Genomic DNA, 57,671 nt, shown 5'->3' with positions numbered 1-57,671 from the left:
CATTGAAAATTGTATGCACCCTCAATACCGTCCGCAGATGTACCAATACGTTGAGGAAGCTTTTGGGCGGCAGGGTCAGACCCCCCACGTGTTGGAGAAGGCCTTTTCTTGGCATACCAACTATAAGAAAAAAGGCACCATGTTGCTAGAGACGTAGCTCAAATAAAAAGGAACCAAGTGAACGACATTTTGTCCACCTGGTTCCTAAATTTATCAACAGTTTATCAACATTTAATCCACAATATAATCTTATAATTAACAAATTGTCCACATTGCTCTTGAGGGGCTTCAAATCTTGATAGATAACGGAAAATTCTTTGATGAATATTATCAGAAGTCCTCGAAGAGGCACCATACATAATAAAACAAGCTGTTTTCCTAGATTAAAGGATAACAGCTTATTTTAATTGTTTATAAAAACTATTGCGGTTCTTGGCCTGACGCCTTACGCAACTCGTTGGCAAGTCGATTAAATTCTTTTCGTGCTTCAGGATACTGTTCAGTGACCTTCCAACCAGCTTTTAAAAAGTCTATAATCTTGTTCGCATCCTCAACTTTTAACATATATTCTTCACTCCACTTGTCGTATTCTTTCAGGTTGAAGTTACTCATCAAATTTATGATCTTTTGGTGGTATGCCGGATCCGTTGCATAACCACTTTTATATAGTGCTACTGCTTGATCTTCCGGAGTAGTGGCTTCCCTCACTTGCTTAAATCGAGTGGTATCAAACAGAAGGTCTTGATCACGAAAACAATCCTCTATCGTATCATATACTCGGAATGCTGCTGCTATATCCGTACGTTTGTCATCGTACATCTCCCATGTATCCTTCATTATATATCTACCATGCCAATAAGGGGTCGTCTGACCGTTCCCGACCTTTCTGCCGACTAGATTATTGGATTCAGGTATTTTCCAACCTGTTTCAAGCGCTGCCTGTGCAATTCGCACACTAGGGAAAATGGGGGAACCTTCTTTTCGCAGCAAAACAGCAATAGGAGCAATGACGTCCATAAATTGTTGTGGGTTCATTTTCATTTATCTCCTTCAAATTTTCTCCTTTATTTACTATACTCGTCTGGCTGCCCATCTGTTTTAGGTTGTCTGCGGAAAAATTTAGGTACTAGCATATGAAATGAACCCATTTTTTATTTGAGAAGCTACAGGTAAATGTTAGCCTTCATCGATGTGGTCGAAATTTATTTCGAAGCCGAGGAGATATTCCCGGAAAATGTGTATGGGGGAGTTTGCTGAAGCGGTTGATTTGCTATTTTATAAACTCTCATAATGCTGTTTAAAATGCCATAGAGGCATGTCTAATGTGAGGAAATTAAGCTACTATTCAAATTGCTGAAGGGACAACTATTCATATTTTTCTTCCCTTGGAATAAATCCCTCTTGTTGATGGGTTAACCAAATGGGGCTGTATCTCATTTGGTACGGCCAACAGGATTATTTAAAATATTCATCTTTAACTTTTGGCAGGATGTTCTGTAGTATTTGATTCCTGTTTAATACGTCGGAATGTATAATTTCAAAAACCTCAGCTAGTGATTCTTGAATTAGCTTCTTGGGTATCACGTGAACATTAGGTTTAAAATAGAGGTACATGGGAAATCCGCCATGATTTGTCGGGAATTCGTATGGGATGTGCAGGCGTTTAGCTCCAAGTCTTTCGTAAAAATTGATTCTTCTTATTTGATTTTCCTTGTCGGGTCCTTCTGTAGGAAGTTCAACCTCAACAAATAAACCGAGTCCATCCTGATTATACTGAACCATTTTATTAAACAAAGTTGTCCCGTAGCCAGCATTTCGGAACCCTTCCATGATCGCCATATAATCAAGCCAAATCGCTTTTACATGTTGCAATACATAGATAAAAGCATATCCAATTGTCTCGTTCGTTTTTCTATCTTTTGCCAACAGCAATTTATAACCCTTTTGGGTCAATAAAAACTCAAGCTGTGCATAACCTTTTAATTCATCCACAGCAAAGTCTTGTGTAAATTGTTGATATACATCCTTTAATTCGTTGATGCTGCCTTCAATTATATTGACATTATCCACAACTTATTCACAAACTCCCCACAGTTTAATTTGCATTTATCCACAATCCTCAATCCTCTTATTATAACCCTTTCTTTATAAATGAAAGAATTAAAAAGTTAATCCAAGTGATAATGGGAATAGCAAATAGCAAGACATAAAGACCTGAATGCCCAAAACCAAATATCTTGGCTTCATCATTCAGACTATATAATACCCATGTTGCTCCTATTAAAATCAACGTATTTAAAATAATCGCTGATAACAAGCTTATCCATTTATTGTGTTTCTTTTTTAATATCCGAACAGATACAACCGTTGAAAACAGTAAGGAAGATGAAATGATAACAAAATTCAACACTTTACCATCCTATCTCGTTAATTTATATACTCTTGAACCATATAACTCCCTGTTTAATTTTCTTTCCCAAAACCTATAACCGAAAATATTAAACCTATAAACACAATGAGGTATTCAAATCCCCCTAAGTCAGAATTCCCATCGACCGCAATAATTCCACCGACTAGAATTAAACTTAATCCCAGCAACATGAATTTTGTACCTGATATATTGCTTTTTCTTGCAATAAGAAAAGCTAAAAAAAAGACTAGTATGAGAACTAGTAGCGCTAACATAATCGACATTGTGCTCCCCCCTTTTCTTTTCTTCTTGTCCGTTCAGCGTTTCACTTCAAAATCTAGACCCTTAGCGAGCCACGAAAACCCCTGGCAGCATAATAAGATTCTGCTCCATTGTGGTATACAAAGACAGTGTCGTAACGACGATCACAAAAGATGGCCCCACCGAGTTTTCTAATATTAGCAGGGGTTTGCACCCAGCTCGATGTTTTCCTATCGAAATCTCCAAGCTTCTGCAACTCCCGGTATTGATCCTCCGTTAAAAGTTCAATGCCCATGGCAGTTGCCATATCCATAGCGTTATTTTCAGGTTTGTGGTTTTTCCTTGAATCTAGCGCTTCACGGTCGTAACAAACACTTCTGCGACCTTTAGGGCTTTCCGCTGAACAATCGTAAAAAATGTATGTATCCGTCTTTTCATCATGGCCAACAACATCCGGTTCACCGCCAGTTTGCTCCATTTCATTGAGCGACCACAGTTTTTCAGTATTAACTTCAAGCTTAGCTTGTATTTTTGCCCATTCAAGACCTTCATGGCGGTCCATGTTATTCTCAAAACGGGCTTTCAGGGTTCTAATTAGTTCTTCGATCTGTTCTGGTGACAACTCCTTATTTTGGTTTGTCATTTTAGTTCCCCTTTCTTGTTTTTACTCATAATAATTTAAAACTTCATCTTTTCCTTTTTATCTTTTCAATTTGATAAAATAAGAGTGTAATTATGAATGAACATTGAATAGAGATAACCAAACCAATTAACACAATAAGACCATTATCCCCAGAAAGATGAAGAATAAGGCTTAAAGCAAAAAAGACAATGACTGACGCTACATTAACGAGCAAAAATATTGAAACCCATTTTCCCATGGATTCATTCACCCCTTAATCAAACGGCTCTTTTAAATAACCTTCAACAATGCCCTTCTGTATTCCTTTCAAATATAGAAATTTAGATAAAGTGCATATGAAATTCAGGTATTTAACCCTTCGCTAGAAGAAATTCGAACTTACTTCAAAAACCCAATGGAGTAATGGAATACTGGTTTCGTATAATTATTTGGAACTGATATAATAGCAAAATGAATGGATATAATATTAAACATTATGGACATGGAAAAGGAGAGCGTTATGTCTGATAATAAAGAAAATGGAACAACGGAAAGAAGAAAGATTAGCTTGCAAGAGGCGATTAAGCAAAAAATGGAAAATAAGAAACTCCAAAGTGCATCAGGAAATCCAATGACAAACATGTCAAATACCACACACAAAATGAAGAGTCAACAAACAAAGAAACCAAACAACCAGAGGAAGCGTACAGGAGTTTAATAGTGGTTTCAAATCGATCCCGCTTTTCTTCCATACATAAATAAAAAAGCTGTTATCCCATAGATGTAGGATATCAGCCTTTTTCTTTTTGATTATTCTGCTAGTTATAGAATTCACAACTAATGTTTAGCTCCCTTTCCCGACCAACAGCGTACAACACTCCACATGGCTCGTCTGTGGAAACATGTCCACAGGCTGCACCCACTTCACGTCAAAGGCTTTGCGCAAAGTTCGGCAGTCCTTGGCCAGGGTTGAGGGGTTGCAGGATACGTAGACAATGCGTTTCGGTTTGATTTCAATTAGGGTTTGCAGGAGTTTGTCGACACAGCCGGTTCGTGGTGGGTCCACGACAACAACATCTGGCCTAAAGCCGCTTTTCACCCATTTTGGCAAGAGTTCTTCTGCTTTTCCTGTGAAAAAATGGGCATTCGCGATTCCGCTTCGGTCGGCGTTTTCGTTGGCATTCTTAACGGCATCGGGAATGACTTCAATCCCTCGAACCTCCTTGGCATCTGGGGCCAGCCATAGTCCAATGGTCCCTACTCCGCAGTAGGCATCCACCACTGTTTCTTTTCCCGTGAGTAAAGCGGCTTCCCGAACGAAGTTATACAGTTTGATCGTTTGTTCTGGGTTCAGTTGGAAAAAGGCCCTAGGTGACAGGGAAAATTCCACTTCCCCCAACTTCTCATCAATGGCTTCCTTGCCCCATAATGTCTTGGTCTTCTCTCCGAAAATCAACGAGGTTTTCTTGTTGTTGATGTTTTGCATGATACTCTGTACATAGGGCAACCGGGAACGCATCTCCAAGACAAGCTCTTTAACCCGAGGGATCTCATCGACCGCTGTGACCAGGGTAATTTGCGCTCCTTCTGTTTCAAAGCCAACCCTGGCGACCACCGTGCGGACAACTCCCGTGCGTTTTCTTTCATTATATATGGGAATGTTTAGCTGTTGTAAAACATCCCTGGTTGTCTTCACCATTTCATTTGTTTTGGGATGCTGAATCGGGCAGCCCGAGATATCAATCAGCTGATGGGTGCCTGCGGCGTAAAGGCCTGTTACTACTTTTCCATTTGCCATTCCGACTTGGAGTTGGGCTTTATTTCGATAGCTCCACGGATGCTCCATACCAACCGTTTCCCGGATTTCCGGAAGCTTGTCCGAGCCAAAGTATTTTTGAAAGGATTCGATCACGATTTCCTTTTTACCGCGCAGCTGGGCCGGATAGCTCAAGTGCTGAACCTGGCACCCTCCACATTGATCATAAACCGGGCAGCCCGGTTTCACCCGATCGGTTGATTTCTCCTTGACCCGGACCAGCTCGGCTGTTGCGTAGTTTTTTTCAACTTTTTTAACCTCGGCGACAACCACTTCCCCGGGAAGGGCCCCGTTGATGAAGACGACCTTCTTTTTGTAGTAGCCAACCCCTTCCCCGTTGATGCCAAGTCTCTTTATCGTTACAAGAATCACCTGTCCTACTTCCATTAACAACTCTCATCTCTTTCACATGGTTATTTTCACTCCATTGTATCATGTTCAACGGTGCACACAAAAAGCAAACGGGTGAAAACTTCATGTGAATGGGCGAATAATCTATCTCAGCGTCCCTCTTATTTCCGGAAAAAACTTTTCAATACAAAGGCTACATTTGCCGGGCGTTCTGCCAATCGGCGCATGAAATAGCCGTACCAATCGTTTCCAAAGGGGACATAGACTCTCACGCGATAACCTTGTTTTGCCAACTCGAATTGAGTGGCTGCCCGAATCCCATACAGCATTTGAAATTCAAATTGCTCTAAAGAATATCCTTTTTCCTTTTGCAGTGCTTTGGTATATTCAATGATAGCGTCATCATGTGTCGCAACCGCTGTGTAGGACCCGCTAGCTAGGTGAAGGGAGATTAGCTTTTTAAAGTTTTCATCGACATCTGCCTTATTTGGAAAAGCCACTGTACCGGATTCCTTATATGCCCCTTTCACCAGCCGCAGTCCAACCCGCTCTTTGCCAAGCCTTCGCACATCTTCCTGACTTTTATACAAATACGCCTGGATCACCGTTCCAACATTTAAATAGTCACGCCGAAGCTCACGCAAAATATCCAAGGTCACCTGATTATGGGCGTAATCTTCCATATCAATTCGGACAAAAAGTTTCCGATCCTTTGCCGCCTGCAGAATTCTTCGCATATGTTTCAAACATAAATTTTTATCTATATCCAAGCCAAGCTGGGTTAACTTGAGCGATAAGTTACAATCTACCTTTGACACATGAATCGCCTCTAAGGTTCGGATGCAATAATCGGCAGCCTCACCCGCTTCTTGTTCACTAAAAACAAATTCCCCCAAGTGGTCTAACGTACAGCACACGCCTTTTTGATTGAGTTCACGCACCTTCTGTATTGCTTCCTCAATTGTTTCTCCGGCAACCACCCGATTTGCGCCAAAACGCAGGCCCCATTTTTTGGCCCACTTGTTCAGCTTTTGATTTTTGGATAAGGCCAGGAAAACCTTTTTCATCCATTCTTCCATTTTCCTTCCCCCATTGAGAAATTCCTACTAAATATTGTACGTAGAACACGATGAATTGTGTGTGATTAACTGGACTTCCTAATGTTACTACAATATTTCGCGAACGTTTTCTGTTACAATGTTATCAAGTAAATGATAGAAGAACGGAGGAACTGAAGATGTCCATGGCCGCTGACATCGCTTCATTAGAATTAATCGCGGCTGTTCATCAAATGCCGATCATGGACCAAAAAGCATTCGATCATCTTGTACATAGACTCCAACAGCATGTATCTCATTTCGAGTGGGTCGGACTATATTTACTGGAAAGGTCCGGGGATCCCCATTACTTTTTAAAGGCTGCAGCAGGTGACCAGGTTCCCGAATCCATGGCTCGAAAAGCAATATTGCAAGTCGAGATCCCAAGTTCTGCTGAAGATGTGCTTGGCAAGTTGACGGTAACCAGTAATACCGCTGTTGCTTTTGATGAATCGGATTACACCTCACTAGCCGCTTTAGTCGCAGAGATTGGCAAAAAAATTGAACAGAGCAATGAGAATCATCAGTGATAACCTATTGCTGGTGATTCTTCTTTTCCCGAATGTTATAATGCAAAAGAGGTGAAGGAAGTGACTAGTTGGCAGAAAGTATCTCTTGTACTCGCCATCCTTACTGCTTTATTTCTATGCGGAATAGGAATCGCGATTGCCGAAGCAAGTATGTTGGGAATTATCCTTTGTATTATTGGAACAATCCTTGTCCCTGGAATTGGTTTTTCACTAAAGAAGCGTTTTAAGGAAAAGTAGGTTTAAAAAAGGCTGTCCGAATTCTACCCGGAACAGCCTTTTGTATTTTTTTAGTCAACGACGATGTATCCAACCATCGGTCCATTGGATTCTACCCCTGAATGGGTCTGGCAAATAATGGGGAAAGTTCCTTCTTGATCAGCAATAAAAGTAACTTTTGTTTCCCTTCCTTTTCTCACTTCTCCCTTGACCCCTAGTCCTTTGATTTCAAAAGGGTGCATGTTCCCCTGAACACCTAGAATATTTAGGGTTACCTTATCCCCTTTCTCCACCACGATCATCCCGGGGTTCCAGCGATAGACCTCAAGGACCCGTCCATCCTCCATATTCGCCTTGTACTCCGTCGTAATAATGGAGAATTCCTTCTCCGCTTTCACCTTACTGGCTACCGGTTCGCTGTTCCAGAAAAAATCATAAATATAGGTGCCACTTCCAATAACAAAGGCAGCCACCAGTAGCATAAAAAGTAAACTTCTTCTTCTTAAAATAAAAATCCGCCCCATGAACACCCCTCCTCTTTACTATCACGGTATGTCCATCGACGGAATTATATGACAAGCTTTATTCAATTAATAAAGATGGAATCACTGCAGTATCTACATTTCCTCCGGAAACAAGCGCTACGATCCTTTTCCCTCTAGCACCACTCTCCATGGCTGCGGCAATAGAAATGGCTCCAGAAGGCTCAATCACCTGCTTCATCCTTGTAAACACAAGGGTAAATGCCCTCTTTATCGCCTCTTCTTCCACTAGTACAATCTCATCGACATATTTTTGAACAATCGGAAACGTCAATTCCCCTGGGATGGAAGTTCGCAGCCCATCAGCAATCGTTGTCGTTACGCCAATATTTATGCGTTTTCCATTGTGATAAGAAAGATAGGTGTCATTCGCAAGAGTTGGTTCTACTCCAATCACCCGAATTCGCGGGTTCGACTCCTTGATTGCTGTTGCTATACCGGAGATTAGTCCTCCCCCACCTATCGGCACATACACCTCATCAATCTGATCGAGTTGTTCCAAGATTTCAAGTCCTGCCGTTCCTTGCCCTGCTATCACCAACGGATCATCATAAGGCGGAATAAATACAGCTTGTTCGTCTTCACAAATTTGCTTTGCCCGCTCAATTCTCTCTCCTGAGGTAAACCCACAAAACTCCACCCCACCGTGATAGGCCTTAATAGCCTCTTGCTTACAAGTTGCAGCATTTTCCGGCACCACAATGGTAGATTTCAAACCTAGCTGATTGGCAATATAGGCCACTGCCTGTCCATGATTTCCGGATGAGGCTGCAACGACATACCTGGCATTATGTTCCGCTTCAAAAATAACCTTATTGGAAGCACCACGCAACTTAAATGATCCCGTCTTTTGCAAGTGCTCACATTTTAAAAATAATTGATTTCCAATCTTCTCATCTATCGTGTTTGAACACATCAACGGTGTTCGCTTGATGATCTTGGCAATCCTCTCTCTTGCCTGATGAATATGCTCTAAACCCATCATCCCGCATTCCCCTTTTCGATATCCTGACTAAAGTGTAACAGCATATCAATCAACTGACAACGAAATGATTGAATAGATCAGGAATTCAGATAGGTTGATTTGAATCATTTACCAAGTAGATTTTAGAAGGAATCTTTCTTTTGATGTTGAAAACATAAATATACATAAAGTAGCGGAAAAAAGGGGTATGCCTATGAATCTTGACGACATTATTTACATAAACAGTATTCCAAAACTTGAAAGTGAATTAAAAGCTGTCCAAAAAAACCTTTTTGCGTCTCAAACGGATCAGGATATCATCTCTTTGATTCTAAAAGAGATGTTAATTCGGGTACGCATTAAGCAAATTGAACAAATCATCCACAACTAGTATGGGGGCTTGGGCCCCCATTCACATTTGATTTAACTGTTGTAAGGAAAAAAAGGTGTGATCAATCAAATCAGGCATATCTTCAATTTGCGTTTCATTGATCGTCCGGCCGAAATTCAGGGTTATCCGGTTGGTATATAGAGTTGGTGTGACTCCATATTGAAAAGAGATTTCCTGCGAAATCTCCGGCCGTCCTTCCCATATTTTCCCCAATATTTGCTGGATCTTCAGGCATTCCCTTTCTACATCCATCATCTTTCGGGTGAAATGAATGGTTAGCAGACAGCCGGCAGCTGTGCTATCTTCATCAATAATCTCTGCAGCTAAGTCCTGCATCGTAGCACTTAAGCAAATCTCGGCTGTCCCTTCAGATGCCAGGGATTCTGCCTCACGAAATTGGATGGAATAGAAGCGAGACATGGTAGAAAGGTCAATTCGATCCACTCGATTGCTCACATGGATCATCCCTGCTAGGTCTAGATCATAAACAGCACCTTCCAGCACTACTTTTAAATTTTCATATACCGTTGGATCAAACATCAGGCCATTTCCTTTCTGTGCTTACTGCTCTTCCTTTTTCTTTGCCTTTTCGAGTCGTTCTAATAATATGATATGCATAGCATGTGACCAAAGTAAAGGACAAGCTGGACTTCCCCACTTTTTGATCCATTCTGCGTAATGATCCGGTGCTAATAAATGATACGTGACTTGCTCCGGCAAGTACCCTTCATCCGTGAATTGAGCCTCCACCCATTTCAGTAATTCTTTGGCCTTTTGGAGTTGCCTTGTTTCCGCGTAATGACATCCTAGCCAGGCAGTTAAAAGAATCCATTGTCCACCGCCATAATACACATCTTTCGGATAACGGTGAACCCCGCCCACGGTTAGAAGCTGACTTTCAATGTTCGTCACTGTTTGTTGGAAAATGGGGTCTTGTGGATCAAACATCTGAAAAGGAAAATGAAGCCATAGCAGGCTGGCATCTGGTTGATCGATTTGATTGCTTTTGCATATGGCATTGTTTTTTACACAATGCTCAAGAACGTAATTTTTCATCCGACGTAATTCTTTTTCTATACGTTGTTTTCGTTGATCGTCAAACCAATATTTGATGGCCTGTAACCCACCATAAACAGCGGCAATCGTTGATGGATGAACCATTTCCCCATTTTCTTCCCAACAGTCAAAGTTAGGAAGGGACCACGTGTTCAACAGGTAATCAGTGATCAGATTTGCTGTTGGGAAAAGCTCATTTTTCATCGTTTCATTCTGCCATTTTGAAATATGCTGATTCAGTCCCCATAGCCATGTTCCATATCCATCAAGCTGATACGTTCCCCATTCTCCCTCAACCTCGTAACCGTCTACTGTATATCTTGCATGAAGAAGGTGATCGCGGGAAGGGATTTGAATGGCCTGTTCGGCTTTTGTCCGATACTGCTCAATGGTTCGGGCAGCCCAACGATAGAATCTTTCTGCCGAGTGTTGCTCACCCGCAAGATCCATACTGTAAGCGGTAAAAGTCCCATCCCGTAGCCATCCATATTTATAATGATCAAAAGTTGGAGAGGCGATGAACGCACCAGAAACATCTTGGTGACTTAGAATCACCTTCTTACTCTGCTCAAATCGATTCATTTCGGCCCTCACTTTTATCGTTTTCTTTTTATTCTATGAGGAGATTAGCTGGACCGGGACTTCCCCGGAGATTTTTGCATCTACAAAAAGGTGAGGCGGACTCAGCGGACCTTATTCACCTTAAATTCATGCGGATCTGACCCAAAAGGGGGAAATAGCGACTCCTGGGTCCGGGTGGACCTCAAATTTGGGGGGATTTTTACAAATAAGGGATCTGAGGTCCGCTTAGGCCAAAGCGGACAGACCTCTACCTGTATTCGCAAAAAAGCTGACCCCAAAATAAGGAAGTCAGCCTTTTAACCGTTTTTCAAGCTCTGCTTTTTCTTCCTCAAACCCAGGTTTGCCAAGCAAAGCAAACATATTCTTTTTATAAGCTTCCACTCCGGGCTGATTAAACGGATTCACGCCTAGGAGATAGCCGCTGATTCCACACGCTTTCTCAAAAAAGTAGACCATTTGTCCATACGTGTATTCCGTAATCTGATCAAGATAGACGACCATGTTAGGCACTTCGCCATCCACATGCGCAAGCATGGTCCCTTCAAAAGCCTTCTTGTTTACAAAATCCAGCGTTTTTCCGGCTAAGAAATTCAGTCCATCAATATTTTCCGGATCCTCCTGAATGGTCAGATCAACCTGCGGCTTTTCAATCCATAAGACCGTTTCAATCAAATTTCTCCGCCCGTCCTGCACATATTGCCCCATGGAATGAAGATCGGTAGAGAAATCGAGGGACGCAGGCAGAAGCCCTCGGTGGTCTTTCCCTTCACTTTCACCAAACAATTGTTTCCACCATTCCGCGACGTAATGCATGGAAGGTTCATAGTTCACCAAGATCTCCGTGGTTTTTCCTTTACGATATAGAATATTTCGTACAGCAGCATACTGGTAACACTCATTTGCATGGACATCCGGCTGGTTGTAGGTTTGGCAAGCGTCAGCTGCGCCTCTCATGATCTCATCAATATTCGCGCCACTCACTGCGATTGGCAATAACCCAACAGCGGTTAAAACCGAGTACCTTCCCCCAACATCATCGGGGATCACAAAGGTCTCGTATCCTTCCCGATCAGCTAGCTTTTTTAAGGCCCCTTGTTCCCTGTCGGTGGTAGCATAAATTCGCTTCTTCGCGCCTTCCTTGCCATATTTCTTTTCCAACAGCTCACGGAAAAATCGGAAGGCTAAAGCAGGCTCCGTTGTTGTTCCAGACTTGGAAATCACATTGACAGAGAGATCTTTCCCTTCAAGCAGTTCTAATAGCCGTGACAGATAGGGGGCACTGACGCTGTTGCCGGCAAAATAGATTTCCGGAACCTTTCTGCCCCCCTGATTATAGTAGGCAGGAGAAAGCATCTCAATCGCCGCTCTTGCCCCCAAATAGGATCCCCCAATCCCGATCACGACAAGGGCCTGGGAATCGCTTTGGATTCGCTTCGCAGCTTCTTTCACCCGTGCAAATTCCTCTCGATCATAATGTAAGGGTAAGTCCACCCAGCCCAAATAATCCTTTCCGGCCCCTGTTTTTTTATGTAATTTATCGTGAGCAAGTAAAATATCTGCTTTCAGGTTATCGATTTCCTCTTTCCCCAGAAATGGCAAGGCATTTGTATAATCAAACCGAACAGTCATCGAACTCCTCCTTGACTAACTGGTAATATTTACCTAAACATTATAATTCACCTTGGCGCACAAAGTAAACCTTCTTCAAAAGAGGTCCATCATGCCAGCCCTTTTGAACAAACCTATTCCTCGCTTTCAAGAAGTAATTGGTCTATCTTCCTCCTCCTTTTTCTCTCTTTTCTTCGCTCTAGTCGCGCTTCCTCCCGCAGCGATTTAAGAATCGAAACACACATCAAGGCCATAATGATCGCGAAGGGCATGGCTGTAATAATTGATGCGGTCTGCAAAGCCTGCAAGCCGCCACTAAGCAATAGAACAATCGCAATGGAGGATTGTAATACCCCCCAAGTAAGCTTCACCTTATTCGTTGGATTTAGATCACCTTCAGAGGAAAGCATCCCAAGAACAAAAGTCGCTGAATCCGCCGAGGTAATGAAAAAAGTAATAATGAGTAATGTTGCAAGTGCCGCAACAATAACGCCCAAAGGCAGATTTTCTAAGGTAATAAATAAAGCGGAAGTAACATCCTGTTCAACGACAGCGGCGATATTTCTTCCTTCAAACATTTCTTGATGAAGGGCTAAACCGCCAAAAACGGAGAACCATAAAAAACTAAATAGACTCGGCACCAGCAATACACCGATGATAAACTCCTTGATTGTACGTCCTTTGGAAACACGGGCAATGAACATTCCGACAAAAGGAGCCCAGGCGATCCACCATGCCCAATAAAAGAGGGTCCAGCTGCCAATCCAAGGGTTCTGTGTGAAAGGTGTCAGACGTAAGCTCATGGAGATTAAATTTTGCAAATAACCGCCAAGCGTTAAAGTAAATGAATCAATGATAAAAGAAGTCGGACCTAGAAGCAAAGCAAAGAGGAGTAATCCCAAGGCAATAAGTAAATTGGTATTGCTGAGGATCTTAATCCCCTTGTCAAGCCCGGTTGTGGCCGATAACATATAAAGCACAGTGACCACTAAAATAATCATGATTTGTATGAAAATCGAACTGGATATCCCAAATAAATGGTTTAAACCACCATTAATTTGCAAGGTTCCAAGCCCTAAGGAAGTTGCCACCCCAAAAACGGTTGCAATAATCGCCAGGACATCTATCGTTTTACCGACCGGTCCATGCACTCTCTCGCCTAGCAAGGGATAGAACGTGTGGCTAATTAATCCTTTTAAGCCTTTTCGATATTGAAAATACGCCAAGGCCAGAGCAATAATCGCATAAACTCCCCAAGGATGCAGTCCCCAGTGGAAAAAAGCGTATCTTAAGGCCATACTTGCCGCTTCAGGTGTTTGACCTTCCCCTATCGGTGGTGTCAGATAATGAAAAATGGGTTCGGATACTCCCCAGAAGACGAGGCCAATTCCCATCCCCGCACTGAAAAGCATCGCAAACCACGACACATTAGAATACTCCGGTTCATCATCATCCGTACCTAACACGATCTTGCCATACTTGCTGAACGCCAGGTAAATCGCAAAAATTAAAAAACCAAAGGTGGCCATTAAATATAACCAGCCAAAACTTGAAGTCGTAAACTCCAGTGCTGCATTTGCAGCATCACTGAAACTTTCCGGCATCAAGGCTCCCCAGATGACAAAAAGTAGAACGATTGCTACGGAGATCCAAAAGACCATATGTACACCCCTTTCATCCTACTGCTTATTTTTTACAGAGGTGGATGGAATATACAAGGTCTTCGGAATGACTATTTCACCTTTACTGTACTGCGCTGGATTTGCAGCAGCTGATGAATGTCCTCGGCTGTTTTTTCCCTCTCCCTTCTTACCCAATTCACATCGTAGGAAAGCCCGAAAGTTCGCGAGAAAGAATAATACAATCCTATCGCCCGGTAATAGACTTCCAATCCTGATAAATCCTGTCTCCTGCGTTTCGGTTTGGGCAACCGGTCTTTATTTAACTTCCAGCAGTCCAAATACAAAAACCACTGACTTAACAATTCCTTTTCTGTATAGTCAAAGGGAATCGTTACCGCCTTGTACATCACATCAATGGGCAGGATGGCTTCGTATTTCCTTGCAATCTGAAGAAGCTCAAGCAGCTCAGATATGTCTGCTTTTTTAAAATAGGGTACAGGAATTTCATAGCGCACCCAGGCCATTAACCTCTCCTGTAAGGATCCGAAAGGAAGACATAAAATCGTTTCCTCCTGGGGGGCAATATATGCTGTTTGTAAGGGGGTATCGTTCATGTGCAGTTTCTTTTCCATTCTTTTTTTTGCTTTCAGTGAGTTTACGTATCCCTCTTCATAAATCCCTTTGCGCCCCGCTCGTCCAGAAATTTGCTTGACCTCTTGCGGCGTTAATTCGCGAATTCCATTTCCATCGAATTTCTCAGCTTCCAAAAATACCACCCGTTGAATGGGAAGATTCATTCCCATCCCAATGGCATCTGTGGAAACCACGACATCCGTTTCTTTTTGCAAGAAAAGACGAACCTGTTTCCTCCTCGTTTCCGGGGGAAGATTGCCATAGATCACACTTGCTTTTCGGTTTTGTTGACCAAGATCCGCTGCTACCTGAAGGGCCTTCTTCCTGGAAAATACGATCAAAGCATCCCCTGCTCTCACATCATTAGGATAATGAAACGGCTCGTCCTGAAAAAGCAATGGGGTTTGCCGCTCATGATACTCGACAATTAATGGGTCTCCGCAATCGGTGATTAGCTTTTTAAGCAAGGGCAGAGCGTTTAAAGAACAGCAAACATGCACTTCCACTGCGAGAATGCCCAGAATCGCTCGCGTCCAAGCAGACCCTCGTTGCGGATCGCCAATCATTTGCGCCTCGTCAATCACCGCGACATCATACGACTGGTCAAAGGAGGCCTTTTCAATCGTACAGGAAATATGATGGGCCCCAAGTGAACGCAGTTCTTCTTCACCTGTTACGAGATGGCAAGGCACTCCATCCTCGTTTAATCGTTCATAAATTTCTAAGGCGAGCAAGCGCAACGGGGAAAGGTAAATGCCTTTCCGGCTTTTTTTCAGGGCTTCAATGGCCTGATGCGTTTTTCCAGAATTCGTCGGTCCCACATGAAGATAGAAGGTCCGAGTCATCTTTCTTGCCAACGGGTATTCCATTTGCGGATGTGGCGGAATCACATCGGTTAACAATTTTTGAAAAAGCCGGTCAATTTTCCCGCTCTTTTCGATTGTTTTCAACAGTCCATGCACATGGTAATACCATTCTTGATCTTCCAGGATTTCTTCTAGGGTATATGAGGTGTGGTATTCCTCATTGATCGAGCGCAATATGATGGCAGAGGTTTGCAGCATTTTTTCCTTTAATTGCTCCTTTACCTCTTTTGCCTTCTGATATAATTCATGCTCCTTCGCTTCTTGCTTTTGTATTTGATACATCCAGGTAGAAATACTCTGAATGGCCACCCGCAGCGCACCTTCTCTTTTCATCGCCTGCTGGACAGACAGAATGGTCCCCCGTTCCTTCCATATAAATTGTTCTTCAAGTTGTTCAAGCCTTTTTTTCATATGGGTTAATGACATCATTTTCTTTTTCCCTCGGTTTCACATTTCTTTTGAAAATCCAGAAGCTTCGTCTTTTTCTTCATCTTAGGCTTATGGTAAGATAATGCTATTGGAGTGTGACTATATAATGGATCAAAAACACCAGCTAATTAAGGATCTTCTTCCTTTATATATAGATGATATGGTGAGCGTTGAAACAAAACAATTGATTAAAAAGCATTTACAAACTTGTAAAGAATGCAAAGAACAAATAACAAGTTTAAAAGAGGGGGCCATGCTAGATTACCCGCCTCTTGAATCGCCTCTGTCCAATGATACTACTTTTACTATGCCAAATGAAAATCCAACCTTTATAGTCCGCTTGAAAAGACTCGGACTCCTTCTCATTGCTGCTGTTATTGTCGTGATGGGCATTTTTTCAATTAGTAGCTGGATTTTGGGTCAGGAAGCCGCCGAGGAAGAGCAATTAGAGAAGGATCAAGAATTAATTCAACTTGATAACGATCTCATTTCCCTTTCCCCACCGAAAGAGGCCATTTTTCAAAAATCAGGCGTACAGTTCAAGTTTTTGAAGAAGAGCTTTGGCGAAGAAGAAAGTACACTTACGTATAAATACTTTTGGAATAATCCCAATATCGACTACGTTCAGGAAGACATTTATTGGCCGAACCACCTCATTGCAATGGATCTAACCAATAATGAAGTCATCAAACGACAGGAAAACTCCAGCTCTGTGGGCCATTCGGAAAACGTCGAAACCTGGGTTTTGGATGGTGTTCGAAAAGATACAGAGATAATCGGGGTAGAGTTGCCCAATTTAGCTGTCTTTTTTAAGCCAAAAGAACTACAGGTTCCTCTGCAGGATCAAGGGGAAACCTTGATTAATAAAGAAGTTGAGATCAATGGAATTCGCTTTTTCATAGAAAAAGCGGAATTGACGAGTGACCGAATTAAAATTCATTACCAGCAGCTCGATTCGATCACCGATGTGGGTCTATATGAACTCAGTTTCAATATCATCGACCAAAATGCCAAACACTGGAGTAAGGAACCAAACATCGACTTTCAAACAGACGAACACCGGATAACCGATATCCCTTTTTATCAGGATATGAAAAAGCCCTTTGCCCTTCATTTAGAACATGCTGTCCTGATTGTTCCTGGATTGCATTATAAGTTTTCCATTAAATAAACCTGATGAAACCTTTAGGAAAAAATTCCTAAAGGTTTTTTTGTTTTTTAGTGTAACCTTTTTCTTCTTTTTGTTACTACATAAGCGAAGGGGGAGAAGGGGGGACGTTCTCTTGGGGATTCTAGATTCTTTTTGGAAGGGAAACCATCAGCGCCAATCATTATATGAGGATCTTACCGATTTTTATCGAAATCACCACTCAATTGTATACGCTTACTTCTTTAAGGTGACCGGCTCGGTTACAGATAGTGAAGAGTTCACACAGGAAACATTTTTCCAGGCAGTGAAATCCATTCACCGCTTTCAAGGAAAATGTTCCCTAAAAACGTGGCTTTTGCAAATCGCCAGAAATGTATACCGAAACAAAGCCCGCACCTGGGCTCGGGATAAAAGCGTATTTGCATCGGCAGACATTGAGCTTTGTGGAGATGAAACCCTTAATCCCCAACGCATTTCCCAACAAAAACAAGCTAGAAGCGAGATTCAAACCATCCTCGGGCAAATGCCAGACGACTATCGGGATGTTCTTATTCTAAAAGAGATGGAAGGTTTGTCCCACGCCGAGATTGCACAAATCTTAGGCAAAACCCCACAAACAACTAAAGTCCTGTTGCATCGGGCGAAACAAAAATTTAAGGATTTATACCAAAATGAGGTGATATACCATGAAGAAACAATGTGAAATTGTTCAAGATTTGCTTCCTTTATACGTTGATGGAGCATTGAAAGCGCATACAGAAGAGTATGTAAACGAACATTTGGGCAAGTGCGAAGTATGTCAACTAGTTAAACAAGAGCTTTTGCAAAATGATAACTGGCAGTCCACACTCAATCATCGTGAACCCTTCCCTTCCGAAACCGGTGAAAAAGAGTTTGTCGGGCGGATTCGCAGTTGGAAAAAACGAACATCGATTGTTGGGATTGTATTGATTTTACTCGTTTCCGTCATCTCTTGGATGATTGGAAAGAACTTTCAAGAACCGCAACCCGTGATTAGCCCACAGTCTGACGTCGAACAAAAAACGAGTCTATCTGTTCCACATTTAAAGATATAACCTAGGGGGAGTGAGAAATCAGTGTTAATTTTACAATTAGCGATTATCTTAATTGCAGCAAAGTTGGCGGGAGATTTAAGTGTACGTTTAGGGCAGCCATCTGTCCTTGGACAATTGGTTGTCGGGATTGTCATTGGTCCAGCGATGCTCGGGCTTGTGGAGAATTCAGAGATCATAAAAGAACTGAGTAATATCGGAGTCATTCTTCTCATGTTTATTGCTGGGTTGGAAACGGATTTGGGTGAATTTAAAAAGAGTGCCAAAGCATCCACGTACGTTGGGTTCGGCGGAATCATTCTCCCCTTAGTCGGCGGTTATTATTCTGGAGTTCTGCTCGGTTTAGGCATGTTTGAATCGATGTTCTTTGGATTGGTGTTAACTGCGACAAGTGTGAGTATTTCCGTTCAAGCCCTGCGCGAAATGAACCAGCTAAAATCGAAAGAAGGCATGGCCATCCTCGGTGCAGCGGTGCTCGACGACATCGTCGTCATTGTCTTGCTGGCTGTCCTTATGAGCTTTATGGGCGGTGAAATCAGTGTAGGAATGGTCATCTTGCAAAAGGTTGCGTTCTTTGCTATTGCGATCGTGGCCGCTTGGAAGGTAATCCCTTGGGTAATGGAAAAGCTGTCCAATATGAAGGTTCCTCAAGCAGGTGTGGGAGCAGCCGTCATCATATGCTTCTTTTTCGCTTATTTCGCAGAATCAACAGGCGTAGCCGCGATTATTGGTGCTTACCTTGCAGGAATTGGTATTGGTGCAACTTCATACGGCCACATGGCGATGGAAAAAGTGGAAGTCGTTGCTTACTCGATTTTTGTCCCGATCTTCTTCGTGGCAATCGGCTTTAATACCCAGGTCGCTGGGGTAGGAGAACATCTCGGATTATTAATTGGCCTTAGTGTTCTAGCCATTCTTACAAAACTGATTGGTGCAGGACTTGGAGCAAAATTAGCTGGTTATGAATGGAAGAGCTCGATTCGTGTAGGAGCAGGAATGGTTTCTCGTGGTGAAGTGGCCCTCATCTTAGCCGCCATGGGCCTGGAAAGAGGATTGATCGCCCCTGACATGTTTACGATTTTAATAATTGTCGTTCTTGTTACTACGCTTGTCACACCACCGATGTTGAAAATTCTATTTAAGGAAAGCAGTCCACAGTTAAAGCAAGATGAGTCAAGCATTCGATCCGTGAATTAACCTAAAAAAAGGGGCACTTGCCCCTTTTTTAACGTCTTTTTTTGCGTTTTTTCAATCTTCCTACTTTCAAGCGTCCGTTCACCCGCTTGAAAACCGGCTTATATTTATTCCCCCAGCGTTTAAGCGCGCTTTTGTACAAATGTCTTGTTACTTTTGCATATTTTTTATTGTTTGCCGTACGGGAATTGTTCTTGGAATGGCGCAGGCGGTTGTATAAAGGTTTATTAATCCACTTGAATTTATAGCGTCCTGCTAGCTTCAGTAGGATCTGTCGATCTTCAGCAAAACGTCCCTTGTATGGTACTTTTGTAGACCATCCTCCTACACTGACCAGTGCGCTCTTTCGATAGAACCGCGGATAGATCATCGGATGATAAGTGATAAAATCATATTTCCCTTTAAACTGCTTCTTTTTCTTCGTCTTCTGGTAGCGAGGCTTCCCTTTTTTCATTTTCCAAACCTTTTCATTTCCATATACCATAGCTACTCTTCCACTAGATTTCCTCATGGCTTTCAAGCATTCTCTAATGGTGTTCTTCTCATACCAGTCATCCGCGTCAAGCTGGGCAAAATATTTTGTATCTACCATTGATAAGGCTTTTCTCAAAGCATAGGAAACCCCGTGATTCTTCTTGAAACGAACGTATCGTATCTTTGAACTCTTTTTCTGAAAACGCCGAACAACCTTCCTTGTTTTATCCTTCGAGCCGTCATCAATGATCAATAGCTTCCATCTTTTCGATTTTTGCTTCAAAATACTTTTTATTGCTCTTGGCAAAAATCTCGCCCTGTTATACGTCGGGATCACAACTGTCACAAGAGCACGTTTATTCTTCATTCTATTTCCCTCTCTTTTTTAGGACAGATTTATAGAGAGCTTCTAAAATCCGAACCTGTTTTTTGGAATTAAAGAACCGCTCTACCTTCCTACGTCCTTTTTTCCCCATTTTAATTCGTAGCTGGGGATGTGTGATGAGGTGATTGAGTTTCTTACTCAGTTGTTTCACAGATCGTTCAGGTACCAGGAATCCTTCTTTTCCATTCGTAACCAGTTCGGGAATGCCCCCATGCCTTGTACTGACAACTGGCAATCCGGTTGCCATCGCTTCCTTGATGGCGTTCGGAATCCCTTCCTGGTTTCCATTCTTTGCAGTCACGCTTGGTAAACAGAAGATATCTGCTTTTCTTAATTCCTTCGCTACCTTCTTATGGGGCAAGTTTCCTTTAAACTGAACATGTTTTTTCAGTTTCCACTTTTTAACCATGCGTTTTAATCGCAAGCGTTCCGATCCACTTCCAATTATTACGAGCTTTGCACTTGGATGCTTCTTATGAACCTTGCGGAAGGCTTTGATTAGATACTCCATTCCCTTCTTCCTATGAAGCCGGCCAACAGTGATGATCCGTACTCGTTTTTTCCTTAAACTTCTTCTGCTGAGCTTAAATTTCTTCATGTCAATGCCGCTGTACATGATTTTGATTTTTCGCGCAGGACATCCCCACTTGATTAAGCGTCTTTTTGCATGGCGAGATGGTACCGTAAATTTTTCACCTACCCGGAATAAGCGTCGGAGCTTGCGTTGGTAGCTCTTGCGATTACTGCGCGGATGAGGAAGATCGAACCCATGAAACGAGGTAATCATCGGGAGCTTTGCAATTTTCTTAGCCTTCATCACTTTGACACCCATCGTCCCAAACCGGGCATGGATCAACCGGATCTTCATCTTCTTCCATAATCTCGCGGTTTTTTTCGGACTCTTAGGTAATCTGCGGATCGGTTTATAGGGGAACCGTCGCAGGTTCATCCTTTTCCTGCAAAAGACAATTGGTTTAAACTTGCGGATATTTTTTAATTCTTCGTAAATGAAGGTTTCTGAAGGAGGGAGATATTTGGAGCGAAGAAAAGCAACTTTTTTTTTCAACTGTCATTCCTTCTTTCCGAAAGATTATAGCTATTTATACTACTCCTATATAGGTTATGGACGAATGAATACTTTTGTATAGGCATCTAACCATTCCACAACGGATAAGGGCCAAAACCTATTTTTTCGTACAGTATAAGCAGCAAGCTAGTCCACGTGCATAAGTTAAGGTAAGTATGCTTCTTCATAGAATCCACGATCAAGGAAGGGAGGGATTTGAAGTGCAAGAAACAAAAGGGGTACAAAGACAGAAGAAAAAGAAAAGGCAGCCCTTTTTCAGCGTGGTCATCCCTACCCACAACCGTAGAAAAAGAGTATCCCGGGCCATTAGAAGTGTCCTAAGACAATCCTGTAAGGACTTTGAGATTATCGTTGTCGATGATGGTTCAAAGGATGGAACAAAGAGAAAAATACGCAGAAATTTTGGCTCCAAGGTTCGCTATTTCTATCAAACCAAGTCAGGGCCCTCTGCAGCGCGTAACAAAGGGATTCAGCACGCTAGGGGAAATTATATCGCTTTTCTCGATTCCGATGACGTATTTTTACGCCACAAGCTCAAGCATAATAAACGCTATCTCCGCAAACATCCCAACTGTAAATTTCTCTATAGCTGGTATTACGATATTCCGGTCGGTCACAAGAGAAAAAGAAAGTTGAAAAAACCCCGTTCCTATAAAAGCCTAAACCGTTTCCGCCACAGTTTATACCGCAGGAAGTTCACCATCCGTACTTCCACGGTTGTCGTTCACCACCGTTGTTTTCAAAGGGTGGGACGATTTAATAGAAAATATCGATATTCTCAGGATTGGGATATGTGGCTGCGTCTAGCCAAATTTTACTTGGGCCATTGTCAGCGCAAACCGTTAGTAAAATATAACCGCTATAAGAAAAAAAGAAGTCCTCGCAAAATCCGAAAGTATCATCGTCGAATTAAAAACAATATCCGTTCCGTTTATAGGTGGAAGAAGAAAAAAATTAGGAGGCTTGATCGCAAGTACGGTAGATAAAACTATAAAGGATGGGATCGGAATGAATCCAAGCCGCCCGCGTATTCTCCACTATAAGTGGTCATTAGACGATGGGCATGTAACTCCACAAATCTTCCGGGTCGACCCTTACAAGGGTATTCTTCTGACCCGTGAACCGAAGAAAAAGTGGAAAAATGCCCCCTATAACAACCAGCTTTGTTCATTTGAACAACTGGTATCTGAACCGCAGAAAGTCATAAAAAAATACAACATTAAAGCTGTTCATGTCCATCATGCCACCTTGGCAAATAAGCTTCTGTTTCTGAAAAAAAAGCATCGCTTGCCACTCATAGTAGGTTTTCGCGGTAAGGATGCCACCTCCTATCCGAGGAAAAAGAAACATTTAAAAATACTCAAAAAGGTGTTCAAAACGGCGGATCTTTTTTTACCGGTGTGTCACCACCTAAAAAACAAGATCATCAAACTGGGCTGTCCCAAGAATAAAATTAAGGTGATGTATGGCGGTGTGGATTTATCACGCTTTCAATACACCCCCCGGATTTTTCCTAAAGAAGGCCCCGTTCATTTTCTCGCTGTTGGCCGGTTTGTCGAAAAAAAAGGGTTTGGTGATTTGATTGATGCCTTTGCCAAGGTCCATGCCAAGTATAGCAATACGATGCTCACACTAATTGGTCAAGGGGAATACGAGAAAAAATATCGCAAAAAGATTAAAAAGCATGGACTCGAAAGACAGGTTAAGCTTTTATCCTGGGTTGATTATCAGAAGATTCAACAAGTCTATCAAAGCGCACACATCTTTTGTGCACCCAGTTGCACGGACAAGGAAGGCAATGAAGAAGGGATCCCCAATACGCTAAAGGAAGCCATGGCTACCGGGATGCCCTGTATCGCAACCCGGCATGCCGGAATCCCCGAGATCATGAAGAATGGAGTCACCGGACTTCTAGTTCGGGAACGGAAGAAGAAAGAATTGGCGGCCGCTATGGAACGAATGATCGTTAGTCCACAGAAATGGCAAGAATGGGGATTCAACGCCCGCAAAAGGATAGAAGCCAAATTTAATCAAAAGAAGCAACTGCAAAAACAGAAGGAATTCTACGACCGGTTGCTGCGGTAATGCAGTGAAGGATGTGGTTGGTGGGTGTTTTTTACACGCCTTTAGGCACTATTCCATTGGGTCAGGACAACAAGTGGCTGTTAGTGGACTCTCAAAATTGGTCTTTCTTTGGCGAATAAGGGATCCACGGTCCGGCAATAGAAGCAAGCGGACACTGGTTCCCTATTGAATCAAAACTCCACTTTTCCTGAGGGATCGCGGACACCGGTTCCGTTTTTCACGTAAAAAGCAGAGGATTTTATCCCTGAATGGTGAACGGAATCTCTGTCCGCTTGACGCCCAAACTTGCCTTCTTTTCGATGAATAAGGGATCTACGGTCGACATACGTATCGAGGGGAACGGCAAACGGTTCCCTTTTTTGTACAAGCCGTTTTTCCTGATCTGGTAATAATTTACTATTTTATATAATAATTGGTAACATTTGGTCGTTTACGACGTCTTTAATAATGAATCATCGCAATCAAATGAAAGGGTATGGTGATGGAGAATGAAAAGACACGTCATTCCACTATGGTATGCTGTTCTCTGTATGATGATCTTCTTTTCTGCGTTTCAACCGGCTGCGGTTTATGCGGCTAAAACAGCAGGAGAAAAGGTGGAATTGAACCACACTAGTTTGACCCTCACTGTTGGAGATGAACCGGTTACACTGACTGCAAAGGTCTTACCGGAAAAGGCCAACCAGGAGGTTCGCTGGACATCTGTCAACCCCGCAGTGGCAAAAGTGAGTGAAGAAGGAAAAGTCACCCCTTTGTCTGAAGGGAAGACAACGATTGTCGCCACTTCCTTGTCAGGTGGTAAAACAGCTTTTTGCACCGTGACCGTCCACCCGCAATATAAAAAGGTTACTGGCCTAACCTTAGATAAAGCTGCACTTACACTAACTGTAGGAAAAGATCCCGCTACACTTGTCCCCCGCATCCAACCAAACAACGCCACAAATCAAAAGGTTAATTGGGTCAGCACCAATCCAACCGTCGCCAAGGTTGATGCAAACGGTAAGGTAACCCCTGTAGCCATTGGTAGTGCTACAGTCATTGCAACAACGGTTGACGGAGGTTACACTGCTGCCTGCCAGGTAAAGGTAGTTGGTGTTGCAGTCACAGGAATTTCACTTAATCAAAAGAATGTCACGCTATCTCATGATGGAAGTATCACTCTAAGAGCAACCGTATTACCGATAGATGCGAGTAATAAAAATGTAAAGTGGAGCTCTAGCAACACTGCTGTGGCCACCGTTAATTCATCAGGAACTGTAATCGCCCGCAGTACAGGTACTGCCATGATTACTGCGGAAACAGAGGATGGAAAAAAGAAGGCCTATGCAACGGTCACGGTTATTTCTAGAATTACCAATGTCTTTATCGAATGGGAAAGCGACAGTAAAGTAACTGTTACCTGGAATGGCACCTCTGGAAGTGTAAAGGCACAGCTAAAGAAAGGAAGCCATTTGGAAAAGTCGGTTACAACGAGCAGCCGAAAAGCCACCTTTAGCAATTTGGAGAAGTATACACAATATGGTCTTTATATTGATGGCCAATACATCAAGTCCTTCCGGATCTACGATTTAGTCAACCGGGATGTAGAGGATCTCGTCTTTAAGCGAAATGATTCTTCTAGTGTGACCGCAACATGGCGTGGGACTTCCGGTTCGGTGAAAATCGAACTGAAGAAAGATGATCGTGTTGTTGATTCGGTTACAACGAGCAGACGAAGTGTCACCTTTGACGATTTAGACGATGATGTAGAATATAACCTTTATATTGACGGAAAATATGCTGGCTCCTTCACCATTGAAGATCTGAATCAAGTGAAAAATTTTGACTTAAAAAATGTGACCGCGTCAAGTGTAAGCATGTCCTGGGATGGCACCACGGGGTCCGTCGAAGTGGAATTACGAAAAAACAACCGCAAAGTCGATTCCTTGACCACCCGCAGCAGGTATGCAAGCTTCAGTCACCTCGATGCGGACACAAGGTACGAGATTTATATCGATGATGCCTTCATCCGCTCTTTCAAGACAGATGACTATAAGCCGCAAACATTCTGGGATATTCGTAACCACTGGGCTAGACAGGACATCGAGAACCTGGTTACTTTAGGCATTCTTGAAGGCTTTCCAGATGGAACCTTCCGGCCTGATCAAACCGTATCCAAAGAAGAATTTGTTACGATGTTGGTCCGGGCGAGGGAATATACGATTCAAAAGGGATCAACAGGGTTCCGGGATATCTCCTCTGACAGATGGTCTGCACCATTTATCTATACTGCGATTAAACAGAATATTATTGTTTCCGATGATTACGGCAGCAGATTTAACCCGAACCATGCCGCTACTCGAGAAGAAATGGCAGTCATGGCAGCCCGCGCACTGAAGTTAAGAGCTAATTCCTCGGCAGCCGACTTTACTGATCGCGACCAGATAGACAACAAAGGTTTGGTAGGGGCTGCTGTGAAGGCAAAGATTATTTACGGTTATCCCGACCACTCTTTCCGTCCCAATGCATCGCTCACAAGAGCAGAAGCTGCCGCTGTGATCAACAGAGTTATTAGATATTAATTAGAAAAGGGCCCCGACTATCGGGGTCAGACTCCTGTCGAAAATTGTCGAATGAAATTCCAAAACCAAAATTACTCCTTCAATATACTCCGACAATTTTCGACAGGGGTCTGACCCCGTGTCAATATTCACTTTCAATCGCTTTAATCCGCTCGTACAACGCCTCATTCACAGGAGTGGCGACATCATATTTTTTACCTAAGCTCAAAACCGTTCCAGCAAATAGTTCGACTTCACTAAACCGTTTGGCTTCCACATCTTGAGCCATAGATGGCTTTCCCTTGGGATTTAGCTTGTCTAAAATAGTAATCCAATACGTTAACTCAGCTTCCGTTAGGTTGATTCCCACTTTTTTGGAAAGAGCAAGAACCTCCTTCATCGCAGCAATCATCGTTTCCCTTACTTCTCCTGCTTTTTGCGTATCCCCGAAGCTGCCACCGTAAACCGCAACGGCTTGGTTCACGCCTACATTGGCCATAAACTTACCCCATTGTCTTTTCATCATATTGGTTTCAATTTCATAAGGAAATTCCGTTTGATCAAAAAAAGCAGCAACTCTTTTTACTTTTTCAGAGATGATCCCCTCTTCCCGTTCACCAATACAAAGCAACCCCATTGAAGCGCAGGTTAAGTGGTTCCCCACCTTTACCGCATCCATCCCTTGGGCTACCGTAAACAGGACTTTATCCATACCATACGTCTCACCAATAATCTCTTCACTTGAAATTCCATTTAAGGCAGACAGGATAATTGTGTTTTCCCCAACATGATTTTTTACAGCTTCGATTGCACTTTTCAACCCATCGTATTTCACTGTGAAAATCAGTAGGTCCGCTGGCTCGCCATTCTCCTCAGGTGTTACATAATGAAAATCACAACGCTCCCCATTGCAAAAAACTTGTTCCCGTTCATATCTATTGATCCGTTCTTGGTCGGCTATAATTCTTAGATCCTCTTTTGGTATTCTCTTAGAAAAGTGATTTCCGTATAAAATTCCCAAGGCCCCTAAACCAATTATTGATACTTTTTTGATTTCCACAGTCCTCTCCCTTTCTAAAGGGGTCTGCCCCCATACATTTATTTTCATTATATAGTTTTTAGCCAGATCATAAAGTAAATGTTAATCGACATTATTTTACAAGGATAGAATTTTTTTTCCATAAATTTGAACATTATATATTTTTCTGGAATAAATCCCATTTTTTATTGTATTTTACTGTCGAATTAGGTATTATCTTTTTGTTGTGTAATTATAGTTCCTTTTTACTAGATAGAAAGAACTAAAACTATTATATTAACTTACTTGAGGAAGAAGGTAGATGTCATGTTTTGTCCATCTTGTGGAAATCACAATGAAGGGGGTAAATTTTGTGTAAAATGTGGGACTAAATTAGATGCTCCTAATGAAGCTTCCGTAGCGGAGGAAGAGGTTGCAGCGGCCACTTCTCAATCTCCATCCTATCAAAAAGTGTTAGCCAACGTAGGGTCTAATGAAAAGGTACAGCAAGCGAAACAGATAAGCCAACTCTATTTTAAATACTTCATGTCAATCATTCGAAAACCTACACAAATCAGCCAAGAAGCCAACCAAGCGCAATTTATAAATGGAATGATTACAATTGTTTTATATGCCTTATCCATTCCTTTGATGGTTTACTTTGGTTTAAACGATATGATTGGTAGTTATATGGACTCTCCATTTACAGATATAGTAATTAAACCAGCTTTTTATTTCTTTTTATTTATAGCCTTTATTGATGCTGCTCTCTTTGGGGTCATTAAATTAGGTAAAGTAAATGCAAGTTTTAAAGATGTTACGGCACGTTTTGGATCCTTCCTTGTTGTTCCTTTAGCTTTTCTATTGGTTGCACTTGTTTTCTCATTGGTTAAATTTAAGTTATTCTTGTTATTCCTGTTATTTGGCTTCCTTGGCCTCTTTATCGTAGTAAGTTTTACAATTTATAGTTTTAAAAGAAGCAGTTCATCTGGACTGGATCCGGTGTATGGCACATTCATTACCTATCTTGCCATTTTAATCCTACTAGTAACATTGGGCGATAGCATGTTTGAATCATTGAAGTCTTCTATTCAAGATGCTCTTTTCTTCTCCTAATCCTTAGATGAGGATGATGTCATACAATTTAGTTTGTGAAAGTGGAGGTGCATCATGAATTTTTGTAAAGAATGTGGAACAAAACTACAAGAGAATTATTTGCATTGCCCTGAATGTGGCATGGCACTTCATAGTACCGCAAATTCGGAGAATAAAGAGAGCCATGCACCTATTTCTACTCAACCGATTGAACAACCAGTAACAGTTTCTCCAAAACAACCTATGGGCAAAAAACAAAAAAGAACCCTTATTACTTTAGCCTTATTATTGATAATCGCTGCGGGCCTTTATCAAGTGGGGGCATCATTAACAGACAAGGATCGAGTCATCAAACAATTTGAAGAAGCGATCATCAAAGGGGATTCAGAAAAAGTAGCAAATCTGCTTAGTTCAGAGGATAAGCGGTTAACCATTGACGGGGAATCAATTGAATCTTTTATCAAATATTTTAAGGATAATCCATCTTCGCTCAATCAAACCATTAATATTTTAAAAGAACAGTCGGAGCAATTTGACCAAGAAAAGGAAAACAAAATTAAGGCTGCAGTAACAAATTTGTTTGGTTCAAACAATGATACTACTTTCATCGCATTAGAAAAGGATGGAAAGAAATTTCTCCTTTACGATAATTATGATTTAAGGGTTAAACCGTATTTTCTTTCTGTAGAGACCAATTATCCAAACACAAAAATTTACCTCAATGACAAAGAGGTGGCGGTCTCCGATCAAGAGAATTTTGAAACAGAATTGGGGCCTTTTCTACCCGGGGTATATAAAATTAAGGCTGTCCATGAAGGGCAATTTACAACCCTTCAAAACGAACAGGATCTTGAGCTTTTCTCAAATGATGACTTCAACTATGTTGATTTATATTTAGAAGGCCAATATACCAATGTAGATGTCAATTTTAAGGATGCAAAACTCCTTGTAAATGGAAAAGATACCGGCTTGATCTCCGGAGATGGACAATCTCTTGGTCCTGTTACCTTTGACGGCTCCAATAAGATTGTGGCGGAAAAGCAATTTCCGTGGGGACCTGCGTCAAGTGAGGAAATGCCCATTACCGAGGGCTATCTCTCCCTCATTATTAATCCAGCAACAGATTCTGTAAAAGAGGATATCATGAAATCTACAAATGAATTTGTGCAAGGATGGATTGAGTCATTTAACGCGTTGGACGCCTCCAAAGCTCAAAGCATTAGCGCGGAGAAACGCCAACTTCTCGAGGATTATATTACAAAAATGAAGGAAAACCAGAGCAAATATAAAGGTGTTAAAAAAAGTATCACCTTCGATCTAGATAGCTTTAGTATCTGGGAAACGAGGGATGGCAATTATTACGCCGAATTAATAGCACAGGAAGAATTTAGTGAAGTTGTTTATTCTGCAGAAGAAACAAATCCCGTCCCAGAGGATAAGGTTAGTACTATGGCATATACCTTAATGTACAAAGATGGAAAATGGATGGTTACAGACTGGAGAGACGGTTATAGCCTTGGTTCCCAAAATGTAAAAGAGTTTACCAACTAGGAAAAGAGGTACCAAACGGTACCTCTAAAATTACTGTTTTCTCAATATCTCCGCAGCCTGAACCATCATTTTTAACTTTTCTTTCGCCCGTTCGATTGAATTCATCGGTCGTTGAGCGAAGGTGCCAAAACCACAATCTGGATTTAAAAAGATGTGTTCAGGTGACAGGAAGCGGGCTGCTTCCTGGGCTTTTTGCACCATTTGTTGGACACTCTCTACATCCTCTGTCCGCGGGTTGACTACGCCGAGCCCAAGTTCTTTTCCTTGAAGACTTTTCACCACTTCCAATTCACCAGCACGAGGTGTAGCATATTCAAGGATCAACTGATCAACATTCATTTCCGCCAAATAAGGCATAAGTGGTGAATAGGGACCGCGCAGCAGGACATTTTCCTGTGTGCTCCAGTTCCCCCGGCAGACATGGACACCAATCCTTGTTCCGTTTCCTCTCATCCCCTCCATCACCTGATTGATCAGGCCGGTGGCAAAAGTAAGTTCCTCCTCTGCGTCCGCTTTGGCGGTCAAAGCCCCACACATAAAGGTACGGTTGGCGTTTTTCTGGGTGAATACTAATTCGGTTAACACAGGTTCATCAAATTGGACGAAATCGACGCCATCTTTGATTAGATCCTCTAGTTCCTCCCTGAGTACCCGAACAACATCCTCAGCCAAAGATTCCTTCGTTGGATACGTTGCGGCTGACAAACCTTCTACCCACATCGAACGGGTAAGCAAATAGGGGCCTGGTAGGGCGACCTTGATCGCACGATCCGTATGCTTGCGAAGGAACTGGTATTCATCGAGGGCAAGTGGTTTACGCCGACTAATTTTCCCGATAGCTGCTGGATTGGACAAGGAAAAAGCAGGAACATCCAAGGTTCCAAGTATTTCCTCAAAACTTGCTTTATCCTCTACGTAATCCAATAACTCAGCGACGGTGAGCATTCTTACATTTTCCAGCTTATCTGCAACAAAGGAAATAAAATTATCGCGTCGTTGTTCCCCATCCGATACAATATCGATCCCGGACTCTTCTTGGGCCTTTAAACATTCGAGAGCAGCCTGATCGGCTATTTTTTGAAATTCATCTTCCGTCATTCGCCCCGCCCGCTTTTCCCGCAAGCCAAGTAAAACTTCCCTCGAGCGCGGCCAGCTCCCCACAACGGTTGTTGGAAATAATGGTAATTTCATTTGATTTTTCCCTTCCCCCTTACAAAACAATGGATAGTTTCAAATCTATTTCTACGTTTTGACACAGTGTTTGGTATATCGGAGACCGCTCGAGGGTTTTGTGCCAAACCTCAACCAGCTTTTTCTCTTCTTCAGGTGAACCTACATAGAAAGTTCCACTAATTTGCGAGACTCTCGGACTCCCGGTATCTTCCAGCTGCAGGTGGTATAACACATTATCCAATTTCCCTTTGATACTGAATTCACAGGTATCCACAATGAGGCCACGGCGTGAGGCGTTCATCTGAAATCCAACGGTAAGGCAGGAGCCAAGAGCCCCTAACAGATAGTCAATCGCACTCGGCGCATCAACTTGGGCCCCAAAGTCAGCGGGTTGTCCAGCCGTAAAGGTATGGTTACGGGAATAAATCTTTGCCGTTGTCGCCTGATCAGAACGAATTCTAATCCCCCATTGATAGCCACGGGCCGCCTCCAAATCCTGCTGCAGATTGCTTTCCACACCGCCCTTTCGGATAAAATAGCTAGCATCCTGGGGATTGGGGCGTGCACCGAGAAACTCGTGCTTGACCATTCGACACCAGGCTGGCAGATCTTCAGCAACCGACCGCTCCCGGCTTCGCACTTCCAGCACTTCCCCTGGGGAAAGAGGGTCCATACTCTTTTTAATGATGAGAAGAAGACCTGAACCACAGTCCAGGTCCCCTCCATCGCAAGTTGCTTGCGGATTAGGAAATTCCATATGTAGAGAATCCTCCTAATAAGTAATGCAAGAAGCGCCTTGGGATAAGAACTCTACCAATTTGGCACCACCTACAATGGTTGCTCCAGGAATTAATTCTTCTTCATTTAAACCACGTTTCTTAAAGCAAGGACTGCAAACCCAAATCGTTCCACCCGCTTCAACAAATTGGCCTATTAACTGTTTTAAAGGTGCAAAGCCTTCTTCATGAATATCATTGGCATAGCCTTCTTGCGCCAAATAAGCTCCTTCTACATTTAAGAACACAACCGTTTCCTGTCCTGAAGCAACCGATGCATTTGCTACTACAAATCCAACTGTAGCCTTATCTGTATTATCCTTTGCACTTGTGATACTAACTGCGATCTTTGCCATTTTCTTTTCCTCCTAGTTTTTTTGGATATAATAGTGATTGGTTTTGCCCACATCCCTGCGTTCTAGTAAAGTATGTCCTTGCAGGCGGCACCACGCAGGTATATCCTCCCTGGCTCCTAAATCATAGGACACGACTTCAATAATTTGCTTAGATGACATCTTTTTCATGGTCATAAATAGATTCATGATGAGCTCTCCACATCCAGTTGGTCCGGCATCATAGAGAACATCGATTTGATATGGTACATCAGGCATGACTTGTCACCTCATAACTTATTCACTACATTCCAAGAAAATTCCGAACAAGCAATCCGCCTTTCCAATTGGCTAAATCGGTAATCCAATTTAACTTGCCGCTAATCATCAGGACAGATATGCCGACAATCAGTGCGCCACCGACTTGTTCGATTCTTCTCATCCGATCCCCCATTTTTTGAAACAGCAAACGTAATGGCTCGGAAAAAAGGAAGGTGATAAAAAACATCAGACCAAAGCCTAAGGAGTATGCTAGCATCGCTGTCATATTAAATAGTAGATTTCCGTTCACAGCAACAACTAGCAATACACTTCCTAGGAAGATTTGTCCCCATCCGGGTGCAATAACCATGCCTGCTACAAAGGATCGTAGGTAACCCGGCTTAATCGTTCCTAATTGCTTCGTTGCGGCCGCCTCCATTTTCCCCAGGTTTGGCAGTAGCTTGAAACGCAAAACTTTCATTTGATATAGACCAAGGAAAAGAAGTACAATCCCAGCGAAGACCTGTACCCAACGAACGACAGGCTTTACTGCTTCACCAACAAAGGAGGCAACTACCCCTAAGGTTATCATCATCACCGTAAAGCCTAAGAAAAATAGTACAGCATTCTTCCAAAATCTTTTTCGTGTGGATCCACCATCAGCAGCCGAACTGGCTACTTCCCCGCTCAAATAGCCAAATAGAGCAGGGAGCATTGCCAGAATTCAAGGTGCACAAAAGGCAATGGCTCCCACGCCAAACGTTAAAAGCAATGACGCCTCCATAAATTTCCTCCCTTCTCCTCATTTACCTAATTATAACATATTCTTATTTTTGTAATAAGATTTTATTACTTAAGAAGAGAGTTTAGACTCCACCATTTAACTTAATCTTGAAATAACATTTTTGTATTTTTTTGCAATGATTTTCCAATTATATTTATTGGCAGTTAGTTTCCCCTGTTTAATCCTCTTCCTGGTTTTTTGTGGATTCTCCCACATCTTTTTAATCGCCTGGGCGATCTCTTTCGCTTTTACAGCTTTAATAATCTGAGCGTTCCGCTCATTGACAAATTCCTTCAACCCACCTGCACGTGTAGAAACAAGAGGGATCCCGTTGGCCAACGCTTCAAGTGCAACTAAACAAAACGATTCTTGTTTACTGGGAACAACCACTGCACCATTTCGGTTATATAATTTAAGGACTTTTTTGTGAGGAAGTGCGCCTAGCCAGCTAAGCTTAGAAGAAACGCCGTCTTTTTTGGCCATCTTTTTAAGGCGTTTTCGGTATTTTTGGGAACCACCCCCAATGATATTTAAGTGAACCCGTTTATTTTTTTTAGACAATTTAGAGATGGAGTGAATTAAAGGTTCTATTCCCTTGTTCTTGATTAGTCTACCGACAAATAATAGATTATGAGAAGGAACCTTTGTTCCTTTGGAGACAACCTGAACCCCATTGGGGATTACGAGGATTTTGGAGGCTGCTGATGGAAAGCGTTTTTTAATTTGCTTTTTAAGCCAAGTGCTGGGGACTACAATTTTATCTGCATGACGAAAAAGCAGGGCTTGGAGCGTGCTCCACTTATGGTGTTTGCTACCTTCCATGGAAACCAAAGAGTGGCAAGTGTACAAAATAGGAATATGGTGTTTTTTATTAAATAAGACGGCAGTCCCTGCAAATTCGGGGCTGTGTACGTGCAAAACATGGGGTTTATTTGGGAAGAGGCGGTTAATTAGCTGGAGAGTCTTTTTAGGTCTGTAGGAAGCTCTGGCCTGTTTATAATACCGTTTATTCATCGGAATTCGAACGATTTTAATCCCTTTCTTCTTTGTTGAAGCTGTCGATTTGGAGCGGCCTTTTGTTATAACCTTCACTTTCACCTTTAACTTTTTTAGTGCCTTCGCTAGACCTGTGGCTACCGTTCCAAGTCCACCGATAATGTAAGGCTCAAACTCTGTGCTCATGACCCAAACCGAGAGCGATTTCCTCTTGCTCACTCTTTCCTAGCCTCCTTATCTATTCTCTAAACCTAATGTATGAATAAGTTTGAGTTGCTGCCTGTGATAGAGTCTATTAATAGAGAAATTGGTTTCGTAGAAGGGGAAGTCTAGTAGAAGTTGATGTGGATATCCTCTTATGCTTCTCATGGACTTTTGGACAAACTTTTGGGTGGGTTTTGTCCTTGAGGGACCTTCTCAAGGACATTCACCCAGGTTTCTTCCTATTTCGATTCCCGAATCGTCGTATCCGGCCGAGTAAACACCTCTGGGTTTAATTTGGTTCCCAACCCCGGTCCCGCTAGCGGATAGACAAATCCGTCTTTGATCAACGGAACTTCTGTCACCAATTCTTTGTACCATGTACTATAGAATGCACGGACACATTCCTGTACTAATGTATTGGGCGCATTAATGGATAAGTGCACATCCACAGCAAAGGAAACAGGTCCTACGCAATCATGGGTTGAAATGGGCAACTGATAAGCTTCGGCCATAGTGATGATTTTCTTCGCTTCGGAGATCCCGCCTGTCCAGGTTGGGTCAAAAATAATGACGTCAGCAGCCTGCTTTTCCATTACCTCACGGAAGGCCCAGCGGGTTCCCAAAGTTTCACTAGCAGCTGTTGGAACACGGGTCGATTGTGCGAAATTTCGTAAAGCATCTAGATTATCCATGCGAATCGGATCCTCATACCAGAATGGACGATAATCCTCCAAGGCCTGAGCGATCTGCTTCGCTGTCCGCAAATCCCACAGGGAATGCATCTCGACCATAATCTCAATTTTATCGCCAACGCGCTTGCGGATCTTCTCGAAAGGCTCCAATCCCTTTTTCAGATCTTCCATGGAGATAAAACGCCCTTTTGAAGCCTCTGCAAACGGATCAAAAGGCCAAATTTTCATCCCCATAAATCCTTCTTCGATTAAACTTTCAGCCAATTCATCAGCACGATACAAGAATCCTTCTAAATCCTCATAAGGTCCCTCGCCCTCTGTATTCCAGTTGTCTACGGGCAGACTCGCATGCTTCGGACGCTTGCGGGTATATTGGTACCCTGCACAAGTGTTGTAGGCCTGAATTTTATCACGCGTAGCACCACCCAAAAGTTGATAGATTGGCTGATTGCTCACTTGTCCAAGGATATCCCATAAGGCAACATCAAGTGCGGAACGCCCACGATTTTCTACACCTGTGCTTCGAGCCCCTACAAAACCAACAAGGTCCTGCCAATGTTTATCGATCGTTAAAGGGTTTTTCCCGAGCAGAACATTAGCCCCCATCTCATGGATCCAAGATTCTACGGCTTCCGCCCCAAAATAGGTCTCACCTAAACCAATAAATCCTTCATCGGTATGGATTTGCACAAAACAGATATTCGGAAATTCCTCCACACGGATCGTTTCAATTTTAGTTATTTTCATTGGCCTATTCCCCTTTTTATGTAAAATTAAATTTACCAGTCTGCTACACTGCCATCCTCATGCCAATATCGGGCAAGCACTTCCTGCTGGAAGGGGTGTTTAGCTGCTTCTTTCTCGTTCACTTCTACGCCCAAGCCAGGGCGTTCGGATGGAGTCACATACCCGTTTTCCACGATGATCGGATTTGTCACCACATCATTACGCCAAGGAACATCACTTCGGAACGACTCCTGAATGAGCCAATTCGGTGTACATGTTGCAAATTGAATCGCTGCTGCCGTTGCTAATGGCCCAAGTGGATTATGTGGGGCAACACTGACATAATAAGTTTCTGCCATGGCTGCAATTTTGCGTGCTTCCCAGAGTCCCCCACAGTGGCACAGATCCGGCTGAATCACAGCGCAAGCTCCTTTCTCCAGAAGTTCACGGAATTGGAAACGGGTGACTAATCTTTCTCCAGTGGCAACTGGAATATCAATACTATTCGAAACCTTGACCATTCCCTCTACATTCTCAGGCAAGCAAGGTTCTTCAAAGAAAAATGGGTTAAATGGAGCCAATACCTTGGCATACTGTATGGCCATTTCAGGAGTGGTTCGCCCATGCAAATCGACCATAATATCAATTTCTCCCCCTACTGCCTCACGAATTGCCCCCATCAAAGTTTCTGCGTGTTTTAAGACTTTATGGCCTTCTAGCATGTAGGTTCGCGGAACAACCAGAACTTTTACTGCCGTGTATCCTTCCTCTACAGAACGAACAGCCTTTTCAACCATATTCTCGACATCTGAAATTGAATTATATAAGCTGTTCATTTCCCCGCCGCCAAGGTGGTCATACATTCGGATCTTCTCACGAACCTTCCCACCTAACAATTTATACACAGGAAGGTTTAGAGATTTCCCATAGATATCCCAGCAAGCCATTTCTATTCCACTAATCGCGCTATATCCTACGGCTCCTGCTCGAAAAAAAGGATGACGCTGCATGACTTGGTATAAATGTTCAATATTGGTAGGATCCAATCCCACAATAAACGGCTTCAGATCCTCTACACATCCCACTACCCCTCTTGTCTTCCATTCGAGGGAAGCCTCTCCCCATCCAACGATACCTTCATCGGTTTCTACTTTGACAAAGACCCAGTTTCTCAGCTGTGCATTTACAACAATGGTTTTGATGTCTGTGATTTTCACAGTATCCCTCTTCTCTATTTAATTAACTAAAAAGTTTAAACCAAAGTGAGATGATCGGAATGTAGCTAATAATAATAACATCAACAGCCACGACAATAATAAAGGGAATCAGATATCTAATAATCTGATCCAAACGAACGTTAGCCACTTGACAGGCAACAAAGAGGTTTACGCCTAATGGTGGAGTAAACATCCCCATCGCTAAATTGACAATCATAATAATTCCAAAATGAACGGGATCAATGCCTAGGGCAACTGCTATTGGCGTTAGAATCGGAGCCAAGATAACTATCGCTGCCCCAGTCTCAAAAAACATCCCAACAATAAATAACATCAAGTTAACGAGCAGCAAAAAGAGAATGGAACTATCAGTAATGCTAATAAAAAATTCTGCTAGCTTTTGTGGAATCTTTTCTTGAGAGATGACCCAGGTGAAAATCCCCGCCGCTCCGATGATAATCATAATGATTGCAGAGGTTAAAAAGGAATCTCTGAAAATAGGAACCAAATCTTTTACTTTGATATCACGATAAACGAATAGACCAATAATAAAAGCGTAGACTACGGCAATAACAGCAGCTTCTGTCGGAGTGAAAATCCCACCATAAATTCCACCCAAAATAATAAATGGCATAAGTAAAGCCAAAAAAGATTTTCTTAAAGCTTGAAATCGTTCTGCCCATGTCGCGCGTTCTCCACCACTATATCCTTTTCTATTACTAATCACATAGACGAGTAAGATCAAAGTAAGACCAATCATGATTCCTGGTATAATCCCGGCAATAAACATATCCCCTATCGATACTCCGGTCACGATCCCAAACAAGATCATTGGAACACTTGGGGGGATAATGACTCCAAGTTCTCCGGATGCTGCTTGGACTGAGGTCGCAAAACGAATATCGTACCCCCGATTCACCATTGCTGGAATGAGGATAGCCCCTACTGCTGCCGTCGTGGCGGCGCTTGACCCAGAAATACTAGCAAAAAACATGGAGGTTAAAACAGCTACCATGGCTAATCCACCTGTCATATGCCCCACAAATGAATTTGCTAGATTCACTAACCGTTGGGAGATCCCGCCTTTATCCATTAAATTTCCCGCTAAGATAAAAAACGGAATCGCCATAAGCGGAAAAGAATCAAGCGTGTTATAGATCCTTTGAATTACAACAAGAAGAGGAATCTGTCCATCCACGGCAATCCCGATAATCGACGCTAGACCAACAGAAATTGCAACGGGTACACTTAAAGCTAGGAAAACTAAGAGAAGGATGATTGATACCGTAGCCATTACGCTTCCTCCCCTTTCCAAAGACTTTCAATAAAGACAACCACCGTGTTTAAAAATATTAATAGGGTTCCGATGGGTACCGAAGAATACGGAATGGCCATGGATAAACGTAAGGCGGCTGATTTTTGCATGGTCACTTGCTGTGTCATTTCCATCCCATTAGTAAAGAGATAGTAACAAAATACAACAACGACTAAGTAAACCACCTTTCTCAAATGGTTCGCCACATTTTTAGGCAAACGTTGCGGCAGAACCTCGAGAGAAATCAAAGAATGATACCGAACCGCTAAAGCAGAACCAATAAATACCCCCCAAACCATGATGTAGCGGGATAACTCTTCGGACCATAGGAGTGAATCTCCTAATACATACCGACAAAAGACTTGGGCAAAAATAACAATTGTCATAATTGCTAGCATTATTGCTAGCAAATAACCAAGACCCTTATTCAATAGATCCATAATATGAATATAAAATTTTAGTGGTTTAGGCATAACACCCCTCCTTTAAAGGAGGCAGGGGATCCCCCTGCCCCGTAAACGGAATCCTATTCAATTGCTTTTAACATCTTATCAACTAAATCTTTACCGATTTCATCCGCAAACTGATCGTATACAGGCTTGGTAAACTCCTGGAAAGCTTTCTTTTCGTCTGCTGTGAGTTCAATGACTTCCATGGGTGTATTGGCTAAATCACTCTTAATTTTGTTTTCTTCTTCCACTACTAATTTTCGATTCTCATTCTTCGCCTCTTCAAATCCTTTATCTACAATGGCTTTTAAATCTTCAGGCAGTTCATCATAAAACTTCTTATTAATCATCACGACAAACGGACTATAGACATGCCCCGTTAAACTCACATATTTGTTAACCTCATAAATCTTTTGGTCATAAATAATACTTAGAGGATTCTCTTGGCCATCCAATGCACCTTGTTGAAGAGATACATAAACGTCCGCCCAGGCCATTGGCGTCGGGTTCCCCCCAAGCAGTTCCCAAGTTGCAGCGTGCATAGGATTTTCCATCGTTCTAATCTTTAAACTTTTTACATCTGCAGGAGTTTTGACCGGTATTTTATTGTTTGTCAGGTTACGGTAGCCGTTTTCCCAATAGCCAAGACCCTTTATCCCAATATTGTCCAACTTAGACAGTACTTCTTTCCCTACCTCTCCATCTAGAACCCTGTAGGCGGTTTCCCGGTCCTTGAATAAAAAAGGAAGATCAAAAACCGAGAAAGCAGGATCAAAACCAGCAACAGGTGCCGTAGATGGCGCAGTCGCTGTGAGCGTACCTACTTGAACGCTTTCAATAAGCTCTCGGTCACTTCCCTTTTCACCATTTGCATATATTTCAACCTTCAATTTCCCACCACTATCTGCCTCAACAACCTCTTTAAACTTCTGCCAAGTCTTATGTAATGAATGTGTTTCCGAAAGAACATGCGCAACGGAAATCGTATAAGATTCACCGTTTGAATTCTCGGGGGTTGCTCCCCCATCACTATTTGATTGCTCCGTACCAGTCGATGAACTACAACCTACCATAGTTCCAACAGATAATGCCAAAAGTAATGCAGAAAAAACTGCCTTTTTCACTTCTAATCTACCCCTTCCTTTTTACTATTTTTTTAATTTATATCTTTTGTTAATTCATAGATGACATCGTCAATATGTGCTTTCATCAAGTTCCTTGCTTGTGTCGGATTCCTTTGAGCGATCGCTTCCGCGATCAGGATATGATAGTGGGTAGCCTTTTCTGTCATACCTTTCATCTTGAGAGTTCTCCTTCTACTCGCAACAATAAGATCGCTGATCATATTAAACATTTGAAAGATAATCTCATTTTTTGATGCTTTTGCAATTAAATAATGAAAAAGCATATCTTCTTTTAAAAAATCTTCATTTAACTTAGCTTTACGGTTCATCCCTTTGGCTGCCTGCAAAATAGCTTTTACCTCTTCTTTAGTTGCATGTTCCGCTGATAGGGCAGCCAACTCTGGTTCAATGACCTGCCTAGCTTCAGTTAATTGAATCATTGTTGCATCTTCCAAAAATCCAAAACTGCTTAATGAGTCCTCCTCGGGCACATTCATAATAAAAGTACCCCGCCCTTGTTCTACCTTCAGAATGTTCTGGTTTCCCAAAATACGAATAGCTTCCCGAACCGAAGAAATGCCGACCCCTAATTCCTCAGCTAACTGCTGAACAGTTGGAATTTGATCCCCTGGTTTCCATAATCCCTCTTTAATTCTTTGCTTAATTTTCTCATACACAATCTCGTAGGTTAACTTTCGCATCTTATGAACACCTTTCAATAACTCCCTCTCAACCGTACAAACATAGGATGAATTTCCATATTATATTATTCATCATTCATCTTATGTTTAAAATATTAACAAATAATCATCTGATCTTCAATCATAATTAATAAAATTTTTTATTAATTATTACATCTTTCGTAGTGAAAATAAAAAGGCATTCAGGGACACATTCCTGATGCCTTTTAAAACATACTATTATTTTTTTATCTATAGATTTAAATTATAAAACTCTAATAGATAAAGCTCCATTTGACGTTTGCGTTTTTTATGTACTCGATCAATATTGTCTTGAAAGATCTACCCTATTAGCCAGACTTTCTCCTTTCTGATAAGAAAAATAAAGCTGTTTAAACAATTCTAGCTCCCGCGAAAGTGGCTGTTCCGATATTCCAGAGGTGTGTGGCGAGATCAGAACATTTTCCATGGACCAAAGAGGGCTGTCAGGTGGTAGCGGTTCTTGATGAAAAACATCTAGTCCTGCCCCGCCTATCATTCTTTCATTCAACGCCTGAATCAAGGCCTCCTCATCTACAACGTCACCACGTGCAAAATTAAGGAAGATGGCACTCTCCTTCATTAGTTGGAATTCCCTCGTCCCAATGAAGTGATAGGTTTCTGGCGTTAAAGGAGTAAGAACGAGAATATAATCACTTACCTTTAGGGCTTCATCGAGTCCTTTATGATCAATAATCTGATCGAAATGATCTAACTCGCTAATATTCCTCTTTACCCCGATTACTTTCATATCAAACGCCTTAGCTTTCCGGGCGACCTCTTTCCCAATACTTCCGGCCCCGATAATGCAGAGGGTTTTTCCATGGATTTCACTCCATTTATATTTTCGGTCCCACTTCGCATTCATTTGATTTTTTAAATTCACATGCAGTCCTCTTGAAAAAGAAAGCATCATACCAAGGACTTGTTCAGAAATTTGCTTTCCGTGAACTCCTCTGGAGTTTGTCACAATAATGTTCCTCTTCTTCAGAACTTCAAAAGGTAGTGTTTCCACCCCAGCTGTTAATGTGTGGATCCACTTCAGCTGATCAAACTTTTCTAATACTTCCTCGGTCAGAGCATCTAAAGTGGGGCCGAATCCAATAAGGATATCGGCTTTAGCCATTGGATCCTCAACACCTTTTCGAATATCTTTAATCATCATTTCCTGGCCGATTTCAAGTTCCAACTTCTGGATAGCTGTTCTATCTACCTTATCAAAGGATAAAAGAATCAATAGTCTACCTCCTCTCCTATGCAAATACTACCATGGCAGTGCTTGCTAATCAATATTTTCAAACAATTCTAAAATACAATATTTTAAGACCAAAAGGCCGAACCCCAGCCTAATGGAGTCAGCCTTATGCTGTAACCTTTTCTTCTGTTAAACAAGTCATAAATTCCTCCCCGGTCATCGTCTCTTTCTCAAGAAGTGAGTTGGCCAATTGATGTAGGATATCCATGTTTTCCTGCAAAATTTGCGTAGCTTTTTGATAGGAAGACTTAATAATCTGAAGCACCTCTTCATCGATTTTTGAGGCGGTTTCTGCAGATACCAAGAGCGTAGAATGCTCTCCCAAATAAGGGTTATTAACGGCTTCCAGAGCCATCATGCCAAATGTTTCACTCATTCCAAATCTGGTTACCATCGCGCGGGCAATACGGGTCGCCTGTTCAATATCATTGGAGGCACCAGAAGTAATGGAATGAAAAACCAATTCCTCTGCCGCACGTCCACCCATGAGGGTCGTGATTTTTTCTAGGGCCTGTTCCTTAGTCATTAAAACATGTTCTTCTTGCTCAACCTGCATGGTATATCCCAAAGATCCAGATGTACGCGGAACGATGGTGATCTTGTGCACTAAGGCAGTCTCGCTTTGTCTGGCAGCAACCAAAGCATGTCCAATCTCATGATAGGCAATTTTTAATTTATCCTTCATCGGAATGACGGCGTTCTTTCTTTGATATCCCGCGATTACTAATTCCACCGCCTCCTCTAGGTCGCTTTGCAAAACCTGTTTGCGGCCAAATCGGACTGCTCGAAGCGCTCCCTCATTGATGATGTTTGCTAAATCGGCTCCGGAGGCACCCGGTGTCGCCTTGGCAATCGCGTGAAGATCAACGTCCAAAGCTAGCTTCACTTTGTTCCCGTGAACCTTCAAAATTGCTCCCCGCCCCTGTAAGTCTGGCAACTCTATAGGGATCCTCCGATCAAATCGACCCGGTCTTAGCAGGGCTTTATCCAAGATTTCTGGACGATTCGTTGCCGCCAGAATTACGATCCCTTTATCCGCATCAAACCCATCCATTTCTGCCAAAAGCTGATTCAATGTTTGTTCCCGCTCGTCGTTGCCATTGAGAGAGGAGGCATTGCGGCTCTTTCCAATCGCATCAAATTCATCGATAAAAACAATGCAGGGAGCATTTTCTTGTGCTTGCTTAAATAAATCCCTCACCCTTGCTGCACCCATCCCAACGAACATCTCAACAAACTCCGAACCCGTAATGGAAAAGAAAGGAACCTTGGATTCTCCAGCAACGGCCTTTGCAATGAGCGTTTTTCCGGTTCCAGGCGGCCCCACTAACAAAACACCTTTGGGAACCTTTGCACCTACCTCCTGATATTTTTCCGGGTGATGCAGGAAATCCACAATTTCTAACAGAGCCTCTTTCGCCTCATCCTGCCCTGCCACATCTGCAAAAGATTTGCCCGTATCCGTCTTCATGTAAATCTTTGCGTTGCTCTTTCCATAGGAAGGACCATTCCCCATCCCTCCAGGTTTGTTGATCATGCGTTGAGAAAAAAGCTGAAAGAGCCAAAACATGACCAACAATGGGAACAGCCAGGTTAAAATAAAGTTAAAGAATGAAGAATTTTCTTTTGGAATAATCCGCGTAAATTCCACCTTGGCATTATGCAGTCGATTAACTAACTCCGGATCATCCATCCGTCCCGTTACGTACGTGGACTCATACCCCTGTTCACTAATAGCCACATAACTTATTTCAGTGTCCTGAATTTGTACCTGTTTTACCTTCCCATTTTCGATTTGGGTCAAGAATGTTCCATAGTCAACTGGGGTGATCTTCGGCTCTTCGAATAGAGGAAAGAAAAAGGCATTCAGAATCATCACACCAATGATTGCAATGATTAAATAGAAATAGGTTTGGTTTGTATTTTTTAACCCCTTCATACTTGGTTCTCCTTTTGAGGTCGGTTTCAATCCTATTCTATCACCAGAAAAAGGGGGTTACGTATAGTAGTGTTGTATTTTGTGTGACAGTGGTAACCCTTAAGGTTGGTTGGGTTTATGAGGGGGACTAAAAGAGACGAGTAGGTGGAAGAAGACCAATTAAGCCGATAAATCCCCCTTCAGATAGGCCGTATAGTTGGAGATTCTCCACTTGAACCTTTTAAAATGCTGTCCTTGGCCCTTTGTAACAAGCTTAAGTGGATTTTCTCCAATTATTGAGAGGATTTTTACCCCATGAAGACATGTTAAGTGGAGAAAATCCAATTAAAGTGGATCTGCGGCCGAATAAAAATGCGGGGTCAGACCTAGGCCTGACCCCGCATTCCACTTTTTACTTCGCTTTCTCTTTAAAGATCCTAGCAATCTCTTCGGCCACTTCTGTCGTGCTTGCCTTTCCACCAAGATCTGGGGTGACGAAGCCGGATTCGATGACATCTCCAATGGAATCTAGTAAAAGACTTCCTGCATCCTCAAAGCCAAATTGGTCAAGCATCATTTTTGCTGTCCAAATTTGTCCAATCGGATTAGCAATTCCTTTTCCGTATATATCCGGTGCGGAACCGTGTACTGGCTCAAACATGGACGGATATTTTCCGTTTAAGTTAATATTTGCAGCTGGAGCAATTCCGATGCTTCCAAGGATTGCCCCACCCAAATCACTTAAAATATCACCAAATAGGTTACTGGCTACAACGACATCCAATGTTTCCGGACGTGTTACAAAATAGGCTGTTAGGGCATCAATATGATACGCCGCCGTATCAACATCTTGATAATCCTTTTTAACTTCGTCAAATACCTCATCCCAGAATGGCATTGAGTGGAAGATTCCATTGGATTTGGTAGCACTTGTCACATGATTTCTGCGCTTTCTTGCCAATTCAAAGGCGAAACGCATGGCTCTTTCGGAGCCTTTCCGAGAGAAGATGGCATTTTGAATAGCAAGCTCGTCTTCCCCTTTATAAATCCGTCCACCAACCTGGCTGTATTCCCCTTCACTATTTTCGCGAACAACAACCAAATCAAAATCACGCGGATTGACTAGCGGGGATTTCAACCCTTTGAAATATTTTGCTGGACGAAGATTGATCGATTGCTCAAATTCCCGGCGAATCTTAATAATGAAATCCCATGTAGAAACACGGTCTGGAACTAATTTAGCATTCCCGATCGACCCTAAGAAAACCCCTTCATAAGCGCTCAAAATATTAATTCCGTCATCCGGCATCATTTTCCCATGTTCTACATAATAGTCACTATTCCACGGGAATTCAGTAAATTCAAATTGGAATCCTCCATGTACTTCAGCTACAGTATGAAGAACATCTATTGCTGCTGGCACGACTTCTTTGCCAACTCCATCCCCAGGTACGACTGCTAGTTGAATTTTTCTCATTTGTATCGGTCTCCATTCTGATGATTTTTGGGTCAGGCAAAAATAATCTATTAATTAATTAATATTATATGATTCGGAGAATAATTAAACAATAGAAATGAGAGAAATGGGGAGAAAAATGAAAATAGGAAAAGTGCACTGTGCACTCTCCCATTCTATTGCATGCGAATATGCTCACGCTCTATTTTTACAACTGGTTATCCACTTTGTTTCCAACAGTGTCCGTGTCAAAAAGATCCTCGGTATCCGCCATGGTTTGCTGATTGTTCACGTCGTTCATCGTTGTGTAAGGATTCCTTGTTCTTTTCGGCTTAACCCCCAGTTCATACTGGAAATACCATTCATCTGTTTCGTACATCGTTCATCCCTCCTCTTGACCTTTTCAAATATAGGATGACTCAAACTGGAAGAAACATGCGGAATAAGAAATTAAAATCAAGCCGTTCGCCCTTTCGGAAACACTAGCCTGCTTTTTGAATATATTACCGTAGTCAAAATTCTTTAGTTAGGAAGTGGCACGGTGTTTGCTTATCTCTCCCTTTTTGCACTAGCCTTTGCAGTGAGCTTGGATGGTTTTGGGGTAGGTTTGAGTTATGGATTAAGGAAAATTAGGATTCCCGCTTTCTCTGTTCTTATCATTACTTTCTGTTCCAGTCTAATGATTTTACTTTCTATGGGGCTCGGGGAGTGGTTAGCGAGTTTTACAAATGTGGATACGCAAAGAAACATAGGCGGTTGGATCTTAATTATTGTTGGTTGCTGGACGCTCGTCCAATTTTTTCGTAGTAAGGAGACTACCACAGCTTCTGAGCATCCACCCAATCACGATACCCCTACACAGGTTTTAAAAATAAATATTAAAACTTTTGGGCTTGTCATTCAAATTTTAAGAATGCCTTCTGCGGCTGACGTGGATCGGTCGGGGACGATTACGGGCTTTGAAGCTGTTTTGCTAGGGACTGCCTTATCCTTGGATGCCTTTGGTGCAGGGTTCGGTGCTTCCTTATTGGGGTTCTCCCCTTGGCTCACCGCAGCTTCTGTTTCCATTTTTAATTTCTTGCTCATTTCCTTCGGAATGAAAGTTGGATTTACCCTTGCCAAAGTGAAAAAATTACAGCTTCTATCCTTTATTCCAGGCATCATTCTAGTGATGATTGGATTCTTTAAATTGATCTCCTAATAGGGGATTTGACTGGAATAGCGGCTTCTCTGTCCGCCTGCCCTCTTGACGGCCTCTAGGCGGACCTCAGAGCCCTTATTCCTCGAAAATCCCCTGAATTTGATAGCCATCCGGACCCAGAAGCCGCTATTTCCCCTTTACGGGTCAAATTCTCTCAGATTTGAGGCAAATAGCGTCCGCTGAGTCCGCTTGACCCCATTGGAATGGGGCTTTGACTGAAATAGCGGCTCCTCTGTCCGCCTGGACTCCTGGCGGACCCTAGGCGGACCCCAGAGCCCTTATTTGTCGGAAATTCCCCGGAATTGCTGCCCATCCGGACATAGGTCCGCTAACAACAAAAAGCTCATCCCTATTCATCGGATGAGCTCATATCTTCTGGTGGAATCCCTTCATATTTCGATGGGTCAACAACAAAGGCGTAGATTAAATAGACAATCATTCCTATACTTGTTGTCAAGAATCCCCAACCTAGGGTGAATTGATCAATCACTAAATAGCTGTTACATAATTGCACTGGGGTAAGTACATATAACAATCCCATAACAATAAACAAGAGGGTGAAACCAATCAGTACCACATGTCGTCCCCATTTGCTGAGCTTCATCCAGCTGTCTCGCAAAGGAACACCAGCTAGGAACGGTATGCTAATGAATTTAAAAAGTTCTACGGCAGGGATCGTCAACGCTTCATCCATCGTTCGTGGAATTGTCCAGTAGACCATGATAATTGAAAATAAAACAATCCCTGGAACCCCATCCCCATTCCATTTGCTAAAAAATTGGGGGAATCGCTTTTGAAAAAATGGTGCCATAAAAAATCCGGAAGCTACTAACATGGGCATCTGCATATGCATATGCAAGACCATGATCGATTCCAAAAAATGCACCACAGGAGGCATGGCTAAGAAGATATAAAGCAGTAATCCATAAAACACTTGTGTCATAGATTACGCCCCCTTTTCACCATCCAAGATCTTTACAATCTTGTCTGCAGCTTCATCTACCTTTTTATAATCCAGTACATTCATTAAACTACCCTTTTTATCAACCAAATAAAACGCAGAATTATGCGTGAAATTTCCATATCCATCAGGAATAACAATGACACCAAAGGCCTTTAACAATGCATCCAGTTCCGCCTTGTTTGGAATCCTTGCCATTCTCCAAGTTTCTCCATCACTTTTAAAATAATCTTTATACTTATCTAATGTTGCCGGGTCATCCCGGGTTGGATCGAAACTAATGCTCAGAAAGACAATGTCTTTCCCCATATATTCTTTTGGGATTTGTTGGTAAACCTGTGACATATTCATCTCTAATTGTGGACAAACCGTAGTACAGGACGTATATAAAAAGGTGATTAAAACATACTTACCTTCAAATTCGGAAATGGAGTAGTTTCGTCCTTTGCTGTCCTCGAAGGTAACATTCGGAAACTTAGGCTGTTCATCAACGAGTCTATTCACTCTTGCAGCTTCTGCCGTAAAAGCATTGAGCCCGTCAGTTCCTACATAAAACAAGATACATCCAAATAACAAAACAAGAATAAGTGCGATTTTATTCGTTGAACTCTTGATCATAATGATCACTTCCAAATCTATTATAGTAAAGAGATAGCCGCACCTTGAGCTATCTCTTTATCACTAGTTATTTTCCCAAGATCAAAAGATTGATTACCATGTTTTGAATGGTGGTGATCCTGGAGGTGCATTTACGATCATGTCTGTAAGAGGGATGACATAAGCCATTGCAACGACGATGATCAGAAGAGCCACCCATAGTCCCCAACGCTCTGTCCAATACCCGGTAACGTCACCAACTTCTGCTTCAGCGATTGGGAATTCCTCTTCACCTTTTGGTGCGAAGAACATCAAGTTGAATGCAGCATACACTTGCATAACGGCGGCGATTACCAATAGGATTGCACCGAGTCCGATTAATGTCATGTAAGGATTCCAGCTTAATGCTGTTGCGTTATCAAAGTAAGTTGTAAAGGCTGTTCGACGAGGTGAGCCAAACAAACCAACGGTATGCATAGCACCTGACATAAAGATCATACCTACTGTCCAAAGAATGGTTTGAACAACACCAAATCTGTTCATTTTGCGAGTCAATACACGTTTGGATACGTGTGGGATCAACCAGTAACTAATTCCGAAGAAGGTAAGGGCAACAGAGATCCCTAATGTTAAGTGGAAGTGCCCTGTGATCCATAATGAATTGTGAACAACCTGATCCAATTGGTTCGTACTTTGAGCGATACCACCTGCACCTGCTGGGATAAAGCCGATCATAGCGATCATAGGTGCTAAGAAGCGAACATCGCCCCAAGGCATCTTTTTGTACCAGCCAAGTAATCCTTTTCCACCTTGTCTTCTTGACGTACGTTCAAATACAGCAAACATTGCGTAGGCAGTCATCAAGGATGGGAAACCAATAGCCAAACTCATAAATACGTGCATAAATTTGATTGGTTCTTCAATACCTGGGTCAATAATCTGGTGATGGAATCCACCGGTAATATTCATAATAACGAGAGCAATAACAACGACACGAGTTAATGTGTCATTCCATCTTCTTCCACCGATTAATTTTGGTATCACGACATACCATGCTGAAACAGCTGTCATATACCAGATATTTACATAAGTGTGTCCAAAAGCCCAAAATAAAGTACGTGAAAGCATAACGTTAATCGTATCTACCCAACCTAAAGACCATGGAAGAACCAATACTAGAACTTCTATCGCTACGGGAACACTTCCGAAGAACAATAGGACAAATACACCAGTAGCAAAGAATGAAAGAATCGGAACATGTTTACCAGGATTTTGTTTTCTCCAATTTGCCACCTGGATGAAAGCTCCAAAACAACATAGCCAAATCCCTACAACAATTAAAGCCAAACCAATGTAGTAAACAGGTGAAGCGGCCATTGGCGGATAAAAAGTATACATAACAGACGCTTGATTCATCAAGATTGGAATAACCGCCAAGACAAATCCCGCGATCTTCAAGGCAAATCCAGTCCAAGCCATCTTCCTAACTTTCGGAAGCAGTCCCCCTAAGGTATGGGACATCGCTGCATAGAAATACCCAATACAAAAGAATCCCGAAAATACAACAACTAGAAGCAAACCATGCGCAGTTAATACCTGGTAGTAATGTTGTGGAGATAATTCCATGAAACCAGCACGGTTCAACCCTTGTAGTAAACCTAAAATTCCACCAAGTAACAATGCTGCAAAGGCAACAAACATATAGGTTTTAGTAAACTTTGCGTCCTGTGGGTTAACACCCAACATTTTACCTGTTTTTTCTTTAAATGAGCGTGTGACTGATTTATCATTTAATGAATGCGGTACTGTAGCCATTTATCTTCCCTCCTTTATTTCACGGTGATCGTGGTAGCCATCATTTGGTGACCTGCACCACAGTATTCGTTACATAGAACGAGATATTCGCCTGGTTTATCAAACTTTTGTGTGATCTTTTGAATATGCCCTGGCATAACCATGGCGTTGATGTTTGTATTAGCAACCTGGAAACCATGTACAACGTCTTTAGAAGTCAAAGTGAAATGTACAGTGGATCCAGCTGGAAATTCAAGTTTACCTGGGTTAAAACTAAACACTTGCAATGTCATGACAACTTCATACTCGTTATCCCCGATTTGTTTCACACCAGGATTATCAAATGGTGCCGTTTGGTCTACTTTCTGTGGATCAATGGTTTCCATATTGCTTGGTGGTCCCATTTCTAAAGCATAGGATTGGTAACCGGTCGCAAGCATGAATAGCATAATCATTCCAAAGCTTAGTGTAAGCCATACTTTTTCAGAACGATGCATTATTTACAACTCCCTTCTTTATACTCTTGACATATACAGTCCGTATAGGACGATATAGGTTAATAAAATAACTGCTCCAACGACTCCGACAGAGATGAAGGTTCCAGCACCCACTAGGGAATGTTCGTGCTCCTCAACCTCAACCAGTTCTTCCACTTGGTCTGTTCTTGTAACTTCCATCTATGTTCAACCTCCTCTTGTTCTTCATGACCCTATTGTAAGTGAAACTCTTTCTCAAATATGTGAGTTGCATCACAATAGACCTGCCTAAAAGTGTGACAAATTTTTGAACGAAAAATAAACAATATATGTCTTAACAATAAAAAAACCTGCGTACACCGAAGGTGTACACAGGTTTTTTTGATTAAACACTATTGAAAGGGCGGCAATGTAACGATAATAACCAACAAGAAAAAAATAGTGAGATAATTTACCGAGTAAAGAAAAATCATTTGAGCCCATTTCATATCATCTTTCATAAAAAAGCCGCTTATGCAGAGAACGATCCAGCCGATATTTAGAATGGTAGCAATCACAATAAAGGTTGTCCCAAGCATGCCCAAATAAAATGGCAGAGGAAGTAAACAGGCGACATAAACAAATACTTGCCGTTTAGTCATGGCAAACCCATGAACTACTGGGAGCATCGCCACTTTTGCAGCTTTGTATTCTTCATACTTTTTCATCGCAATCGCAAAGGTATGCGGCATTTGCCAAATAAATATGATCAAAAAGAGGATAATTGGAACAATGTGAAACCCTGAAGTGACCGCAGTCCATCCAATCAGGGGGGTCACTGCTCCAGAGATACTTCCAATGACAGTATTTAAGGAATACCTCCGTTTGGACCACATTGTATACAATACAACATAAGTGAACCATCCAATAAAGGCGTAAATGGTGGCTTCCATGGTGGTAAAAAGTAAAACAATAAAGCCAAGGACAGTAAGGACAATTCCCATGGTTAAAACGGCGTTTAGGGAAAAGTGCCCTGTTACCGTGGGGCGTTTTTTCGTTCTTTCCATAATGGTATCTATATCTACATCGTACCAGTTGTTTATAACCAAAGCACCAGCCATCACAATTGTACTGCCAACGATCGTCAATAAAAAGAGATTCAAATGATCCATAAAGGAAGCATTAGTAAAATAGATCGCTAGCCAGAATCCGCTTAAAACAGGCAGAACGTTTGCAATTAAAACTGGAGCTTTAAATAAGGACCTTAAATCTGAAAGTAGAGTCGAAATACTCCGTGTATTAGATAAAGTAATTTTGGCCATTTTCTCCATTTTTTCCTCCGTGCACTTTTCTTAAAACTTATCCTCCTCACCTATCATATCAGATTATAACACGTTCTCTATATTTCCATTAGGAAATTTGCGTGAACCCATTCCTTTACATGCAATAATTTTTGCTTTTGATATACTTTAAGATAAAGAAGATAAGGTTGGAGGTTGCCTGGGAATGTATCGAAATTTGGAAGAATGTGTAGTTAATTTGGAAAAGCATGGACATCTGGTTCGGATCCGCGAGGAGGTCGACCCCCATCTCGAAATGGCTGCTATACATCTAAAGGTGTATGAAGCTGGTGGTCCTGCATTATTATTTGAAAATGTAAAAGGATCAAAGTTTCGGGCGATATCCAATCTTTTTGGCACCATCGAACGAAGCAAATTTATTTTTCGGAGCACTTGGAAGGACGTTCATGATGTCATGGCCCTAAGAAATGACCCAATGAAAGCATTGAAAAATCCGTTGAAATATATCCGTACGGGAATCGCTGTTTCCAAAGCATTGCCTTCGAAAAAATCTGGAGGTTCTTCTTTAGCCGTAAATGAAATCCAGATCAGTGACCTTCCGTTGATTCAACATTGGCCAATGGATGGCGGAGCTTTTATCACCCTGCCACAAGTGTACACAGAAGATCCGGAAAAGCCGGGAATTATGAATTCCAATTTGGGGATGTACCGGGTTCAATTGAATGGGAATGAATATAAAATAAATGAAGAGATTGGACTGCATTATCAAATTCATCGCGGGATCGGGATTCATCAGGATAAAGCCAATAAACTTGGCCGTCCACTCAAAGTGAGTATTTTTGTCGGTGGTCCCCCTGCACATACCTTGTCAGCTGTCATGCCACTACCAGAGGGTCTAAGCGAAATGACATTTGCCGGGTTGCTTTCTGGAAGGCGTTTTCGATACAGCTATGTTGATGGGTATTGTATTAGTCATGATGCCGACTTTGTGATTACTGGAGAAATCCATCCGGGTGAGACGAAACCAGAAGGTCCTTTCGGTGATCACCTCGGGTATTATAGTTTGACACATCCGTTTCCGGTGATGAAAATCCACAAAGTGTATGCGAGGTCAAATGCCATCTGGCCATTTACAGTTGTAGGCCGCCCTCCACAGGAGGACACTTCTTTTGGTGAGTTGATCCACCAATTAACGGGTGATGCCATCAAACAAGAAATTCCCGGCGTTAAAGAAGTCCATGCTGTTGATGCAGCGGGTGTGCATCCCTTATTGTTTGCGATTGGCAGTGAACGCTATACTCCTTATCAGCAGGTGAAACAGCCTGCAGAGATCCTGACCATTGCAAATCGTATTCTTGGTACTGGACAACTTAGCTTGGCCAAGTATTTATTTATAACAGCGGAAGAAAGACAACCATTGGATACCCATCAGGAAGAGGAGTTTCTAGGTTATATTTTAGAACGCATTGATTTACGTCGGGATATCCACTTTTATACGAACACGACAATTGATACATTGGATTATTCCGGAACAGGATTAAATAGTGGAAGCAAAGTAGTTTTTGCAGCTTACGGGGATAAGAAAAGGGATTTATGCACAGAAGTGCCTGATGTTTTGCGTGAGTTGCGCGGATATGGGCCAGCTCGTTTGGTGATGCCTGGTGTAGTTGCACTGCAAGGTGATGAATTTAAAGATTATGATCATGCCCGGGAGCAAATGCGGGGACTGTGTGAGGCTCTTCAAGAAAAAGGAGTGGTTTCTTCGTGTCCGATGATTATATTGTGTGATGACAGTGAGTTTGTCAGTGCAACGTTGAAAAACTTCCTGTGGGTCTCCTTTACACGAAGCAATCCATCGCACGATATTTATGGGGTCAATAGTTATTATGAAAACAAACATTGGTCCTGTGATCAGCTGATCATCGATGCTCGGATCAAACCACATCACGCACCGCCATTAATCGAAGACCCGGATGTGGAAAAGCAGATTGAGCGGTTTTTTGTAAAAGGCGGCAGTTTGGCTGGGGTGCTGTAAGGGGCTTGGATTATGGTGGGACTGGGCCTGAGGGTGTGCAAATTAGGTCCGTTCCCCTACCTCAGAAAGGGGGAGATCATCATATATCGAAAGGCGAATTTTCCAGGGATTCTTTGTATGAAGAGGTATATTGACCCTCGGAATCCACGAGATTGGTCATCATCGACCTTATGATGACCAGAGTCACTCTCGGAATTCACAAGATTGGTCATTATCGACCTTATGATGACCAGAGTCACTCTCGGAATTCACAAGATTGGTCATCATCGACCTTATGATGACCAAAGTCACTCTCGAATTTCGCGAGATTGGTCATCATCGACCTTATGATGACCAGAGTCACTCTCGGAATCCACGAGATTGATCATGATCAACCTTATGATGATCAAAGTCACCCTCGGAATCCGTGAGCCCGGTCTTCATCTTCCACCAACTTAAAATGCTCCACCGACCGATTTAACTGTTCTGCCAATTTGGAGACGGAATTGGATGCTTTTACAATAGATTCCATGACACTTGCCGATTGTTGAACGGAAGCTGAGGTCTCCTCCATCCCTGCAGATGATTCTTCAGCGATAGCTGCGACACTCTCCAGCGATTCATTAATTTCTTCACTTTGTTTAAAGATCTCATTTAGCCGATAGGAAATATTCTTTATTTGTCCCTGGATACTCAATATTGAAGTATTGATCTCATTAAATGTATCCCTAGTTATTTTAATTTTCTCTGTCCCTTCGGCTACTTGTGCATAGCTATGCTGTAGGGCGTCTACCGTTTCGTTAGACTCTTTTTGGACGCCCTGTACAATCTCCACAATGTGCCCGATTGAACCCGTGACTTGTTCAGCTAATTTTCGAACTTCGTCTGCTACAACTGCAAACCCCCTCCCATGTTCTCCAGCACGGGCTGCCTCAATCGCGGCATTGAGTGCCAATAAGTTGGTTTGGTTGGCAATATCCTGAATCACCTGAATCAATTGCGAAATTTCCTTCGAACGCAAATCCAATCCTTTAACCTTTTCAATCGATTCTTTAACCCCTAAGTAGATCAAACGAAATTGTTGCTCTGATTCGCTCATTAAATGAAAACCATTATTTGTGAGGTTCAAAACCTTCCCTGAGGCAACATTAAGTTCCATTCCTTGACCACTTGCTTCTTGAATTTGGCGGGTAAAAAGCTGCATCGTCTGTGAAACCTGATTAGCAGACCCCGCTTGACTTTCCGCCCCATTTGACAACTCGTTCATTGTCACAGCAATCTGATGGTTTCCTTCTTTCACCTCATTTGCACCGGCAAATAGTTGGCTCGAGGCATTGACTAATTCAATGGAATTAAGATTAATTCCCTGAATAATTTGTTTAAGATCATCCATCATTTTTTGAATGGAGTTTGTCAAAGTACCGATTTCATCTGTTCTTCTAGAACGAAGGTGAATCGAAAGATCGCCTTCCCCTACTTTTGAAACTTGGTTTGTTAAGTACTTTATTGGATTAACCAAATATAAACTAAAACCATAAACAACAATGAAACTAATGAGTAAAACGACTAGTGTAGAAATCACCATTTTCTTTTTATATGAATCCATCAGTGCATAGAATTCCGTAGCATCCAGGTCCGCTCCCAAAATACCGATCACGTCACCCGAACTGGTCTTAAGCGGTAGGTATGTCGTAATAAGTGCCCCATATTCTTCTGTATCGGAAACCTCAATTTGCATTTCCCCCGTTTCAAATGCTGAAACAATATTTGGATATGTATTGGCATCTTCCTCATCCCCTAACTGGGAAGCCTCCTGATCGTCTAATGGCATGCCATCCACCATATAAAAATATTTAAACCCATTTCCTGTTTGTTCGCGCCCCATGGTATATAAATAGGTTAAACCTGTTTTTTCCCTAATATCATTCAATTCCGTGCGCAATTCTTTGTAGTAATCCGTTTCCCCATCCTGAATCAATATTTCCTTTTGGTACTTGTTGAGATCAATGGTTTTTGCTGCCTGCACAGAAATATTTCCTGCTAAATGGGCTAAAGAATCCTTCGCCAGCTTTACCGAAGAAATATAACTGAGATATGCAAAAGAGATACAGGTAAGCAATACGATAGTTGAAAAGATGGCAATCATTTTAAATCTTAGGCTGTTTTTCATCCAATAAACCCATCCTTCTTAAAAGTTATAGGGCTATAGTACCACTGGGATGTAATATTTTCCATCTAAATATACACCTAAATTCCATCATTTCACTAATGAAATTGCCCCTCCATTCGTGATAAATTATTTCTTGTCTGTTCAAAACTAATAGATGGAGGAATAAAACATGTTACGTTTATCCAAAATAGCCTCCGTTCTTACTACTGCGGCGTTGCTAGCCTATTTGGCAGCTCCGATTCCTGCCAATGCGGCAACGATGTTTAGTGTAATTGGTGTGCAAACCGTTGATGCGAGCGCATCTGGCACAGATTACAAGGACCTTGGCGATGTTAAAGTAAAAGTAGCCATTGCTGATTTGGACCAACAAGATTTCTTTTTCTTACGTTTGCCAACTGATTTTAAAATAAATATTCCTGCTGCCACTAGCAGCAATATAGATATTGCGGGTGCCGTAGTGACGAAACCCGATGGTACGACTGAACCTTTAATTCAAGTTGTAGGAGGAAGCTCAGACCCTTGGAACGATGGTGCGGCGAACCATGTTTCCGTATATTTGACAAACTCCAATGAATTAAAGATCGTTGTAAAAAATCCATCAAAAGCAGCCACTGTGAATGCCGATGCAGATACAATGCTAAAAATTAGTTTGGGCAGTGTTTTTGTTCCAGGTAATACGGATTCCACGATTCAAGCTGTGATTGAAGGGAAAATAGGAAGTACGTTTAAAGACGAGACCATTACGGTAGCAAACAAAGGTGTGGGTCTTGTTTCTGTCTCCGTTGACTCAGGCGTCACCATTCCGGTAAGCGGCAGCGGAACGTTAAAAACCATTCGCTTTAAAGAAGATATTCCTGGTGCCTTTAAATCTGGAAGTGAAAGTATTAAGCTTGTACTCCCTTACGGATTTGAATGGACCAAAGACCAATACAGTATCAACTTTGTTGATGGGGATAGTGGTGCCGTGGGGCAAATGAAGGCCATTCCCTCCAATGACCGCAGAGAACTAATTATTGAAGTTCCGAATGCAACAAAGACGGCCAGCTATTTTACAATTAATCAAGCGGAAATCCAGGCAGTGGATTCAACCACAGCTCATTTCGGCGAAATTAGTGTAGAAGTAAGCGGTCCAAGCTCGACAGACACTTCTTCATTCGTCGTTGGGAACTATACAGATTACAACACAACCGTATCGGCTGATCAAGCGAACATCATCCTCTCTGGCCATTCCGGAGCACAGGATACTAATCATACGGAAATTGGGCAGCTCGTTATCGAGGAAAATGCACCGGGATCCATGCGTGCCGGCGGTACGATTCGCATTGAATTAACCGGTGGCGTAAAATGGGCAGTCGATGAACAAGGTCAATTGGTGGGGCCTCCGCAAATTGCAGCCAATTTATCGAATTTGCAAGGGCTTGAACTTGATCAAACGATTGGAAAAAGCGGGTGGGAACTTGTCGGCAGTTCCGGCAACGCCATCAAAGCCACCATTAAAAATGTCTCCAATGGAACCAAAGGGGCAAAATTGGTGTTAGAAAAAGGCCTAGTAGACATTCCTGCGGATACAACTCCAACGGACGTCCATGCAATCCTTAGCGGGACAGCTGATGTTTCTGGAGATGCCGGGGTTGTAGCTCAAGTGCTTCCACCGATTTCACTCGGATTAGATGGATCATTCCTAAAACCTGTTCAAGGCGGGGTTCAAGATCAAACGATTAGTGATATTGTTGTCAAGGAGTCTGTAGCAGGTGCAATCAGTACAACTGGCGAGGAACCTGCGATTCGCTTTACTTTTGATTCCGGGGTTAAACCGACATCGATCGATCCATCCCAAATTGCGGTTGACGGAGACCTGGTGCTTGCCTCTTCCGATGCGACAATTGACAAGGATTCATCCGGTCACTGGTATATTCAAATTCCAGTCAAATCGGCGAGCACAACGCCTTCTGCGATTACCCTAAAAGGTTTAAAAGTAACAGTGGACCGCACGGTTCCTGAAGGAGAGTTGTTAGTCAAAGTAAATGGATCCATGATTCAGACAGATGAAACAGATGTGGCAGGCAGCATAGCTGTTGCTAAAGTCGTGATCCCGAAAAATGGGAACATCATGAACTCTGCTGTTTTTGTGAT

Annotated in this window: 57 protein-coding genes (2 of these 57 running past the window's edge); 17 read left to right on the top strand and 40 right to left on the bottom strand. The window is 42.3% G+C overall.

Features of this window, described 5'->3' with window-relative positions:
* On the top strand, window positions 1–157 hold the 3' end of the coding sequence (scpC, locus tag J2Z37_RS00850; protein WP_209807978.1) for a succinyl-CoA:acetate CoA-transferase ScpC. It extends 1,346 nt beyond the left edge of the window; 157 of the gene's 1,503 nt are visible here — the last part of the coding sequence; its start codon lies beyond the left edge, outside the window; it ends in the stop codon at window positions 155–157.
* A gap of 263 nt (window positions 158–420) precedes the next feature.
* On the opposite strand, the gene J2Z37_RS00845 is transcribed toward scpC, so the two are convergent.
* The 5 genes from J2Z37_RS00845 to J2Z37_RS00825 form a co-directional block, all read right to left on the bottom strand.
* On the bottom strand, window positions 421–1,035 hold the full coding sequence (locus J2Z37_RS00845; protein ID WP_209807977.1) for a glycoside hydrolase family 73 protein: 615 nt from the start codon (window positions 1,033–1,035) through the stop codon (window positions 421–423).
* A 420-nt stretch (window positions 1,036–1,455) separates the two neighbouring features.
* Window positions 1,456–2,070 carry a GNAT family N-acetyltransferase gene (locus J2Z37_RS00840; protein ID WP_209807976.1) on the bottom strand — a complete coding sequence of 205 codons (615 nt, stop codon included), beginning with the start codon at window positions 2,068–2,070 and terminating at the stop codon, window positions 1,456–1,458.
* 61 nt (window positions 2,071–2,131) lie between these two features.
* Entirely contained in the window at window positions 2,132–2,407 is a 276-nt protein-coding gene (locus tag J2Z37_RS00835) for a hypothetical protein (RefSeq protein ID WP_209807975.1), read from the bottom strand.
* A gap of 56 nt (window positions 2,408–2,463) precedes the next feature.
* The gene (locus J2Z37_RS00830; protein ID WP_209807974.1) at window positions 2,464–2,694 is read right to left on the bottom strand and encodes a hypothetical protein; all 231 of its coding nucleotides are present in this window, start codon (window positions 2,692–2,694) and stop codon (window positions 2,464–2,466) included.
* Window positions 2,695–2,747: 53 nt separating this feature from the next.
* Window positions 2,748–3,314, bottom strand: a complete 567-nt coding sequence (locus J2Z37_RS00825; protein ID WP_209807973.1) for a DUF4256 domain-containing protein — start codon at window positions 3,312–3,314, stop codon at window positions 2,748–2,750.
* Between the two features lie 499 nt (window positions 3,315–3,813).
* Between J2Z37_RS00825 and J2Z37_RS00820 the strand changes: the two genes are divergently transcribed.
* Window positions 3,814–4,011 carry a hypothetical protein gene (locus tag J2Z37_RS00820; protein WP_209807970.1) on the top strand — a complete coding sequence of 66 codons (198 nt, stop codon included), beginning with the start codon at window positions 3,814–3,816 and terminating at the stop codon, window positions 4,009–4,011.
* A gap of 126 nt (window positions 4,012–4,137) precedes the next feature.
* On the opposite strand, the gene rlmD is transcribed toward J2Z37_RS00820, so the two are convergent.
* Together rlmD and J2Z37_RS00810 are read right to left on the bottom strand one after the other, a co-directional pair.
* Complete coding sequence (gene rlmD / locus J2Z37_RS00815) at window positions 4,138–5,496, bottom strand: 23S rRNA (uracil(1939)-C(5))-methyltransferase RlmD (protein ID WP_209807968.1); 1,359 nt, start codon at window positions 5,494–5,496, stop codon at window positions 4,138–4,140.
* A 125-nt stretch (window positions 5,497–5,621) separates the two neighbouring features.
* Complete coding sequence (locus J2Z37_RS00810; protein WP_209807966.1) at window positions 5,622–6,539, bottom strand: proline dehydrogenase family protein; 918 nt, start codon at window positions 6,537–6,539, stop codon at window positions 5,622–5,624.
* Between the two features lie 158 nt (window positions 6,540–6,697).
* Between J2Z37_RS00810 and J2Z37_RS00805 the strand changes: the two genes are divergently transcribed.
* Entirely contained in the window at window positions 6,698–7,087 is a 390-nt protein-coding gene (locus tag J2Z37_RS00805) for a hypothetical protein (RefSeq protein ID WP_209807964.1), read from the top strand.
* 60 nt (window positions 7,088–7,147) lie between these two features.
* The gene (locus tag J2Z37_RS25385; RefSeq protein WP_342453758.1) at window positions 7,148–7,324 is read left to right on the top strand and encodes a DUF5325 family protein; all 177 of its coding nucleotides are present in this window, start codon (window positions 7,148–7,150) and stop codon (window positions 7,322–7,324) included.
* 50 nt (window positions 7,325–7,374) lie between these two features.
* Here J2Z37_RS25385 and J2Z37_RS00795 read toward each other — a convergent pair whose 3' ends face one another.
* Together J2Z37_RS00795 and J2Z37_RS00790 are read right to left on the bottom strand one after the other, a co-directional pair.
* Window positions 7,375–7,827, bottom strand: a complete 453-nt coding sequence (locus J2Z37_RS00795; protein ID WP_209807960.1) for a cupredoxin domain-containing protein — start codon at window positions 7,825–7,827, stop codon at window positions 7,375–7,377.
* Window positions 7,828–7,885: 58 nt separating this feature from the next.
* On the bottom strand, window positions 7,886–8,830 hold the full coding sequence (locus tag J2Z37_RS00790; RefSeq protein ID WP_209807958.1) for a threonine ammonia-lyase: 945 nt from the start codon (window positions 8,828–8,830) through the stop codon (window positions 7,886–7,888).
* A gap of 193 nt (window positions 8,831–9,023) precedes the next feature.
* Between J2Z37_RS00790 and J2Z37_RS00785 the strand changes: the two genes are divergently transcribed.
* Entirely contained in the window at window positions 9,024–9,200 is a 177-nt protein-coding gene (locus J2Z37_RS00785) for a hypothetical protein (protein ID WP_209807956.1), read from the top strand.
* A 21-nt stretch (window positions 9,201–9,221) separates the two neighbouring features.
* Here J2Z37_RS00785 and J2Z37_RS00780 read toward each other — a convergent pair whose 3' ends face one another.
* From J2Z37_RS00780 to J2Z37_RS00760, 5 genes are all read right to left on the bottom strand, one after another.
* Window positions 9,222–9,740 (bottom strand): hypothetical protein, encoded by a 519-nt coding sequence (locus J2Z37_RS00780; RefSeq protein ID WP_209807954.1) that lies wholly within the window; start codon window positions 9,738–9,740, stop codon window positions 9,222–9,224.
* 21 nt (window positions 9,741–9,761) lie between these two features.
* The gene (locus J2Z37_RS00775) at window positions 9,762–10,838 is read right to left on the bottom strand and encodes a glycoside hydrolase family 15 protein (protein WP_209807953.1); all 1,077 of its coding nucleotides are present in this window, start codon (window positions 10,836–10,838) and stop codon (window positions 9,762–9,764) included.
* Between the two features lie 288 nt (window positions 10,839–11,126).
* Window positions 11,127–12,467 (bottom strand): glucose-6-phosphate isomerase, encoded by a 1,341-nt coding sequence (locus J2Z37_RS00770; RefSeq protein ID WP_209807952.1) that lies wholly within the window; start codon window positions 12,465–12,467, stop codon window positions 11,127–11,129.
* Window positions 12,468–12,580: 113 nt separating this feature from the next.
* A complete protein-coding gene (locus J2Z37_RS00765) occupies window positions 12,581–14,107 on the bottom strand; it encodes a glycine betaine uptake BCCT transporter (protein ID WP_209807951.1) in 1,527 nt (508 codons plus the stop codon).
* Window positions 14,108–14,178: 71 nt separating this feature from the next.
* Window positions 14,179–15,978, bottom strand: a complete 1,800-nt coding sequence (locus J2Z37_RS00760) for a helicase-related protein (RefSeq protein ID WP_209807950.1) — start codon at window positions 15,976–15,978, stop codon at window positions 14,179–14,181.
* Between the two features lie 124 nt (window positions 15,979–16,102).
* Between J2Z37_RS00760 and J2Z37_RS00755 the strand changes: the two genes are divergently transcribed.
* The 4 genes from J2Z37_RS00755 (at window position 16,103) to J2Z37_RS00740 (ending at window position 19,416) form a co-directional block, all read left to right on the top strand.
* Window positions 16,103–17,167, top strand: coding sequence for a zf-HC2 domain-containing protein (locus J2Z37_RS00755; RefSeq protein WP_209807949.1), 1,065 nt, complete (start codon window positions 16,103–16,105; stop codon window positions 17,165–17,167).
* Between the two features lie 112 nt (window positions 17,168–17,279).
* Window positions 17,280–17,849 carry an RNA polymerase sigma factor gene (locus J2Z37_RS00750; protein WP_209807948.1) on the top strand — a complete coding sequence of 190 codons (570 nt, stop codon included), beginning with the start codon at window positions 17,280–17,282 and terminating at the stop codon, window positions 17,847–17,849.
* On the top strand, window positions 17,833–18,222 hold the full coding sequence (locus tag J2Z37_RS00745; RefSeq protein WP_209807947.1) for a zf-HC2 domain-containing protein: 390 nt from the start codon (window positions 17,833–17,835) through the stop codon (window positions 18,220–18,222). Before J2Z37_RS00750 ends, J2Z37_RS00745 begins: the two co-directional genes overlap by 17 nt.
* 21 nt (window positions 18,223–18,243) lie before the next feature.
* Entirely contained in the window at window positions 18,244–19,416 is a 1,173-nt protein-coding gene (locus J2Z37_RS00740; RefSeq protein WP_209807946.1) for a cation:proton antiporter, read from the top strand.
* 28 nt (window positions 19,417–19,444) lie between these two features.
* On the opposite strand, the gene J2Z37_RS00735 is transcribed toward J2Z37_RS00740, so the two are convergent.
* The gene (locus J2Z37_RS00735) at window positions 19,445–20,254 is read right to left on the bottom strand and encodes a glycosyltransferase family 2 protein (RefSeq protein WP_209807944.1); all 810 of its coding nucleotides are present in this window, start codon (window positions 20,252–20,254) and stop codon (window positions 19,445–19,447) included.
* A 1-nt stretch (window position 20,255) separates the two neighbouring features.
* Entirely contained in the window at window positions 20,256–21,338 is a 1,083-nt protein-coding gene (locus tag J2Z37_RS00730) for a glycosyltransferase (protein WP_209807942.1), read from the bottom strand.
* A 221-nt stretch (window positions 21,339–21,559) separates the two neighbouring features.
* Here J2Z37_RS00730 and J2Z37_RS00725 point away from each other — a divergent pair, with 221 nt between their 5' ends.
* The 3 genes from J2Z37_RS00725 (at window position 21,560) to J2Z37_RS00715 (ending at window position 26,005) form a co-directional block, all read left to right on the top strand.
* Entirely contained in the window at window positions 21,560–22,345 is a 786-nt protein-coding gene (locus J2Z37_RS00725) for a glycosyltransferase (protein WP_209807939.1), read from the top strand.
* The gene (locus J2Z37_RS00720) at window positions 22,323–23,444 is read left to right on the top strand and encodes a glycosyltransferase (RefSeq protein WP_209807938.1); all 1,122 of its coding nucleotides are present in this window, start codon (window positions 22,323–22,325) and stop codon (window positions 23,442–23,444) included. The genes J2Z37_RS00725 and J2Z37_RS00720 overlap by 23 nt, the downstream gene beginning before the upstream one ends.
* A gap of 488 nt (window positions 23,445–23,932) precedes the next feature.
* Complete coding sequence (locus J2Z37_RS00715; RefSeq protein WP_209807936.1) at window positions 23,933–26,005, top strand: Ig-like domain-containing protein; 2,073 nt, start codon at window positions 23,933–23,935, stop codon at window positions 26,003–26,005.
* A 121-nt stretch (window positions 26,006–26,126) separates the two neighbouring features.
* Here the strand turns inward: J2Z37_RS00715 and J2Z37_RS00710 are convergent, their stop codons facing one another.
* Window positions 26,127–27,044 carry a ketopantoate reductase family protein gene (locus J2Z37_RS00710; protein WP_342453757.1) on the bottom strand — a complete coding sequence of 306 codons (918 nt, stop codon included), beginning with the start codon at window positions 27,042–27,044 and terminating at the stop codon, window positions 26,127–26,129.
* Between the two features lie 285 nt (window positions 27,045–27,329).
* Here J2Z37_RS00710 and J2Z37_RS00705 point away from each other — a divergent pair, with 285 nt between their 5' ends.
* Complete coding sequence (locus tag J2Z37_RS00705) at window positions 27,330–28,118, top strand: zinc ribbon domain-containing protein (protein ID WP_209807932.1); 789 nt, start codon at window positions 27,330–27,332, stop codon at window positions 28,116–28,118.
* Window positions 28,119–28,172: 54 nt separating this feature from the next.
* Complete coding sequence (locus tag J2Z37_RS00700) at window positions 28,173–29,648, top strand: zinc ribbon domain-containing protein (protein WP_209807930.1); 1,476 nt, start codon at window positions 28,173–28,175, stop codon at window positions 29,646–29,648.
* Window positions 29,649–29,678: 30 nt separating this feature from the next.
* On the opposite strand, the gene J2Z37_RS00695 is transcribed toward J2Z37_RS00700, so the two are convergent.
* The 16 genes from J2Z37_RS00695 to J2Z37_RS00620 all read right to left on the bottom strand — a co-directional run bounded on the left by J2Z37_RS00695 (window position 29,679) and on the right by J2Z37_RS00620 (window position 45,424).
* Window positions 29,679–30,839, bottom strand: coding sequence for a cobalamin-independent methionine synthase II family protein (locus tag J2Z37_RS00695; RefSeq protein WP_209807928.1), 1,161 nt, complete (start codon window positions 30,837–30,839; stop codon window positions 29,679–29,681).
* A 19-nt stretch (window positions 30,840–30,858) separates the two neighbouring features.
* On the bottom strand, window positions 30,859–31,578 hold the full coding sequence (locus J2Z37_RS00690; protein ID WP_209807926.1) for a sulfurtransferase TusA family protein: 720 nt from the start codon (window positions 31,576–31,578) through the stop codon (window positions 30,859–30,861).
* A gap of 15 nt (window positions 31,579–31,593) precedes the next feature.
* On the bottom strand, window positions 31,594–31,953 hold the full coding sequence (locus J2Z37_RS00685) for a DsrE family protein (protein ID WP_209807924.1): 360 nt from the start codon (window positions 31,951–31,953) through the stop codon (window positions 31,594–31,596).
* Window positions 31,954–31,965: 12 nt separating this feature from the next.
* On the bottom strand, window positions 31,966–32,208 hold the full coding sequence (locus J2Z37_RS00680; RefSeq protein WP_209807923.1) for a sulfurtransferase TusA family protein: 243 nt from the start codon (window positions 32,206–32,208) through the stop codon (window positions 31,966–31,968).
* 25 nt (window positions 32,209–32,233) lie between these two features.
* The gene (locus tag J2Z37_RS00675) at window positions 32,234–32,905 is read right to left on the bottom strand and encodes a cytochrome c biogenesis CcdA family protein (protein ID WP_209807922.1); all 672 of its coding nucleotides are present in this window, start codon (window positions 32,903–32,905) and stop codon (window positions 32,234–32,236) included.
* Between the two features lie 165 nt (window positions 32,906–33,070).
* Window positions 33,071–34,189 (bottom strand): glycosyltransferase family 4 protein, encoded by a 1,119-nt coding sequence (locus J2Z37_RS00670; RefSeq protein ID WP_209807921.1) that lies wholly within the window; start codon window positions 34,187–34,189, stop codon window positions 33,071–33,073.
* 224 nt (window positions 34,190–34,413) lie between these two features.
* Window positions 34,414–35,613, bottom strand: coding sequence for a mandelate racemase/muconate lactonizing enzyme family protein (locus J2Z37_RS00665; protein WP_209807918.1), 1,200 nt, complete (start codon window positions 35,611–35,613; stop codon window positions 34,414–34,416).
* A 32-nt stretch (window positions 35,614–35,645) separates the two neighbouring features.
* On the bottom strand, window positions 35,646–36,809 hold the full coding sequence (gene dgoD, locus J2Z37_RS00660) for a galactonate dehydratase (RefSeq protein WP_209807917.1): 1,164 nt from the start codon (window positions 36,807–36,809) through the stop codon (window positions 35,646–35,648).
* A gap of 22 nt (window positions 36,810–36,831) precedes the next feature.
* Window positions 36,832–38,103: a TRAP transporter large permease gene (locus tag J2Z37_RS00655; RefSeq protein WP_209807915.1), complete on the bottom strand. Its 1,272-nt coding sequence runs from the start codon at window positions 38,101–38,103 to the stop codon at window positions 36,832–36,834.
* The gene (locus tag J2Z37_RS00650; protein ID WP_209807913.1) at window positions 38,103–38,597 is read right to left on the bottom strand and encodes a TRAP transporter small permease; all 495 of its coding nucleotides are present in this window, start codon (window positions 38,595–38,597) and stop codon (window positions 38,103–38,105) included. Before J2Z37_RS00650 ends, J2Z37_RS00655 begins: the two co-directional genes overlap by 1 nt.
* Window positions 38,598–38,650: 53 nt before the next feature.
* Window positions 38,651–39,697: a TRAP transporter substrate-binding protein gene (locus tag J2Z37_RS00645; RefSeq protein WP_209807912.1), complete on the bottom strand. Its 1,047-nt coding sequence runs from the start codon at window positions 39,695–39,697 to the stop codon at window positions 38,651–38,653.
* A 32-nt stretch (window positions 39,698–39,729) separates the two neighbouring features.
* Window positions 39,730–40,398, bottom strand: coding sequence for a FadR/GntR family transcriptional regulator (locus tag J2Z37_RS00640; protein WP_209807911.1), 669 nt, complete (start codon window positions 40,396–40,398; stop codon window positions 39,730–39,732).
* Window positions 40,399–40,699: 301 nt separating this feature from the next.
* Window positions 40,700–41,653, bottom strand: coding sequence for a D-2-hydroxyacid dehydrogenase (locus J2Z37_RS00635; RefSeq protein ID WP_209807910.1), 954 nt, complete (start codon window positions 41,651–41,653; stop codon window positions 40,700–40,702).
* Between the two features lie 124 nt (window positions 41,654–41,777).
* Entirely contained in the window at window positions 41,778–43,610 is a 1,833-nt protein-coding gene (gene ftsH, locus J2Z37_RS00630; protein ID WP_209807909.1) for an ATP-dependent zinc metalloprotease FtsH, read from the bottom strand.
* A 391-nt stretch (window positions 43,611–44,001) separates the two neighbouring features.
* Complete coding sequence (locus tag J2Z37_RS00625) at window positions 44,002–45,066, bottom strand: tartrate dehydrogenase (protein ID WP_209807908.1); 1,065 nt, start codon at window positions 45,064–45,066, stop codon at window positions 44,002–44,004.
* A gap of 187 nt (window positions 45,067–45,253) precedes the next feature.
* Window positions 45,254–45,424 (bottom strand): hypothetical protein, encoded by a 171-nt coding sequence (locus tag J2Z37_RS00620; RefSeq protein WP_209807907.1) that lies wholly within the window; start codon window positions 45,422–45,424, stop codon window positions 45,254–45,256.
* Between the two features lie 162 nt (window positions 45,425–45,586).
* Here J2Z37_RS00620 and ytaF point away from each other — a divergent pair, with 162 nt between their 5' ends.
* The gene (ytaF, locus tag J2Z37_RS00615; RefSeq protein ID WP_209807905.1) at window positions 45,587–46,246 is read left to right on the top strand and encodes a sporulation membrane protein YtaF; all 660 of its coding nucleotides are present in this window, start codon (window positions 45,587–45,589) and stop codon (window positions 46,244–46,246) included.
* A gap of 349 nt (window positions 46,247–46,595) precedes the next feature.
* On the opposite strand, the gene J2Z37_RS00610 is transcribed toward ytaF, so the two are convergent.
* From J2Z37_RS00610 to cyoE, 6 genes are all read right to left on the bottom strand, one after another.
* Window positions 46,596–47,189, bottom strand: coding sequence for a hypothetical protein (locus tag J2Z37_RS00610; protein WP_209807902.1), 594 nt, complete (start codon window positions 47,187–47,189; stop codon window positions 46,596–46,598).
* A gap of 3 nt (window positions 47,190–47,192) precedes the next feature.
* A complete protein-coding gene (locus J2Z37_RS00605) occupies window positions 47,193–47,825 on the bottom strand; it encodes an SCO family protein (protein ID WP_209807901.1) in 633 nt (210 codons plus the stop codon).
* A gap of 93 nt (window positions 47,826–47,918) precedes the next feature.
* On the bottom strand, window positions 47,919–49,619 hold the full coding sequence (locus tag J2Z37_RS00600; RefSeq protein WP_209807899.1) for a cbb3-type cytochrome c oxidase subunit I: 1,701 nt from the start codon (window positions 49,617–49,619) through the stop codon (window positions 47,919–47,921).
* 14 nt (window positions 49,620–49,633) lie between these two features.
* Window positions 49,634–50,095, bottom strand: coding sequence for a cytochrome c oxidase subunit II (locus tag J2Z37_RS00595; protein ID WP_209807897.1), 462 nt, complete (start codon window positions 50,093–50,095; stop codon window positions 49,634–49,636).
* Between the two features lie 18 nt (window positions 50,096–50,113).
* Window positions 50,114–50,275, bottom strand: a complete 162-nt coding sequence (locus J2Z37_RS00590; RefSeq protein WP_209807895.1) for a hypothetical protein — start codon at window positions 50,273–50,275, stop codon at window positions 50,114–50,116.
* Window positions 50,276–50,466: 191 nt separating this feature from the next.
* On the bottom strand, window positions 50,467–51,384 hold the full coding sequence (cyoE, locus tag J2Z37_RS00585; protein WP_209807893.1) for a heme o synthase: 918 nt from the start codon (window positions 51,382–51,384) through the stop codon (window positions 50,467–50,469).
* Window positions 51,385–51,559: 175 nt separating this feature from the next.
* On the opposite strand from cyoE, the gene J2Z37_RS00580 reads away from it, so the two are divergent.
* The gene (locus J2Z37_RS00580; RefSeq protein WP_209807890.1) at window positions 51,560–53,389 is read left to right on the top strand and encodes a UbiD family decarboxylase; all 1,830 of its coding nucleotides are present in this window, start codon (window positions 51,560–51,562) and stop codon (window positions 53,387–53,389) included.
* 391 nt (window positions 53,390–53,780) lie between these two features.
* Here the strand turns inward: J2Z37_RS00580 and J2Z37_RS00575 are convergent, their stop codons facing one another.
* Entirely contained in the window at window positions 53,781–55,538 is a 1,758-nt protein-coding gene (locus J2Z37_RS00575) for a methyl-accepting chemotaxis protein (RefSeq protein ID WP_209807883.1), read from the bottom strand.
* 169 nt (window positions 55,539–55,707) lie between these two features.
* Between J2Z37_RS00575 and J2Z37_RS00570 the strand changes: the two genes are divergently transcribed.
* Window positions 55,708–57,671: the 5' portion of a copper amine oxidase N-terminal domain-containing protein gene (locus J2Z37_RS00570; protein ID WP_209807881.1), read on the top strand. It continues 349 nt past the right edge of the window; only the first 1,964 of its 2,313 coding nucleotides appear in the window; it begins with the start codon at window positions 55,708–55,710; its stop codon lies off the right edge, out of view.

Origin of the sequence: Ammoniphilus resinae (assembly GCF_017873965.1) — a bacterium.
GTDB lineage: Bacteria > Bacillota > Bacilli > Aneurinibacillales > RAOX-1 > Ammoniphilus_A > Ammoniphilus_A resinae.
This window is presented reverse-complemented; position numbering and strand designations above follow the sequence as displayed.

Bases quoted from the DNA above. Each gene is read 5' to 3' on its own strand.
- J2Z37_RS00600 (WP_209807899.1), bottom strand. From the start codon at position 49,619: ATGGCTACAGTACCGCATTCATTAAATGATAAATCAGTCACACGCTCA.
- J2Z37_RS00715 (WP_209807936.1), top strand. From the start codon at position 23,933: ATGAAAAGACACGTCATTCCACTATGGTATGCTGTTCTCTGTATGATG.
- J2Z37_RS00665 (WP_209807918.1), bottom strand. From the start codon at position 35,613: ATGAAAATAACTAAAATTGAAACGATCCGTGTGGAGGAATTTCCGAAT.
- J2Z37_RS00610 (WP_209807902.1), bottom strand. From the start codon at position 47,189: ATGACACAAGTGTTTTATGGATTACTGCTTTATATCTTCTTAGCCATG.
- J2Z37_RS00605 (WP_209807901.1), bottom strand. From the start codon at position 47,825: ATGATCAAGAGTTCAACGAATAAAATCGCACTTATTCTTGTTTTGTTA.
- J2Z37_RS00755 (WP_209807949.1), top strand. From the start codon at position 16,103: ATGGATCAAAAACACCAGCTAATTAAGGATCTTCTTCCTTTATATATA.
- ftsH (WP_209807909.1), bottom strand. From the start codon at position 43,610: ATGAAGGGGTTAAAAAATACAAACCAAACCTATTTCTATTTAATCATT.
- J2Z37_RS00810 (WP_209807966.1), bottom strand. From the start codon at position 6,539: ATGGAAGAATGGATGAAAAAGGTTTTCCTGGCCTTATCCAAAAATCAA.
- J2Z37_RS00595 (WP_209807897.1), bottom strand. From the start codon at position 50,095: ATGCATCGTTCTGAAAAAGTATGGCTTACACTAAGCTTTGGAATGATT.
- J2Z37_RS00590 (WP_209807895.1), bottom strand. From the start codon at position 50,275: ATGGAAGTTACAAGAACAGACCAAGTGGAAGAACTGGTTGAGGTTGAG.
- J2Z37_RS00780 (WP_209807954.1), bottom strand. From the start codon at position 9,740: ATGTTTGATCCAACGGTATATGAAAATTTAAAAGTAGTGCTGGAAGGT.
- J2Z37_RS00795 (WP_209807960.1), bottom strand. From the start codon at position 7,827: ATGGGGCGGATTTTTATTTTAAGAAGAAGAAGTTTACTTTTTATGCTA.
- J2Z37_RS00825 (WP_209807973.1), bottom strand. From the start codon at position 3,314: ATGACAAACCAAAATAAGGAGTTGTCACCAGAACAGATCGAAGAACTA.
- J2Z37_RS00790 (WP_209807958.1), bottom strand. From the start codon at position 8,830: ATGATGGGTTTAGAGCATATTCATCAGGCAAGAGAGAGGATTGCCAAG.
- J2Z37_RS00620 (WP_209807907.1), bottom strand. From the start codon at position 45,424: ATGTACGAAACAGATGAATGGTATTTCCAGTATGAACTGGGGGTTAAG.
- J2Z37_RS00700 (WP_209807930.1), top strand. From the start codon at position 28,173: ATGAATTTTTGTAAAGAATGTGGAACAAAACTACAAGAGAATTATTTG.
- J2Z37_RS00625 (WP_209807908.1), bottom strand. From the start codon at position 45,066: ATGAGAAAAATTCAACTAGCAGTCGTACCTGGGGATGGAGTTGGCAAA.
- J2Z37_RS00785 (WP_209807956.1), top strand. From the start codon at position 9,024: ATGAATCTTGACGACATTATTTACATAAACAGTATTCCAAAACTTGAA.
- J2Z37_RS00735 (WP_209807944.1), bottom strand. From the start codon at position 20,254: ATGAAGAATAAACGTGCTCTTGTGACAGTTGTGATCCCGACGTATAAC.
- J2Z37_RS00805 (WP_209807964.1), top strand. From the start codon at position 6,698: ATGTCCATGGCCGCTGACATCGCTTCATTAGAATTAATCGCGGCTGTT.
- J2Z37_RS00680 (WP_209807923.1), bottom strand. From the start codon at position 32,208: ATGCCTGATGTACCATATCAAATCGATGTTCTCTATGATGCCGGACCA.
- J2Z37_RS00820 (WP_209807970.1), top strand. From the start codon at position 3,814: ATGTCTGATAATAAAGAAAATGGAACAACGGAAAGAAGAAAGATTAGC.
- J2Z37_RS00705 (WP_209807932.1), top strand. From the start codon at position 27,330: ATGTTTTGTCCATCTTGTGGAAATCACAATGAAGGGGGTAAATTTTGT.
- J2Z37_RS00575 (WP_209807883.1), bottom strand. From the start codon at position 55,538: ATGAAAAACAGCCTAAGATTTAAAATGATTGCCATCTTTTCAACTATC.
- J2Z37_RS00690 (WP_209807926.1), bottom strand. From the start codon at position 31,578: ATGGAATTTCCTAATCCGCAAGCAACTTGCGATGGAGGGGACCTGGAC.
- J2Z37_RS00830 (WP_209807974.1), bottom strand. From the start codon at position 2,694: ATGTCGATTATGTTAGCGCTACTAGTTCTCATACTAGTCTTTTTTTTA.
- J2Z37_RS00675 (WP_209807922.1), bottom strand. From the start codon at position 32,905: ATGCTCCCTGCTCTATTTGGCTATTTGAGCGGGGAAGTAGCCAGTTCG.
- J2Z37_RS00845 (WP_209807977.1), bottom strand. From the start codon at position 1,035: ATGAACCCACAACAATTTATGGACGTCATTGCTCCTATTGCTGTTTTG.
- J2Z37_RS00640 (WP_209807911.1), bottom strand. From the start codon at position 40,398: ATGCGAAAGTTAACCTACGAGATTGTGTATGAGAAAATTAAGCAAAGA.
- J2Z37_RS00745 (WP_209807947.1), top strand. From the start codon at position 17,833: ATGAAGAAACAATGTGAAATTGTTCAAGATTTGCTTCCTTTATACGTT.
- rlmD (WP_209807968.1), bottom strand. From the start codon at position 5,496: ATGGAAGTAGGACAGGTGATTCTTGTAACGATAAAGAGACTTGGCATC.
- J2Z37_RS00765 (WP_209807951.1), bottom strand. From the start codon at position 14,107: ATGGTCTTTTGGATCTCCGTAGCAATCGTTCTACTTTTTGTCATCTGG.
- J2Z37_RS00695 (WP_209807928.1), bottom strand. From the start codon at position 30,839: ATGAAATTACCATTATTTCCAACAACCGTTGTGGGGAGCTGGCCGCGC.
- J2Z37_RS00760 (WP_209807950.1), bottom strand. From the start codon at position 15,978: ATGAAAAAAAGGCTTGAACAACTTGAAGAACAATTTATATGGAAGGAA.
- cyoE (WP_209807893.1), bottom strand. From the start codon at position 51,384: ATGGAGAAAATGGCCAAAATTACTTTATCTAATACACGGAGTATTTCG.
- J2Z37_RS00775 (WP_209807953.1), bottom strand. From the start codon at position 10,838: ATGAATCGATTTGAGCAGAGTAAGAAGGTGATTCTAAGTCACCAAGAT.
- J2Z37_RS00655 (WP_209807915.1), bottom strand. From the start codon at position 38,103: ATGGCTACGGTATCAATCATCCTTCTCTTAGTTTTCCTAGCTTTAAGT.
- J2Z37_RS00650 (WP_209807913.1), bottom strand. From the start codon at position 38,597: ATGCCTAAACCACTAAAATTTTATATTCATATTATGGATCTATTGAAT.
- J2Z37_RS00770 (WP_209807952.1), bottom strand. From the start codon at position 12,467: ATGACTGTTCGGTTTGATTATACAAATGCCTTGCCATTTCTGGGGAAA.
- J2Z37_RS00685 (WP_209807924.1), bottom strand. From the start codon at position 31,953: ATGGCAAAGATCGCAGTTAGTATCACAAGTGCAAAGGATAATACAGAT.
- J2Z37_RS00580 (WP_209807890.1), top strand. From the start codon at position 51,560: ATGTATCGAAATTTGGAAGAATGTGTAGTTAATTTGGAAAAGCATGGA.